Here is a 56,912-nt window from a genome sequence, read left to right on the forward strand (position 1 = left end):
CCGCGGCCACGACGTGGTCCTTCGGGACGACGACCACGCTCGTCTCAACGTAGAGGGGGATCGCGCTGAGGTCCGTACCGTCGACCGGCAGCCGGACCAGACCCGCGTCGGCGTCGCCGTCCCGCAGCGCGTCGAAGGCCTCGCCGACGGACATCGCGTGGAGAGTCAGGGGGACGTCGGGCAGCCGCTCGTTCCAGATCCGCACCCATTTGCTGGGCGTCACTCCCGGGACATAGGCGAGCCGGAACGAAGGGGATTCTTCCGAGCCTGTCACCTGGCCAGGTTACCCGTCGTGGTCGGCGCTGGTTCACATGCTCGATACCCTTGCGGTTATGACGTCGCACGAGAACACCCAGACGATGAAGCCCGCGACCGCGGCGAAGAAGCTGGGTGTGTACCTAGAGGCCACACCCGCCGAGTTCCAGGAAGGTGTCGTCTCGCGCTCCGAGCTCACCGCGCTCCAGGCCGATCCGCCCGAGTGGCTGCAGGAACTGCGGCGCACCGGGCCGCACCCCCGGCCGGTGGTCGCCGCCAAGCTCGGCGTCTCCATCTCCGGGCTCGCCCGCGGCGGGGTGACCGACGCCCTCACCACGGACGAGATCGAGGCGTTGAAGAAGGACTCCCCGGAGTGGCTCCAGAAGGAGCGCGCCACCCAGGCCGAGGTCCGCAAGGAGACCGCACGCATCAAGGACCTCAAGGACAAGAAGACCGAGCAGTAGCAGCCGGGCCGTAGCAGAGCAGTACCCGTAGAACTCGTGCCGGACGCTGGAGGAGCCCCGTGCCGCTGCCCACACAACCGTTGCGGAAGCTGGGCTTCCTGACCATCGGCCTGTTCGACGAGGCCGAGCCCCGCGCGGGCCACGAGTCCACGCTGGAGATCATCGAACTCGGTGAGCGGCTGGGCTTCGACAGCGCGTGGCTGCGCCACCGCCATCTCCAGTACGGGATCTCCTCCCCCGTGGCCGTCCTCGCCGCGGCCTCGCAGCGCACCACCCGGATCGAGCTGGGCACCGCGGTCATCCCGCTGGGCTGGGAGAACCCTCTGCGGCTGGCCGAGGACCTGGCCACGGTCGACCTCCTGTCCGGGGGCCGCCTCAATCCGGGCGTCAGCGTCGGCCCGCCGATGCACTTCGACCAGGTCAAGGACGCGCTGTATCCGGACACCGCGGACGCCGAGAACTTCGGCCACGACCGGGTGAGCCGCCTGCTGGACTTCGTCCGCGGCAAACCGGCCACCGACTTCAGCGGGGTCGAGGGGTTCGAGGTGTTCTCCGATCGCGTCCAGCCGCACTCGGCCGGTCTGGGAAGCCGGCTCTGGTACGGCGGCGGCAGCCTGCGGTCGGCCCGGTGGGCGGGTGAGCACGGCATGAACTTCCTGACCAGCAGTGTCGTGAAGGCGGAGGAGTCCGAGGACTTCGCCGAGATCCAGCTGTCCCACGTACGCGCCTTCCGCGCCCATCACCCCGACGGCGAGCGGGCCCGCGTCTCCCAGGGGCTCGTCGTCATCCCCACCGACAGTGCCACTCCCGAGCAGCGCGCGAAGTACGAGGCGTACGTCGAGAAGCGGACCCCGCGCACCGCCACGCCGCACGGTCCCGCGCGCCTGATGTTCGCGCCGGATCTCGTCGGGACCTCCGCCGAGATCGCCGAACGGCTGTACGCCCAAGCCGCGTTCCGGGAGATCGACGAGGTCGCGTTCGCGCTGCCCTTCACCTTCGAGCACGCGGACTACGTGCAGATCCTCACCGACATCGCCACCGGGCTCGGCCCGGCACTGGGCTGGCGGCCGTCGGCCCACGAGGTATAGCGGGCCCTCCCTGCGGCGTGCCTCAGTCGCTGACCTTGCTGCGCGCCTGGTACAGCAGGTCGCCGTACTCGGGGTGGCGGGCGATCCAGCCGGCGTAGAAGGGGCAGGTGGCCAGCACCCGCAGGCCGGCGGCGCGCGCCTCGTCGAGGGAGACCCGGACCAGTGCGGAGCCGACACCCTTGCCCTCGCACTCCGGGCTCACCTCGGTGTGCACGAACGCGATGAGTTCCGTCGTGCGGATGTAGTCCGCGTATCCGGCGACCTCGGACGTTCCGTCGAGCCGGGCCTCGTAGCGCCGCGCCTCGGGAGCGTCGCTCACCTCCACCGCCATGTTCTTCTCCTTGCGTGCGTACCGTCGATCAAGGTCACGACCCTAACCCACCTGTTGGCCGAACCCGTCCGGTGCACACCCGTTGACCTGCCCGTACACGAGCGGACAGGTGGACGCCCACGGCGGAGTGGGCCGCAAGCCGTGACCGTGCCTGCGCCCGTACGTGCTCCTGCGGGTGTTTCCGCTCCCGCTTCCGCGGGGCGCCCACGTTTGGGTGATGAATGCTCGCCGACGGCACGCCCCGCCCCGAGCATGGCTGTAGGAGCGGCGAGGCCGCGCGATCGCGTGGCCGGATCTCCCGCTCGTCCGTCCATCACCTCTCCATCAGGGAGCAACCATGCGTGTGCGTACCATCCTTGCCGCCGGCGTCTTCGCCGCCACCGCGATCCTGGGCAGCGCCGGTGCGGCGATCGCCGACGACCACGACGAGCGCCACAACGATGGCCGCAACGACAGCCGCTACGAGGGCGGCTTCCGCGCGTGCGGCGTGTTCTCGGGCGCCGGTGACGGCCACGCCTACTACGGCAACGGCTGCGCCGAGTCCCACTGGGAGGGCGAGAACCACGGCTCCCAGTACGATGACGGTCACCACTTCGAGCGCTGACGAGCCGTAGCGCCGCCGTTCGGGGAACGGTCGTCATGACCGTTCCCCGACGCTCCGCACCGCGTGGGCCGCCGCGGGTTCAGGTGGTGTCGAGGCTCGCGGGGGCGTGCGGCGTAGCGTGTGCGCCCTCTGTTTCGGCGGCTCGGACCACCGCCTCCTTGAAGGTGGTGACGGGACGCAGGACCTCATGGGTGCCGTGGGCGCGGACCAGTCGCAGGGTGTCGGGCCGGCAGAGTACGCCCACGGTCGCCTCCCGGGTCAGGGCCCGCCGACGGAAACGTACGACCATGTTCAGGCCGGTGCTGTCCACGAAGGAGACGGCACGCAGGTCGATGACGTACGCCGACGCGCTCAGGGCGACCACCGAGTCCAGCCAGGTGCGTAGCCGGGCCGCGCAGGCCAGGTCGATGTCACCGTGCAGTTCCACGACGACCAGACCGTTCCCGTCGTACAGCCCGGAGTGTTCGGCGGGTGGTGGCCACGAGGCCGTGACGACGGGCTTCAGGTCGTTCATGTGCAAGCCGTTCCGCCCCGTTTCCGTCCGCGACTCCAGTCGTTCCCCGCGCAGGGCCGGCCGTGCGGCGTCCCGCGTCGACGGCCCTGTTCCGGCCCGGACCTGTGCGGCGGTGTGCGCGCTCCCCGCGCCGCACGAGCCCGTGCCGGAACTCCCCCGTGTCGGCTCCCCCTTGAACCGCGGGTGCCTACTGTTCTACCTTCGCCACATGGTCGGGGCATCAACGCCCGCTCACCAGCGAGACAACGAGCGGGCGGCAGTGGGGCCGGGTGGTGACAGTTGCGTCCACATCTCGCGCTGATCGACGACGACACCGACTTCGCACTGATGTGCCGTTCCTATCTGGAGCGTGAGGGCTTCACGGTCACCTGGGCCATGGACGCCCGGGCCGGCAGGGCCGTCATGCACAACGGCGGTTTGGATCTGGTCGTCCTCGATCTGGGGCTTCCGGACGGCAGCGGACTCGAACTGCTGCGGGCCCTGCGGGCCACCAGTCGTCTGCCGGTGATCGTCGTCAGCGGACGCGGCCACGAGACGGACCGGGTGGCCGGGCTGGAGATCGGCGCGGACGACTATGTCGTCAAGCCGTTCTCGCAGCGGGAGCTGGTGGCGCGGATCGGGGCCGTACTGCGCAGGTGCCGGCCGCCGGAGATCCCGGCCGTCCTCGACGTGGGCTCCCTGCGCGTCGACACGGCCGCGTGTCTGGCGAGCGGTACGGGCGTCGCTCTGAGCCTGCGCCCCAAGGAGTACGCCCTCCTGGAACTCCTCGCGCGCTCCCCCGGCCGCGTCTTCTCCGCCGAGCAGTTGCTGGAGCAGATCTGGGGTGCGTCCTGGCAGCAGTCCGCCACCGTGATCGAGCACGTGTACCGGCTGCGCGGAAAACTCGCCCGACTCCCAGTGCCCGCCCCGAGGATCACCACGGTGCGCGGCTACGGGTACCGCCTCGACCCCTGAGAGCCGCCGTGTCCACGACCAGTCCGTCGAGCAGTGCGTCGAGCAGCCCCGGCCCCTACCCCGTCCCGGATTTCCGGCAGCTCTTCGCCTTCGCGCTCTCCCCGTTGCTCATCCTGGCGCCGGACTTCGTCATCGTCGAGGTCAACCGCGCCTATCTCGCGGCCACCGGCAGGGGGCGGGACATCGTCGGGCGCCTCATCTTCGACGTGTTCCCCGACAACCCGGCCGACCCCTCGGCCGACGGCGTCGCCAACCTGCGCCGGTCGCTGGAGACGGTGGTGGGCACGGCGCGTACCGACACCATGGCGCTGCAGCGGTACGACATCCCGGCGGGCGAGGACGCCGACGGCGGGACCGGGTTCGTGGAGCGCTGGTGGAGTCCGGTCAACACTCCGGTGCTGGACACCGAGGGCCGGGTCACGCACATCATCCACCGCGTGGAGGACGTCACCGAGTTCGTGCTGGTGCGACGGGCCGGACACGAGAAGGAGCGGGCCGCCGCCGAGGCGCAGACCCGCGCGGAGGGAATGGAGATCGACCTGTTCGTCCGCGCACGGGCGATCCGGGAGGTCAACGAGCAGCTGCGGCGGCTCAACGGCGACCTCGACGCGGCGGGGCACCGGTTGCGGGAGGAGCAGCGCGCCAAGGACCGGTTCATCGCCACGCTCTCCCACGAGCTGCGCAACCCGCTGGCCGCGGCCACCGCGGCTACCGAGCTGCTGGGGCTCGACATGCCCGGCGGCCATCCCGCGCTGTCCGTCCTGGAACGGCAGCTCGGCATCCTGGCCCGGATGAGCAACGACCTGCTGGACGGCACCCGCGCGGTGACCGGACGTCTGGAGCTGGTCCCCGAGCGGATGGACCTGCGCTCGGCCGTCGAGAGCGCCTGCGCGGACATCCGGGGCCTGTTCGGACACGAGGGGCGCATGCTGGACGTCCGGCTGCCCGACCACCCGGTCCTCGTCGACGGCGACCGGCTGCGGCTGGCCCAGGTGCTGACCAACCTGCTGTCCAACGCGCTCAAGTACACGCTGCCGGGCGGCCGTACGGCCATACACCTGTGGGCCGGGGAGGGGCAGGCGAGGCTCACCGTCCAGGACGACGGGATCGGTTTCGAACCCGGGCAGGCCGAGGAGCTGTTCGGGGTGTTCATGCGGGCCGCCCCGGCCGGACCCCGGACCCCGGAAGGTCTCGGCCTCGGGCTCTCGGTGGTCCGCACCATTCTCGATCTCCACGGCGGCCGGATCTCCGCGCACAGTGACGGTCCCGGCACCGGTGCCTCGTTCACGGCCCTGCTGCCTCTGGCGGCGCCCGGCGACGCCCCTCCGCCGGCCCGCCCCGTGACGGCCCGTCGTGGGCGGAAGCAGCTGGCCGTCCTGATCGTCGAGGACAACACGGATCTCGCCGCGACCTACCGCACGCTGCTGGACCGCCAGGGGCACCACGTCACGGTGGTCCACACGGGCGCGGACGCCCTCACCGCGACCGACAGCCGCCTCTTCGACGTCGTCGTGTGCGATCTGGGGCTGCCCGACATGGACGGCTACGAGGTGGCCCGGACCGTGCGCTCTCGCCCGCAGGGTGCCTCGCTGCGCCTCATCGCGGTCTCCGGCTTCAGCCGCGGCACCGACCGTACGCTGTCCCGCGAGGCCGGATTCGACGCCCACCTGGCGAAACCCCTGCCGCTCGCGGACCTGCTGGACCTCCTGGAGGCCTGACCGTCCCGCGCCCCTGAGTGCCCGGGGTCGAAAGGACTCGCGTGGGTACCCGTATCTCATGACTGACGTGGTGGACTCCGACGAACTCCTGCGCCGTATCCAGCGGGCCCGCTCGTGGGCCGGCCGGGAGGAGCAGACATGGAAGGCCCGCAGCGAGGAGCTCAGGACCGGCGATCCGGACAGCTCACGCGACGCCGAGCTGCGCGGACACACCTATGAGGCCGTGCGCAAGGCGCTGGACGAGATAGTCAGCCCGGGTGTGCACGGCGCGGACGGCTGACCCCTCTTCACCGGTCCGTTTCGACGGTCCGTGCATGACCCGCCCGGCCCATGGAACTAGAGGTGGTCATGAGCACCCCGCAGGTCCCATGCGCCGAACCCGTCACCACGGTCCTCACCTGGCAGGTACGTCCCGGCCGTGAGGCCGAGTTCGAGGAGTGGACCCGGGGCGTCGCCGACTGCGTCTCGCGGTTCCCCGGCAGCCAAGGGGTGTCCTGGCTGCGCCCGGAGCCCGGGCACCGGTTCCACGCGGTGCTCCGCTTCGCCGATCCGCAGCGGCTCACCGACTGGCTGACCTCGTCCGAGCGCGCGGAGTGGCACGCGCGGATCGAGGGCATCGCCACCGAGGTCCGTGACGAACGCCAGTCGACCACCGGGATGGAGAGCTGGTTCCGGCTCCCCGGCACCACCGTGAAGGCCCCGCCGCGCTGGAAGATGGTCCTGACGACGTTCCTCGGCGCCTACCCGATGACGTTCCTCATCCAGTGGCTGGCGGCACCCGGTACGGCCTCGTGGCCCCTGCCGCTGCGCGCCGCCGTCTTCCCCGTCGTGCTGCTGCCCGTGCTCACCTACCTGATCATGCCGGGGCTCAGCCGGCTGCTGCGGCTGTGGCTGTACGGCACCCCCGACGACTGACGCCGTGAGCGGTCCGGTGCCGGTCCCCGTCACACGTACGCCGTATTCCCGTTGGCGGCGTTCGGCGAGGGCGCTTAGAAAGGTCGCACAGCAACTCTCGGGCCGCACGTCCGGGCCACGACAGCGACTGCACCCTCCGTAGGGAGCCGAGTATGACAACCCGTTCGCCTTTCGACGCCGATCGACCTGGCATATCTCCCGAGAGCGTGGTCGACGCCACCATCCCGCCGCTACCCGCCTCCGCCCCCTGGCACACCGTGCCGGACGAGGCGCCGGACAGGCCGGCGCGCAGAGCCGAGCGCCGGTACACCGACGCGGCGGACCCCCGGTACGCGGGGCCGGCCGATGCCGTCGAGCAGCGGTACGCGGACCCGGCCGACGCCGAGGAACACCGGTACGCCGACCCCGCCGACGAGATGGACCACCGGTACCCCGACCCGCTCGACGAGGTCGAGCAGCGGTACGCGGACCCGGCCGACGCCGACGAGCACCGGTACGCCGACCCCGCCGAGGAGATCGGCCACCGCCACCCCGACCCGTCCGACGAGGTCGCCCCGCGGTATCCCGACACGGCCGACAGGGCGCCCCGCCGCTACACCGCCGCCCCGGCCGACAGGGACAACCGGGACGACAGGGACGGTCGGGACCCCCGGGACGAGCGCGAGGAGCGCCGCTACGCGGGGCCCGCCGAGGAGGCCGACCGCCCGTACGCGGAACCGGCCGACGAGGCCCGCCGCGCGTACCCCGCCTCCGCCCCCGCCCCGGTCGCCCCCTCCCCGGTGGCCCAGGTCGACCAGCGGTCCACGGACTCGGCCGCCGAGTTCGACAGGAAGTACCCCGACCAGGGTGAGATCGAGGCCGATCCCGCGTACATCAACCCGGTCGACGGACTGGTGCACGCCGCGGTGGCCGACCGGCCACTGGAAGAGGTGATCGAGCTCATCGAGCTGCTGGAGCAGTCACCGGAGTACGCGAGGGCCACGGTCGACGCGCTGCGGGCGGTCGGCACGGACCGGTCCGTGGAGGACGTGAGCCGGCTGGTGGCCCTGCTGACCCGGCCGCCGCGGAACGCCGACAGCGCCGACGAGGCGATCCGCGCGGCGGCCGAGGGCCGGCCCGTGGAGGACGTCACCAGGCTGATGGCGCTGCTGCACCGCCCCCCGCTGGAACCCCACTGCGGCGAGGCCGCGGTGCGGGCCGCCGCCACCAGCCGGCCGGTGGAGGAACTCGTGGAGCTGATCGGCCGCATGGCCCATGAGCAGGGCGTGCGCGAGGGCCGGCAGCAGGGTAACCCGCCCACGCGCGAGGAGAAGAAGGCGGCCGAGGCGGCACGCGCGGCCTCGAAGGACGGGCCCCCCTCCGGGGACCGGCTGCTCGCCGAGGGCGGCACGGTCGCCATCGGCCGTACGGCCCGGACGCGCCGTAACCGGCCCGCGAAGAGCGTCGACTCCCCCGCCTGGCCGCGCCTGGCCGCGGCCCTGATGCTCGTGGTGTGCGGGCTGGCGCACTTCCCGCCGCACCGCGACGGCGCCTCCCTCAGCGCCTACGGATTCGTCATCGGCGCATGCGGTCTGTGCGTCCTGCTGGGTCTGGCACTGCTCCGCCGGAGCGTGCTGCCCGTGCTCGCCCTGGGGATCGTCGTTCCCGCGGCGCTCGCCGTCGCCCAGCTCCTGGACGGCCGTATCCAGTCGCGCGGCCTGTCCCGGGCCCTGGATCTGACGCTCGCGCCGCCGTGGCTCGCCGGTCTCGCGGCCGTGCTGGCCGCGCTGGCGGCCCTGACGGCGCTGGTCTCGCTGCTGGCCTCGTCGAGGCCCCGCCCGCGGCCGGACGTACGGCAGTTGGCCGGGCAGCCGGCCGAACCGGACCGGGCGGCGACGAGCTGACCCGGCGGGACGACGAACGGCGGCTGTCCGACACTCTCGGGTGTCGGACAGCCGCCGTTCGTCGTTCCGCCGCGCGGCTGTCGTCATGCCGCGCGACGGCCGCCCGTTCGCGCGGGGCGCTCCCGGCCTCCCGCGCACGGGCCCGTGCGGGCCTGCGCGGGAGCTTCCTGACCGCCGCGCGGCACGTATGTGCCTCCACTGAGGCGACGCAGCGGCGTCACTCGAATCCTGGCCTCCGGCTGCTGGGTGGTGTCCATGCGTCCACAGTGCGCCGGTGGTGCCGGAGCAACCAGGTCTCTCCTGGGGGCAGGACCGCGGATCCTGGTATCCGGACCACCGGTCAACGACGGCGCCCACCGGACAAGTGGCGACGGCCTTCAGCGTCTCAGCGCGGCCGCGTCTCCCATGACGATCACCGGGTGGCGCGCGGGGTCGACGGCACGGAGGAGGGCCTTCATGTGGTCCTCGCGCAGACTGACGCAGCCCTGGGTGGGGCCGCCGTGGTCGACGTGCACCCAGATGCCGCCGCCCCGGCCCGCTCCGAGGGGCCGCGTCCAGTCCAGCGGAGAGGTGCCTGGCTCGCGGTTGTAGTCGATGGCGATCACGTAGTCGAAGGAGCCGGCCAGCGGCTCGCCCTCGAAGCCGGTTCCGTCCACGGAGAAGCCGCCGGAGTGGTCGTACGGGAGGCGGGTGCCGGGATTGCCGCGCAGGCCGCCGGCGTCGGTGAGGGTGTACACGCCGACGGGTGAGCGGAGATCCCCGACCACATGACGGTCGGTCCAGCCCCTGAAGGCGTTGTGCGCGGGCCAGAGGGTCCCGGCGTGCCAGCCCGACGCCGTGCGTCTGTACAGCATCGCGGTGGACACGGCGGAGTTCCGCCCCCGGCCCGTGACCACGAGCACCTGACTCGTCTCGGGGGGAATCTCGGCCGCCGTCTCGGGGCCCAGGCCCGGCAGTTGCCGCGGTGCCACGTCCAGGGAGATCCGAGGTGCGGGGGCGGGCTCGGTCCCGCCGACCCTGGTCGGGTGCGCGCCCGGTGCGCGCTCCGGCGTCCTCGCCTCTCCGGCGCCGCAGCCGACAAGGACGGCGAGGAGGACGGCAAGGAGGAGGACGGCCGCCAGGACGGCGGCGGGACGGCGTCCGGCGCCGCGTGTGCTCGTGATCATGCGTCGACCCTGACCGACGCCTATGAGGAACTTGTCAGGCGCGCGGGATCACTCACCCCTCACGCTGGCACTTCCTCCTTCGAAACATTCGGCCCGTCTGACGATTATTCAGGGGAACATAGGCGGGAGATGGCCGTAGAGCAAGAGGATCCGTGCGACGCACGGGGCGACCCGGTCAACTTGAGCCAACCGAAACCCGGTGCGGCACAGCCCGTTGACGGTCCGTATGACGGGCCGTAAGGTCTGCGCAGCAATTCGGAAACATGCTCGAAACTTTCGATATCCCAGAAGGGGACGACATGCTCACCCGCACGTTCACGGACCACACGGTCACACCTCCGCCCCGCAGGTCACGGGCTCGAAAGGCCCTGGTGTTCGGCACGGCCGGCCTGCTCGCCGCGGCCGGCGTCACCACTCTCGCGGGAACGGCCACGGCGGCCGGTACGCTCGGCGCCGCGGCGGCCGAGAAGGGCCTCTACTTCGGCACGGCGGTCGCGGCCAACCACCTGGGCGAGGCCGCGTACGCCTCGACGCTCAACACGGAGTTCAACTCCGTGACCCCCGAGAACGAGATGAAGTGGGACGCCGTCGAGCCCAGCCGCAACTCCTTCTCGTACGGATCGGCCGACCAGATCGTCAGCCATGCCCAGAGCAGGGGCATGAAGGTCCGCGGGCACACCCTCGTCTGGCACTCCCAGTTGCCCGGCTGGGTCGGCGGGCTCGGCGCCGCCGACCTCAGGACGGCGATGAACAACCACATCACCCAGGTCATGCAGCACTACAAGGGCAAGATCCACTCCTGGGACGTCGTCAACGAGGCCTTCCAGGACGGCAGCAGCGGCGCCCGGCGCAGCTCGCCCTTCCAGGACAAGCTCGGCAACGGCTTCATCGAGGAGGCGTTCCGCACCGCGCGGACGGCGGACCCGGCCGCCAAGCTCTGTTACAACGACTACAACACCGACGGTGTCAACGCGAAGAGCAATGCCGTCTACAACCTGGTGAAGGACTTCAAGGCACGCGGCGTGCCGATCGACTGCGTGGGCTTCCAGTCCCACTTCAACAGCGCCTCCCCCGTGCCGAGCGACTACCGGGCGAACCTGCAGCGCTTCGCCGATCTGGGCGTCGACGTGCAGATCACCGAGCTGGACATCGAGGGCTCGGGCACGGCACAGGCCACCAGTTACACCAACGTGGTGAACGCCTGCCTCGGTGTCTCCCGCTGCACCGGGATCACCGTCTGGGGCGTCACCGACAAGTACTCCTGGCGCGCGAGCGGCACACCGCTGCTGTTCGACGGCAACTACGCCAAGAAGGCCGCCTACACCGCCGTACTCACCGCGCTCGGCGGCAGTGGCGGGGGCGGAGGCGGCGGAGGTGGCAACGCCGCCTGCACGGTCACGTACAGCAGGACGAACGACTGGAGCGACCGCTTCAACGGGCAGGTGACGGTGACCGCGGGCAGTGCCGGCATCACCGGCTGGACGACGACCGTCACGGTGACCTCTCCGCAGAAGGTCTCCACGACCTGGAACGGCACGCCCAGCTGGGACTCCAGCGGCACCGTCATGACCATGAAGCCCAACGGCAACGGGAGTATCGCGGCGGGAGCGTCGACGAGCTTCGGGTTCACCGTCATGAAGAACGGCAACTCCGCGGCGCCCGTGATCGGTTCGTGCAGCGCGTCCTGACACGTTTCCTGACGCGCTTCCTGATGTGCTTCCGGCGGGACCGGCGGTGCGAGGGCTGTGGCGTGGTGAAGAGATTCGTTGCGCCACATCCTTCGTACCGCTTCCCGCCTACCGCGTACCGCCGGAATGTCCGGTGCGGACCGGGCGTTGCTCAGCGCATGACCGATGACACCGGCCCCGGCCAGGACGCACTGCTCCGACTCCTCTCCGAGTACGACGGCGGGGTGCTGACGACGCTCAGGCGCGACGGACGCCCCCAGCTGTCGAACGTCAACCACGCGTACAGTCCCGACGAGCGGATCGTGCGCGTGTCGCTCACCGACGGCCGCGCCAAGACGCGCAATCTGCGCCGCGACCCACGGGCCTCGTACCACGTGACCAGCGCGGACCGTTGGGCCTACACTGTCGCCGAGGGCATCGCCGATCTCTCGCCCGTGGCCCGCGAGCCCGGCGACGAGACCGTGGAGGAGCTGATCCGGCTCTACCGGGACGTACAGGGCGAACATCCCGACTGGGACGACTACCGGGCCGCGATGGTCCGCGACGGCCGGCTGGTCCTGCGGCTTCATGTCGAGCGCGCGTACGGCATTCCTCTCGCCCGCTGACGGACACTCCGCCCGCCGACAACCCCTGTTTTTGGTCTGTACCTGACGATGGTCTACCGCTAGGCTCTGGCCCGCTGAAGATGAGAGCGCTCTCATTGTTCAGCTGTTCCGCCCCCACCTTGCTGGAACAACGAAGGGCTATCGCCTTGAGACGCACCACGACCCTGAGCACCGGCCTGGCCTCCCTCCTCCTCGTCGGCGCGTGGGCAACCGTCGCCGCCGGATCCGCCTCGGCCGCCCCCGCCCCCGAAACCACCCCCACCTCCACTTCCAAGGCGCCCGCCTCCGACGCCCTCATCGACGCCATGCGGAGGGACTTCGGCCTCACGCGGGCCGGCGCCGAGGCACGTCTCGCCGCCGAGAAGACGGCGACGGCCGCCGAACCGAAGGCCGAGCGCGCGGCCGGCGCCGCGTACGGCGGCTCCTGGTTCGACGCCGACAGCGGGAAGTTGACCGTCGCCGTCAAGAACGGCGCGTCCGCCGCCACGCTCGCCTCCGTACGCGACACCGGGGCGAGTGTCCGCACCGTCAAGTACAGCGCGCGGCAGCTCGACGCGGCCAAGGCGCGCATCGACAAGCTGGCCGCGCCGGACGGAGTCAGCAACTGGTACGTCGACGCCGAGTCGAGCTCGGTCGTCGTGGGCGTCGTCGCCGCGAAGCGAGCTGACAACGATGTCCGGGCGTTCCTCGCGAAGGCGCGGGCCAGTGGGCCCGTCCTCGTCGAGAAGACCGCCTCGGCGCCCGAGACCTTCGCGGCCGGGACCGTCGGCGGCGACCCCTTCTACACCGGCAACGTCCGCTGTTCCATCGGCTTCTCGGTGCACGGCGGTTTCGTCACCGCCGGGCACTGCGGTGGGGCGGGGCAGGGTGTCAGCGGCTGGGACCGCTCGTACATAGGCAACATCCAGGGCTCGTCGTTCCCCGACAACGACTACGCGTGGGTGAACGTGGGCAGCGGGTGGTGGACCGTGCCCGTCGTACTCGGCTGGGGTACCGTCTCCGACCAGCTCGTGCGCGGGTCCAACGAGGCGCCGGTCGGTGCGTCCATCTGCCGGTCGGGGTCGACCACGCACTGGCACTGCGGGAACGTGCTGGCCAAGAACGAGACGGTCAACTACAGCCAGGGTGCTGTGCGTCAGATGACCAAGACCAGTGTCTGTGCGGAGCCTGGTGACTCGGGTGGGTCGTTCATCAGCGGTGACCAGGCGCAGGGGGTCACTTCCGGTGGGTGGGGGAACTGCTCCACCGGTGGTGAGACCTGGTACCAGCCGATCAACGAGATTCTCAATCGCTATGGGTTGACGTTGCACACGGCGTGATGTTGGCGCGGCTTCGTCGGACGGGCTCCGTCGCTTGGAGGCGGCGGGGTCCGTCCTTGCCCGTTCGGGCCGTGCCTCGGCGCTCCGCGCGGGGTTTGCGGGGGTGACGGTTGGGTGTCGTGTGCGGGTCGGTGGGGGCGGGTCGCGCCGTTCCCCGCGCCCCTTGCGGGGGTGACGGTTGGATGTCGTGTGCAGGACGCTGGGGGTTGAGCGTGCCGTTCGCCGTGACCCTTGCGGGGGTGGTCGGGGGCGTGTGGTGGGGGTTCATCGGGCGTTCATCAAGGTTGTCGCTCATGTCGGTTCGCTGCGCGGGTCGGCGGCCTACGCTCGTCCGCGGCACTTCGCGGGGCCGGACCGTCGTCAGGCGGTCGGGCCCGTCGCTCGTCCACACGGAAGGTTTCCTCGCACATGGTCCTCAGATCCACCGCCGTGTCGCGGAGGTTCGGCAGGAGAGCCGCCGCTCTCGCGCTGACCACCGCGCTCGCCGCCGCACTGCCCGGGCCGGTCTCCGCGGCAGCCGACTCCGCCGCGCCCGCCCGCCCCACCGCGTACGTCGATCCGCTCATCGGCACGGCGAACGGGGGCAACACCTACCCGGGCGCCAACCTCCCGTACGGCATGATCGGTTGGTCGCCGACCAGTACCAGGGGCGACCAGACCAGCACGGGCGCGGCCAACGGCTACGAGTACGGGGCGACCCGGCTGCGCGGGCTGAGCCTCACCCATGTGAACGGCGCGGGCTGCAACCCGGGCGCCGCGGGCGACGTACCGATCATGCCGTTCGTCGGGGACGTCACCTCCTCGCCCTCGGCGGACACCAAGGACGCCGTCTACGCGGCGAACTTCTCGCACGCCGACGAGCGGGCCGTGCCGGGCCGCTACTCCGTGGGACTCGACTCCGGCGCCCGCGCCGACCTCGCGGTGTCGCAGCGGGCCGGCGTCGCCGACTTCACGTTCCCCGCCGACAAGCCCGCCAACCTGCTCTTCCGGGTCTCCAACTCGCTCAACGGGAGTGAGGACGCGGAGGTGGAGATCGACCGGGCCAACCGCAAGGTGACCGGGTCGGTGCTGACGGGCGCGTTCTGCGGCCGGCGCGCCAACGGCGGTGTCAACAACCGCAAGAGCTACTACCGGCTCTACTTCAGCGCTTCCTTCGACCGCGCCTTCGCCGGCACGGGTACGTGGCAGGACGGCACCCTCTCCCCCGGCGCCACCACGGGCGGTGGCGGCGAGGGGTACGCCACGGGCGCCGACCGCGCGGGCCGCGGCTCCGGTGGTTACGTCGGCTTCGACACCGGGTCCGACAACGATGTCCACATGCGGCTCGGCATCTCGTACGTGAGTCTCGCGGGAGCCGAGGCCAATCTTCGCGAGGAGATAGGGCCACGGGCGAGCGTCGACCAGGTGGCGGCGGCCGGGAGCAAGGCCTGGGACCGGGAGCTGCGTTCCGTGCGGGTAGGGGGCGGCAGTGAGGCCCAGCGGACCGTCTTCTACACCGCGCTCTACCACTCCCTCCAGCAGCCCAACCTGGTCAGCGACACCGACGGCCGCTATCCCGGCATGGACGGCAAGCCGCACCGGATCGAGCGCGGGCAGGGGGCGCAGTACAGCAACTTCTCGGGCTGGGACCAGTACCGGGCGCAGATCCAGTTGCTCGCCCTGCTCAAGCCGCGTATAGCCGGGGACTTCGCCCAGTCGCTCTACAACTTCGCGCGGCAGAACGGCGGGGTCTGGGACCGGTGGGTGCACATCAACGGCCCGACGCATGTCATGACCGGTGACCCGACGGCGGCCACGCTCGCCACCTTCTACGCCATGGGTGTACGCAACTTCGACTACCGCGGCGCCTTCGACTCGCTGGCGAAGCAGGCCACCGTGCCGCACCCGGACGGGCTCTCCGACGCGGGCTGCCCCGGCCAGTGCACCGGCCAACGGCCCAACCTGGCGCAGTACATGACCTCCGGGTACGCGGCGCAGGACGTCTGCCACTGCTGGGGCGGTGCCGCCGAGACGCTGGAGGACTCGGTCGCCGACGACGCGCTCGGCCGCTGGGCGAAGCTGCTGGGCCGTGACGGGCAGGCCGCCGACTTCGCCGAGCGCGGTGGCTGGTGGCGCAACGTCTTCAACCCGGCCGCGACGGACGGGGCGGGCACCGACGGCTACATCCAGGCGCGCAACCTGGACGGGTCCTGGGTCACGCCGTTCAGTCCGGGCAGCGACCGCGGGTTCGCCCAGGGCACGAGTGCCACGTACACCTGGATGGTGCCGCAGGACGTGCAGGGGCTCGCCGAGGCGATGGGCGGACGCGAGGTGGCCGCCGGTCGGCTCGACGGCTTCTTCCACAAGGCCGACGGGTCCTGGTCGGTGAAGGGCGGCGACGCGCTGCGCTACGACCCGACCAACGAGCCCGGCATCCACGCCCCCTGGCTCTACAACGCGCTCGGCCAGCCGTGGAAGACCCAGGCGACCGTCCGGCAGATCCTCGACACCGTCTACGGCACGGGGCCCACGGGGCTGCCCGGCAACGACGACCTCGGCACCATGTCCGCCTGGTACGTCTTCTCGGCCCTCGGCGTCTACCCGCAGACCCCGGGCAGCGCCGACCTCCTGCTGGGCGCGCCGCTGTTCCCGCACGCCGTGATCGACCGGCCCGGCCGCGACCTCGTCATCGACGCGCCCGACGCCGACGCCACGCACGCGTATGTCGGCGGAGTCCGGCTGAACGGCCGTACGCACGACCGGTCCTGGACGGACGGCAGCCTCCTGCGGACGGGTGGCACGCTCAGGTTCACGCTGGCGACGGAGCCCGACACCCGGTGGGCGACCGCGCCCGCAGGACTCCCCCGCTGATCAGCCGCTCGACAGGGGTGTGGCCCCGGATCCGGACGACGGATTCGGGGCCACACCGATGTCCAGCGTCCGGTCAGACCTTGCGGTACCTGGCCATGGCGAACGAGAACAGGCCGAAGAGCATCAGACCGACGGCTATCAGCACCAGCAGCCACGGGCCCGCCGGGGTCTCGGCGAACGAACGCAGGGTGTCGTCCATGCCCTTGGCCTTGTCCGGCTCGTAGTCCCAGGCCGCGCGGACCGCGAAGCCTCCGGCGACGGCGAACACCAGACCGCGGGCCACACCGCCGCCGACACCGGTCACGTCGACCGCCTGGCGCACCTTGCGCGACATCTCACCGAGCCGCATGTGCTTGTGATACTTCCGGCGGGCGGCCTGCACGACCATCCAGAGGCCCGCACAGCCGATCACCACGCCCGCCACGCCCACGAGCCACTGCCCGGCGGGCAGGTCCATTGCCTTGGCCGTGGCGTCCCGGGACTTGCCGTCGCTGGAACCGCTGCCGGCGGCCCCCGCGGCGAAGGAGATCACGGAGTAGGCGACGAAGCCGTAGAACACGGCCCGTGCCGCCGACGCGACCCTCTTCTTCGCCTTGTTGCCGTCGGGGCCCGCGGCGCCGAAGACCGCTTCGGAGAGCCGCCACAGCGCCATGCCGACCAGTCCGACGGCCAGCGCCCAGAGCACGACCTCCCCGAAGGGCTTCCCCGCGACCTCCTGGAGCGCACCGCCCTGGTCCGCCTGCTTTCCGCTGCCGCCGAAGGCGATCTGCAGCGCCAGCAGGCCCACCAACAAGTAGATGACACCGCGCGCGGTGAAACCCGCCCGCGCCGCCCCCTCTATGGCAGGGGCCGCCTTCTGCTTCCCCGCCCGGCTGCCTCGTGTCAACGTGCTTGCGTTCATCATTGCCTCCCGTCTCCGGTTGCCCCGGCTCGGCCGTACGACACCCGGCGGGCCGGGCCGGGCGGTACGTCCCTTTTCCGAAGCACTTCGGGGGGATCGAACATACGATGGGCGTGCAAGTGGAAGGGCGTCGCGCGCGACCGCGCGGGGGCGCCGACCTCTCGGGGTGGGAGACGAATGGCACAGGGCACAGACGCAGCACGGACCGTCATCCTGACCGTGGACGACGACCCGGGAGTTTCGCGTGCCGTGGCCCGTGACCTGCGGCGGCGTTACGGCGAGACGTACCGTATCGTGCGCGCGGAGTCGGGGGAGAGCGCTCTCGAAGCGCTGCGCGAGCTGAAACTGCGCGGTGATCTCGTCGCGGTGATCCTGGCGGACTACCGCATGCCGCAGATGAACGGGATCGAGTTCCTGGAGCAGGCCCTGGACGTGTACCCGAGTGCGCGCCGGGTGCTGCTGACGGCGTACGCGGACACGAACGCGGCGATCGACGCGATCAACGTGGTGGATCTGGACCACTACCTCCTCAAGCCCTGGGACCCGCCCGAGGAAAAGCTCTATCCCGTCCTGGACGACCTCCTGGCCGCCTGGCGGACCTCCGACCACCGGGCCGTCCCGGTCACGAAGGTCGTCGGTCACCGCTGGTCCGCGCGGTCCTCGGACGTACGGGAGTTCCTGGCCCGTAACCAGGTGCCGTACCGCTGGTACTCGTCGGACGAACCGGAGGGCAAGCGGCTGCTGGCCTGCGCCGGGCAGGACGGCGAGCGGCTGCCGCTCGTGGTCACGGCCGACGGGGCGGTGCTGGTGGAGCCCGACGATCAGCAGCTGGCCGCCCAGGTGGGTCTCGCCACGACGCCGACCGCCGAGTTCTACGACCTGGTCGTCATCGGCGGCGGCCCGGCCGGACTCGGCGCGGCGGTGTACGGCGCCTCGGAGGGGCTGCGGACGGTACTCGTCGAGCGGTCCGCGACCGGTGGGCAGGCGGGGCAGAGCTCGCGCATCGAGAACTATCTGGGCTTCCCGGACGGTGTGTCCGGGGCGCAGCTCACCGACCGGGCGCGGCGGCAGGCGTCGAAGTTCGGCGCCGAGATCCTGACGGCACGCGAGGTGACCGCGCTGGAGGTCACCGGGGCCTCGCGCACCGTGCGGTTCTCGGACGGTTCGGCGATCTCCGCGCACTGCGTGATCCTGGCGACGGGCGTCTCGTACCGACAGCTGGAGTCGCCGGGCGCCGAGGACCTGACCGGCTGCGGGGTCTTCTACGGATCGGCGCTGACCGAGGCCCCCGCGTGCCAGGGGCAGGACGTGTACATCGTCGGCGGGGCGAACTCCGCCGGGCAGGCCGCGATGTACCTGGCCAGGGGTGCGAAGTCGGTCACCCTGCTGGTGCGCGGCTCCTCCCTGACCGCGTCGATGTCCCACTATCTGATCGAGCAGATCACCGACGCGCCGAACATCACGGTGCGCACCGGCACGGTCGTCGACGCGGTGCACGGCTCCGACCACCTGGAACAGCTCACCCTGCGCGATCTGGAGAGCGGTCACACCGAACTCGCCGACGCCCAGTGGATGTTCGTGTTCATCGGGGCCGCGCCGCTGACCGACTGGCTGGACGGCACGGTTCTGCGGGACGAGCGCGGGTTCATCGTCGCCGGGCCCGACCTGGCGGTCGGCGGGGAGTCGCCGCCCGGCTGGGAACTGGACCGGCCGCCGTACCACCTGGAGACCAATGTGCCCGGGGTGTTCGTGGCGGGTGACGCGCGCGCCGAGTCGGCCAAGCGTGTCGCCTCCGCCGTAGGAGAGGGAGCCATGGCCGTGATGCTCGTCCACCGGTACCTGGAGCAGTCATGAGCGGGCGGCCGATGCCGTGCGACATCAAGGAACTCAGCACGCTGTTCCTGTTCGAGAAGCTGGACGCCGAGCAGTTGGGGCGGCTGTGCGGCGAGGGCCGGGTGGAGCTGTTCGAGCCCGGTCACGTCTACGAGGAGGGCGAGCCGGCCACCTGCTTCTTCGTCCTCCTGGAGGGCACGCTCGTCATGTCGCGGCGGGTCGGCGGTGACGACGTGGAGATCAACCGCACGTCCCAGCGCGGGGTGTACGCGGGCGCCATGCAGGCGTATCTGGCGGCCCCCGAAGAGGCGCGCTACAAGGGCTCGCTGCGGGTCACCGAGCCCTCGCGGTTCTTCATCCTGCCCGCGGAGACGTTCTCCGCGGTGCTGCGGGAGTGGTTCCCGATGGCCGTGCATCTGCTGGAGGGGCTGTTCTTCGGCAGCCAGAACACCCAGCGGACCATCGGGCAGCGTGAGCGGCTGCTGGCGCTTGGCTCGCTGTCCGCCGGGCTGACGCACGAGCTGAACAACCCGGCCGCGGCGGCGGTCCGGGCCACGTCCGCGCTGCGGGGCCGGGTGGCCGGGATGCGGCACAAGCTCGGCATGATCGCGGCGGGCCCGTACGCGCGCGACGCCCTGGAGACACTGGTCGAGATCCAGGAGCGTACGGCGGAGCAGGTCGCCAAGGCGACACCGCTGAGCCCGTTGGAGGCCTCCGACCGGGAGGACGCGCTGGGCGACTGGTTCGACGACCACGGCATCTCGGGCGGCTGGGAACTGGCGCCGACGTTCGTCCAGGCCGGGCTGGACATCGACTGGCTGGACCAGGTGGCGGCGACCGTAGACGACGGGACGCTCGAAGGTGCGATCAGGTGGCTCAACTACACGGTCGAGACCGAGTTGTTGATGAACGAGATCGAGGACTCCACGACCCGGGTCTCGAACCTCGTGAACGCGGCCAAGCAGTACTCGCAGCTCGACCGTGCGCCCTACCAGGTCGCCGATGTGCACGAACTGCTCGACAGCACCCTGATGATGCTCGCCGGGAAGATCGGCTCCGGCGTCCGGATCGTCAAGGACTACGACCGGTCGGTGCCCAGGATCCCCGCCTATCCGGGCGAGTTGAACCAGGTGTGGACGAACCTCATCGACAACGCCGCCTCGGCGATGGGCGGCGAGGGCACCCTGACCGTGCGCACCGCGCTCGAACGGGAGCAGCTGCTCGTCGAGTTCCGCGACACGGGGCCCGGGGTGCCGGAGGAGATCCGCGGCCGGATCTTCGACCCGTTCTTCACCACGAAGCCCGTGGGCGAGGGCACCGGGCTCGGTCTCGACATCTCCTGGCGCATCGTCGTGAACAAGCACCACGGGCATCTGCAGGTGCACTCCGAGCCCGGCGACACCCGCTTCCAGGTCTTCCTCCCGCTCACCGCGGAGGAACCCGACCCGGAGCCCGGCTCGCGGCCGGATTCGGCGCCGGATTCGGAGCCCAGGTCGGCTCCCGGCTCCGAACTCGTCGCGGAATCCCCCACAGAATCCACCACGGCATCCACTTCCACCGGATCCGACACCCCTCAGGAGGCGTCATGACCACCTCGGACACTGCCGGAATCGACCCGAGCATGCCGCCGAGCGGCCCGGGATGCGTCGAGTGCGAATCCTCGCAGGGCTGGTGGTTCCATCTGCGGCGCTGCGCCGGGTGCGGACACGTCGGCTGCTGCGACGACTCCCCCTCCAAGCACGCCACGGCCCACCACCAGAGCACGGGCCACCCCTTCATCCGAAGCTTCGAGCCGGGCGAGGCCTGGTTCTGGAACTTCGAGACGTCCGAACTGTACGAGTCCGGGCCCGACCTCGCCCCGCCGCTCAGCCACCCGGCCGACCAGCCGGCGCCCGGCCCCGCGGGACGGGTGCCGGCGAACTGGGCGCAGACGCTCCGCTGATCCGGCCCGCTCCCGCTCCCGCACCGCCTCGCCGCCGGTCCTCGGGCCGGGGTCGCGGGGTCGCGGGGTGGGGTGGAGGTCTCGGGACCAGTGGACTGTCGGTGGCGCGTGCCAGGATGGATCCGTGTCGACCACCGCATTCACCGCGCCGCTCAACGGACCCTTCATCGGGCCCTTCATCGGGCGTGCGGACGAGCTCGCCAGGCTGACCCGCGTTCTGGACCGGGCCCGGGCCGGTGAGGCACGCGCCGTGCTGGTCGCGGGGGACGCGGGAGTGGGCAAGACCCGGGTGCTGACCGAGGCCGCCGGGCATGCCGCGGCGGCGGGCACGACCGTGGTCACGGGGCACTGTGTCGACCTCGGTGACGTGGGTCTGCCGTATCTGCCGTTCACCGAGATCCTGGGCGTGCTCGCCGGGGACGAGCGGTTCTGCGGCACGCTGGCCGCGCATCCCGTGGTCGACCGGCTGATCGGACAGGGCGGGGACGGGGCGCGGGACGCGGGAGGCCGTCCGCAGCTGTTCGAGGGCATGGCCGCGCTCCTGGCCGAACTGACCCGGGCGGCCCCGCTGTTGCTGGTCCTGGAAGACCTGCACTGGGCGGACCAGTCCTCCCGCGACCTGCTGCGTTTCCTGCTCAGCAGGGGCATCCTGGGAGGCGCGGGCAGTGCGGGCGGCGCGCCCGGTCAGCGTCTCGCCGTCTTCGCCTCGTACCGCGCCGACGATCTGCACCGCAGACATCCCTTGCGGCCCCTGCTCGCCGAGCTGGTGCGCCTGCCCGCCATCGAGCGGCTGGAGCTGCGGCCGATGCCCGACGGCGAGGTGGCCCGGCTCGTCCGCTCGCAGCGGACGGCGCCGGTCCCCGACGCCACGATCCGCCGCATCGTCGAGCGCGCCGAGGGAAACGCCTTCTACGCCGAGGAGTTGCTGGCCGCCACCTCGGAGACCGTGCCCGGGGCCGCCCCCGCGGTGCCCAGCGGACTGGCGGACGTGCTGCTCAGCCGCTTCGAGCAACTGTCGCCGACCGCACAGCAGGTACTGCGCACGGCGGCGGTCGCCGGCCGCCGCGTCGAGCACGATCTGTTGCGCGACGCCGTGCAACTGCCGGAGGAGGAGCTGGAGTCGGCGCTGCGCGAAGCCGTCGGACGACAACTCCTCGTCGCCGGTGGGGGGTCGGGCAGGGACTCCGGCGGGAGCTTCGGCGGGAGTTCCCGTGGGGGCTCGGGCGGGAGTTCCGGTGGGGACAGCACCTACTCCTTCCGGCACGCCCTGATCCGTGAGGCGGTCTACGCCGATCTGCTGCCGGGTGAACGGGTGCGGCTGCACAGGGCGTTCGCCCACGTACTGGCCGGGCGGGGCCTGCCGGCCGAGTGCGCCGCGGAGCGCGCCCACCACTCGCGCGAGAGTCATGACCTGCCCGACGCACTGGCGGCCTCGCTGGAGGCCGCCGACCACGCGGCGCGGGTCCGCGCGCCCGCCGAGGAACTGCGCCACCTGGAGGCCGCCCTCGACCTGTGGTCGGCGGTGCCCGCCGACGCGCGGCCCGACGGCTTCGACACGGTCACCCTGACACTGCGCGCCTCGGCGGCAGCCGCCCACGCGGGCGACACCCACCGGGCGGTCTCGCTCACCCGGGCCGCGCTCGCGCGCATGGGCTCCGACGAGGACTCCGAACTGGCCGCCAGGGTCCGCTACACACTCGCGGGCAACCTCATGCGGATCGACAGCCTGACCGCCGCGTTCACGTACAGCAGTGAGGCCCTCGCGATGATCCCCGCGGACCCTCCCTCGCGTACGTGGGTGTGGGCCGCGTCCACCCACGTCATGGCGGCGCGGTACGTGGGCGAGGACGAGACCGCCCGTGGCGTGGCCCGCCGGGCCCTGGGCATCGCGGAGCGACTGGGCCTGCCCGACGCCCGGGCCGACCTGATGATCTCCCTCGTCGGTCTGGAGGGAGCGGGCCGGACCACCGCGGAAGGACGGGCCCGGCTGCGGGAGGCACGGGAGCTGGCCCGGCACGCGGGGAACACCTCGATCGAGATGCGCGCGCTGTTCAACCTCTCCATCGGCGCGTACGAGTCCGGCGACCTGGACGAATGCCTGACCTGGCTCTCCGACGGACTGGAGCGCGCGGATCATGCGGGGCTGCTCGCCTCGCCGTATCCGCTGGAGATGCGCTACCTGCGTTCGCTGGTGCTTTACTCCCTGGGCCAGTGGGACGAATGCGTCCGCGCCGCCGAGAGCGATGCCGAGCGGCTCCCCGCGGCGGGTGGCTACGCGATCGGCCCGGCGCTGTCGGTGGCGCTGGCACGCGGTGAGCAGGGGGCCGCCGAGCGGGCCCGGGCCCTCCTCGACGGACCGTTCGACTGGATGGCCACGCTCGTGGCGGGCATCCTGCTGACCGACGCGGCGGTCCTGCGTCACGATCCCGAGGTGGCCGTCGAACAGGTACGTACGAGCGTCGCGGCTCTCGTCGACGACTCCGGTACGACGCCCGATGTGGTGGTGCGGCTCGCGGCGCTCGCCCTGGCCCCCGTGGCGGACGCGGCCGTGGCCGCCCGGCTGGCGGGCGACGAGGAGGGCGTGCGGCGCTGGTCGGAGATCGGGGCGGAGCTGGTCGGGATGGCCCGGGTCACGGCTACGGAGGGCGAGGACGGCTCGCCCCAGGGTCCCGAGGGCCGTGCGTGGCTGGCGCGGGCCGAGGCCGAGTGGGCGCGGGGCCGCGCCGAGCCGGCCCCGCGGGCCCGGGCGGAGACCGGGACCGCCCGGGAGAGCGCGGAAGCCCGGGAGAAGGCGGAAGCGTGGGAGAAGGCGGTCGACGCGTTCGGCTACGGGGACGTCTACGAGCAGGCTCGCTGCCGGCTCCGGCTCGCGGAGGCACTGCTCGCGGCGGGGCGGCGCGAGGAAGCCGCCGGGCAGGCGCGGGCGGCCCAGGACACGGCCGTCCGGCTGGGCGCCGTGCCGTTGCGTGCGGACGTGGAGCGGCTGATCCGCCGGGCCCGCCTCGCGGAGACCTCTCCGGTGGAGGGCGTCCCCGCGCTGACCGCCCGGGAGAACGACGTCCTGCTGCTCCTCGCACGTGGCCGCACCAACCGGCAGATAGGCGAGGAACTGTTCATCAGCGGCAAGACGGCGAGCGTGCACGTCTCCAACATCCTCGCGAAGCTGGGCGCCGCGAGCCGTACGGAGGCGGTGGCCATCGCGTACCGCGAGGGGCTGGTCCAGGCGGAACCGACCGCCTCCGGCTGACCGGCGAGCGGACCTGCGACGGATCGGCGTGCGACCGGCGAGCGGATCGGCGCGTCGCTGCGGCTCGGGTGTGCCGCAGCGGCTGCGGGGTCCGGCGGATGGCTGTGTCATGGAGACAGGCTCACGCGGGGTCGGGCCGCCGTTTGTGTCCAGGGCAACCGGTTACACGAGCGGATGGCCCGCATTCGTACACGTACAAGCAAAGGTGGCTGTTCATGACGTCCGGCACGCATCTCGCTCTGACGCTCACTCTCACCGGCGGTTCGGCCGCCGACGCGCGGGCTGTCGTCCACACGCTCGAACCCGTCTTCGGATCGCCGGACACCCTGCCCGGCGACAACGGCGCCACGGTCTACACGGCCACCTTCGGCAGCGGCGGCGACGCGCCGACCGGCGGTGGCAGTGACAGTGACAGTGGCAGTGACGGCGAGACGGCCAAGCTCTCCACGTCCGTCACCGTCACCCTGCAGGGCAGCCCGGAGGCGGTGCACCAGGCCGACGAGACGCTTTCGGCGGCGTTCACCGTCCACGAGGAGGGGGCGGCCTCGGGCGACCAGGAGCAGGAGCGGGAACTGCGCCTCGAACCGTAGGTCCACGCCGTATGTCCCCGCCGTGGGTCCATGCCGAAGGTGCCCGCCCTGGTTCCTGTGCGTCCCTGTCCCGGCTCCCCGTGGCGCGCTCTCACCCGTCGGGCCCAACCGGGCCCGACGGCGTCACCCGCTGAGCCGTAGCGTCCGCATCTGTTCGTCGAGGGGCGCGAGACCGACATCGCGGCGCCGCTCGTCGAGCGTTTCGGGCCGGCGGACCGGATACGGACAGCAGGTCACGGGGTCGATACGGGTTCCGTAGAACTGCGGCTGCCCCAGTTCCACGGCGCAGTGGTCGGCGATGTACGCGTGATGCGGCGCCGGGCAGCGTCCGTCCGCCACGGCCTGGGCGATCAGGTCGCGGCACATGACCTGGAAAGCGGGATCCGGGGCGTGCAGCAGGATCATCAGGGCCGCGGTCGAGGCCGGCGCGCCGACCAGGTCCGCGGTCGGCCAGGCATGGCGCCGGACGATCGTCCTGAGCGCGTCGGCGTTGCCCTTGCGGCACTGCGCGAGGCGGTGCCGCGCCGCCGGTGTGGGTCTGCGGTGCGCCTCCCCCGTCGCCCGGTGGTCCTCGTCCACCCGGCGGAGCAGTTCGCGGGCGAGGGCGGTCGCGAGCGCGGGGAGAACGATGGGGTGGCCCGCGCCCGTCGTGGCCGCGTTCCCTCCCTGTTCGCCGCTGCCGGGAGCGGTCATGGCAGCTGCCGAATGTCCGACGAGAACCACACCCGCTTCCCCGTCCCGCCGGGTTCCGTGCCGCGTACCTCGTGGTCGATGCGGCGCACGTCGGCAGCGAGTGCGGGCTGCGCGATCAACTCCGGTGGGTGCGACCGCCGTTGTCGCCTGTCCGGTCGGCGGGTGACCGACGCCCCGTAAACCGCGGCCGGGACTCTGCCCGGGTTCCTCGGTTGTCCGTCACTCACGGTGGCCATCCAGGTCTCGCCTCATGCTGCTGCGGGTTCGCCCGCCACGCCGAGGGCGCCAAGTGCGCTGCGACCGAGCGCCGTTGTGCGCCGTCGCCGCCGGACTGTGCGGCACGTCACTCGGTCCCTATGATTGCGTACACACTCAACTCGTAACAAGCGTTCTGATAATTTCAGAACGATCCGCACGGCTCTGTCTGTGTCAGGTACGGCGTGGCACACTGCTGGCTGTGACGGCCGTTCCGGGAGGTAGGACGTGAGCGCCCACCGCTCCGGCGGCAGCGCGCCGACCGTCCTGCGGATGGTCCTCGGAAAGCGGCTCGGGCACCTGCGGGAACGGGCGGGGATCTCCTTCGAGGACGCCGCCCGGGCCATCGAGGTCACCCCTTTGACGGTCCGTCGGATGGAGAAGGCCGAGGTCGGCCTCCGCATCCCTTACGTCAGGGAGTTACTGCGCGTCTACGGAGTCCCCTCCGCGGAGGTGGACGACTTCCTCACGATGGCCCGGGAGGCCAACCGGCCCGGCTGGTGGTACTCCTACCGTGACGTGCTGCCGGACTGGTTCAGCGCGTACGTGAGCCTGGAGAGCGAAGCCGGCGTCATCCGTCTCTACGAACCCCACTACGTCCCGGGCCTGTTGCAGACGCACGACTACGCGGCCGCGCTGATGCGCGTCGGCTTTCCCAACGCGGCCAAGGAGGACGTCGCCCGCCGCGTCGACCTGCGTCTGCGGCGGCAGGATCTGCTCGCCAAGTCCGACGCCCCCGCGGTCTGGGCCGTCCTGGACGAGACCGTGCTGCGCCGGCCGGTGGGCGGGGCCGAGGTGATGCGGGCCCAGATCGACCGGCTGATCGAGGCCCTGGACATGCCGAAGGTCCGCATCCAGATACTGCGCTTCTCGGTGGGCGCGCACCCCGGCGCGTTCGGGCCGTTCCACTACTTCCGCTTCGGCTTCTCCGAGCTTCCCGATGTCGTCTACACCGAGAGCCTCGTCGGCTCGGTCTATGTGGACCAGCCCGCCGACGTCGTGACGTATCTCGAAGTACTGGACCGGATGTCCGTGCAGGCGGAACCGGTCGCCCGGACCAGGAGCATCCTGGGTGAACTGCGTAAGGAGTTGTGAGCCATGACGTCCACGGACCCCGTCCACAGCGGCATGCCCGCCATCGAACTGGGCGCCGAGGGCTGGGAGAAGCCCTGGAGCGGCACCAACGGCGGCAGCTGCGTCGAGGCCAAGCGGCTCGCCGACGGGAGCGTCGCCCTGCGTCAGTCCAAGGATCCGAACGGGCCCGCGCTGGTCTATACCCGGGACGAGATGATCTCGTTCCTGGAAGGCGCGAAGTCCGGCCGGGCCGACTTCCTCGTCGCCTGACCCGCGCTCCCGCCCTAAGCCGCAACAAGGCGCCCCTGCGCAGTAGTTGACGATATGTTGGGAATGACCGGCGACGCACGGCAGGAGATTCCTCATGACGGACGGCCAGCGCACCCCCGACCAGGACGCCTTGTCGAAGATCGACACCTCGGTGCCGCATTCCGCCCGCATCTGGAACTACTGGATGGGCGGGAAGGACAACTACGAGGTCGACCGGGAGGCGGGGGACGCCTACCGCCGGATCGCGCCGAACATCGAGACGATGGCCCGCGCCTCCCGCGGCTATCTGATCCGTACCGTGACGTTCGTCGCCGGCGAGCTGGGCATCCGCCAGTTCCTGGACATCGGCACCGGTCTTCCCACGTACGACAACACCCACCAGGTCGCCCAGCGGGTGGCGCCTCGGGCGCGGATCGTCTACGTGGACAACGACCCGCTGGTGCTGCGGCACGCCCAGGCGCTGCTCACCAGCACGCCCGAGGGTGTCACCGACTACATCGACTCGGATCTGCACGAGCCCGGGAGGATCATCGAGGCGGCGGGCAGGATCCTCGACTTCGGGCAGCCCGTCGCGCTGATGCTGATGGGCATCCTGGGCCACATCCAGGACTACGAGGAGTCCAGGTCGATCGTGCGCCGCCTCCAGGCCGCCCTGCCGTCGGGCAGCTACTTCGTGCACTACGACAGCACCGACACCGACGCCGAGCTGCAGCGGGCCCAGGAGGGCTACGACGACACCGGTGCCGTCCCGTACGTGCTGCGCAGCCCCCGGCAGGTCGCCGCGTACTACGACGGCCTGGAGCTGCTGGACCCCGGCATCGTCTCCTGCCCGCTGTGGCGTCCCGAGCCGGGCACCGACCCGCAGCCGACGGACGTGTACGGCGGCGTCGCCCGCAAGCCCTGACACCCCCCGTCGGTGCCAGGGCCCGTCCGCGGACGGTCGGTGCGGCCGGTCAGGACCGTGCGGCCGGCAGGATGTTCTGGTTCAGCCGGAACAGGTTGCCCGGGTCGCGGTCGGCCTTGATCCGGGCCAGGCGCGCGTAGTTGTCGCGGTAGCCGGCGCGGACCCGCTCCTGTCCCTCGTCCATCATCATGTTCACGTAGGCGCCCCCCGCCGAGTACGGGTGCAGGGCCTCGAAGTAGTCGACGGTCCACCGCCTGATGAGGTCGGCGTTCGCCGGGTCGGGGTCCACCCCCGCGTACACCGAGGCCCAGCGTGCGTCCCGGTAGCTCCAGGCGGTGTCCGTCGGGGCGTGGTCGTGGACGGCGCCGTCGATCGGGTACAGGTGGAACGTCGACTTGAGCGTGGGCAGTCCCGCCCCGAACTTGGCGTGCTGGTCGATCGCGTCGCCCGGGATCTCGTTGACGAAGTCGGCGCGCCAGTACCACTGGTCGCCGGGCGGGTAGAGCCCGTCGAAGGCCGACTGGATCGCGGGGTACGGCATCGGCGCGGGGCCGTGCAGCATCGGCTCGGGCAGCGCGGCGAGCAGGGGCGCCATCAGCCGGGCCGCCGTGTCCGCGTCGTCCCCGGCGTAGCACCACACGACACCGCAGGCCTTGCGTCCCTGGAGCTCCTCGGGGAACGGCGGGGCCGGCGGGACGGCGCCGAACAGGAAGAAGCCGTTCAGTTCGCGGGGTGCGTGGGGAATGAAGTCCCGGTAGGCGGTGAGGACTTCGGCGGCCTGCTCGACGGGCCAGAAGGTGGGTCCCGCGACGACCGTACTCACCTCGTGCAGCCGGAACCGGAACGAGGTGACGACGCCGAAGTTGCCTCCGCCGCCACGGATCGCCCAGAACAGGTCGGCGTTGTCGTCGGCGCTCGCGCGCACCTGTGTGCCGTCGGCCAGGACGAGGTCGGCCTCCAGGAGGTTGTCGATGGTCAGCCCGCACTTGCGGCTGAGGTGGCCGAGGCCGCCGCCCAGGGTGAGGCCGCCGACTCCGGTCGTGGAGATGATGCCGCTCGGTGCGGCCAGCCCGTGCGCGTGGGTGGCACGGTCCACCTCGCCCCAGACGCAGCCCGCGCCGACGCGTGCCGTCCTGGCGCGGGGGTCGATCTCGATGTCCTTGAGCGGGGACAGGTCGACGACCACGCCGTCGTCGCAGGTCCCGAGTCCCGCTCCGTGATGCCCGCCGCCGCGGACCGCGAGCGGCAGGTCGTGGTCGCGGGCGAAGCCGACGGCCCGGGCCACGTCCTCGGTACCGGTGCAGCGGGCCACCAGGGCGGGCCGCCGGTCGATCATCGCGTTGTAGACGGCGCGGACCTCCTGGTAGCCGGCGTCCTCCGGGCCGATCAACTGCCCCTTGAACCCCGTGAGTTCCTGGTGTGCCGCTTGTGCGGGCGTGACGGACATGGCATCCCCCGATCCGGGGCCCTGTTTTCCGGGCCCCTCCGATGGACCTGTTCTAGTCCTGCGGCCCGGACTCAGGTATCCGTCCCCGCCACTCAGCTCGACGTCCTCGCCTACCTAGGTCTGTCTGTGGCCGTCCAGGTGCGCCCGCATCCGGCGTATCTCCACCTACGACTCACGGCTCGGCAGGATTCCGAGCTCCGCGGCACGGGCGGCTGCCTCGCGCCGCGAGCGGGCGCCGAGCTTCTCCAGGACGGCGGCGACGTGGTTGTCGACGGTACGGACCGATACGACGAGCCGCTCGGCCATCTCCGGGTTGGTCAGACCCTGGGCCAGCAGCCGCACGACCTGCAGTTGCCGCTCGGTGAGGCCGGCGGGGTTCTCCCGGGTGGCGGCGAGCGGCCCGCGCGGGATGCGGCGGACGCCGAGATGCCGCAGCTCGGAGCGGACCAGCCGCGCCAGGGGTTCGGCGCCGAGCGCGTCCAGACCCGCGAGGGCGGTGAGCTTGTCGTCCGGGTCCGGGCTCTCGGCGAGGGCGGCGGCATGCTCGTACGGGCAGCCGGCCGCGTGCCACGCCCGGGCAGCCTCCCGCCAGCGGCCGGCGCTCTGGAGGGCGTACGGGTGGTCCGAGCCGTCCGCCGGTACGGGGTGTCCGGCCCTGGTGAGCCAGTAGCCGAGTTCAACGCGGTGCGGGACGACGTTCAGCCGGCGTGCCTGCTCGAAGGTGTCACGGGCGAGTTCGGCCACGGCCGCGTGATCGCCGCGGAGCCAGGCGGCCTCGGCCCGGGCGGCGGCGACCGGGCCTGTGCGCTGGAGTTCACGGGTGCGGACGGCGATCTCCCAGGCCTCGTCGAGCAGTTCGTCACCGCCCTGGCGACCGCGCCGGACGCGGACCCGGGCGAGGACGGTCAGCGCGGGGCAGCGGGCGGGGACGAAGTCGTGGGCGCCGATCTCGGCGTGCCGTTCCGCCTCGTCCCAGGCGCCCGCGGCGAACTTCCGCAGCCCCATGGCCACATGGAGATAGCTGAGGAAGCCGACGTGCTCCGCCCGGTCGGCCAGCTCCATCCCTGGGGCGAGGTAACGGTCGGCCTCGGTGTGGTCGAGGCGTTCGAGCAGCGTCCAGATGAGGTTGGCGTACGAGCGGCAGGCGTGTTCGACCTCGCCCGCGGCCAGCGCGACCCGCAGGCTCTCCTCCAACTGGGCGCGGCCCAGCGGGTCTCCGGCGCGCCAGCGGGCGGAGCCGACGTTGTTGAGGGCGTGCGCGAGGATCGCATGGTCGCCCGTACGACGGGCCAGGAGGATCGCGCGTTCGCCGAAGTCGACGGCCTGGGTGGTGCGTTCGGACAGCATGTGGAGCTGGGAGGTGTTGCTGAGCGCGAGTGCGAGCAGCCGTTCGTCGCCCGCCGCCTCCAGGACGGCGATGGCTTCCCGCGCGGCACGCTGGGCCTCGTCCGCGTTCCCCGCCCACCAGTGGATCCGTGAGAGCCAGCGCAGGTCGGCGCCGAGCGCCCGGGTGTCGCCGAGGAACCGGCGCAGCGCGACCGCGTCCCGTTCGGCGTCCACGGCTGCCGCGGAGTCGGCGATGGTGTAGCTCTCGATGGCGAACCGCTCCAGCAGATCGGCGAGTTCGGCCGCGTCGAAGCGGTCGCGCTGTCGCAGGACGAGTCGCAGATGGGCCGCGGCCTCCCGGTGCGCACCCGCGTCGGCGGCGTCCCGGGCGGCATCGGGTCCGTACCGTGCGATCGCCTCCTGGTCGCCGGCCTGGGCGGCGTGGTGGACGACGCGGGCCGGATCGGAGCCCGGTTGCACGACAAGTGCGGCCAGGACCTGGCGGTTGAGTTCGATGCGCCGTGCGGCGGGCAGCGAGTCGGCGACGGCCCGGCGGATCAACTCGTGGCGGAATCCGGCACGTTCGGGGCTCACGGTGAGCAGCCCGCGCTGTTCGGCGACCGCCAGTTCGGCGACACCGCCCGGCAACAGCGCGTCGACGAGGCGCCGTTCGACGGCGGAGGGCACGACGGCGAGCTGTTCCAGGGCGTCCCGGGTACGGTCGTCCAGGTCGCGCAGCCGGGCGAGGACGGCGTCCACCACCGTCGGCGGTACGGCTCCGGTGCCGCCGGCCGCCACCACCTCGGCGACGAAGAACGGGTTGCCGGAGGTGACCTCGTACACCTCCGCCGGATCCAGGCCGCTCACCGCGCTGAGCCTGTGCACGGCGTCCGGAGAGAGCCGGGACAGCGGCAGGCGGTGCACGCGTTCGGCCCGGGACACCTGGCCGAGGAGGTGGTGCAGGGGGTGGCGGCGGTCCAGCTCGTCGTCGCGGTAGGTCAGGACCAGTACGGCCGGCAGGCGTTCCACCCGGTGCACCAGGAACCGCAGGGCGTCGAGGGAGGCCTCGTCGGCCCAGTGCACGTCCTCGACGACGAGGACGGCCGGGTGCGGGGCCGCGGTGAGTTCCGCCCGCAGCGCGTCGTAGACCCGGGGACGGTCGCCGCCCGCCGTGAGCGCCCGCGCCAGTTCCGCGCCGACACCGCCGACGAGATCGCGGAAGGGGCCGAGCGGCCGGCGTGTCGCCAGGTCGTCGCACTCCCCCACCAGGACGCGGGACGCGGCGGACAGCACTCCGGGCATGGCCTTCACCAGGCTCGACTTGCCGATGCCCGCCTCGCCGTGGACGAGCACCACGGAACCGGCTCCGTCGGCCGCCTCCCTGGCGGCCGAGGCCAGCCGGTCGAGCTCGTGCTCCCGTTCGAGGATCCCCCCATCCACGGCGCCATGCTGGCACACGCACGCCTCTTGAAGCCCCACAGCGGCACCCATAGGATCGTTCAAGAATTGTGTGAAACGTTTCAAGCGGATTACACGTCTCCCTCGCGCCTCTCCTCCCCCCACCGACCGCTCCGTTCACCCGCACCCGCGCACGTACGCAACCAAGGGACACCACATGACCAAGGGTTGGAACCGCCGCGCTTTCCTTCGGACCTCGGTGGCCGGAGCGAGCGCCTCCGCCGCCCTCGCCTCCGGCACCACCGCAGCCGCCGCCTCGGCCCCGGACGCCGGCGCGGCACGGCCGGGCAGGCTGCACATCGAGCGCACGACCGTCGAGTACGCCGAGACGTTGCTCGGCACGGAGGTGGAAAAGCCGCGGCTCACCTGGGAGTTGGCGGCCGACGGACACGGAGCCCGGCAGAGCGCGTACCGCGTGAGAGTCGCGCTGAGCGAGAAGGGCCTGCGCGAGGGACGGCCCGCGGTCTGGGACTCCGGCCGGGTCGCGTCGGACCGCAGCGTCGGAATCGCGTACGAGGGGCCCGCCCTGAAGCCGCGCACCCGCTACCACTGGCAGGTCAGGGTCTGGGACGGCAAGGGCCGACCGTCGGCGTGGAGTGCGCCGCGCTGGTGGGAGACAACGTTGTCCAAGGACTCCTGGCAGGGGTTCTGGATCGGTGCGGCTGCCGCGCCCGAGCCGCCGGCGTTCGACGGCGCGTCCTGGATCTGGTCGCCCGGAGCGACCTCCAACGACGCCCCGAACGGGCCTCGTTGGTTCCGCGGAGCGCTCACCGCGCCCGCGGGTGCCGAGGTCCGAAGAGCCACGCTGCTGGCCACGGCCGACGACGACTTCACCCTGTATCTCGACGGCGTCCAGGTGATGCACCAGGACGAGCAGACCGACGCCTGGCGGCAGGGCCATCTCCTCGACGTCACCGAGGAGGTGAAGGCAGCGGGCTCCGGTCCCCTGGTGGTCGCCGCCCTCGCGACGAACCGCGGCAACGCGTCGGTCAACCCCGGCGGACTGCTCGTACGGCTCCTCCTGGAGCACGGGACGGGGACCGCGGAACTGGTCACGGGCGAGGGCTGGCGAAGCGCCGACACCGAGCAACAGGGCTGGCAGCAGGCGGAGTTCGACGACTCCTCGTGGGCCGCGGCGGCCGTACTCGCCCCGTACGGGCAGGGCCCCTGGGGCGCCGGCGTGTCGATCGCGGCGCCCGAGCAGCCCGCCCCGCTCCTGCGCCGCGAGTTCACCGTCACCAGGCCCGTCTCCCGCGCCCGCCTCTACATCAGCGGACTCGCCTACTACGACGCCGAGATCAACGGCGAACGCGTCGGCCGCCAGGTCCTCGACCCCGGCTTCACCGATTACGACGAGACCGTCCTGTACGCCGTCCACGACGTGACGGACCACCTGCGCCGGGGCGCCAACGCGATCGGAGTGACCCTCGGCCGGGGCTTCTTCGGCATGACGACACCGAACGTCTGGAACTGGCACCGCCCGCCGTGGCACGACGAGCCGCGCCTCCTCGGCCAGTTGGAGATCGACCACCCCGACGGCTCACGCACCACGGTCGCCACGGACGGCGACTGGCGCATCACCGACGGCCCGACCCGATCCAACTCCCTGTACGCGGGCGAGAGTTACGACGCCCGCAAGGCACCCGGCGCCTGGACCCGCCCCGGCTTCGACGACAGCGACTGGCAGCGGACGGAACGCCGGGACGCCCCGAAGGGCACACTGCACGCACAGCCCCACGACCCGATCCGGGTCATCGAGACCGTACGCCCCGTCGCCGTCGAGGAGTTGAGCGAGGGCGTGTACGTGGTCGACATGGGCCGTACGATGGCCGGCTGGACGCGGCTGAGCGTGCGCGCCCCCGCCGGGACGAACGTACGCCTGATCCACGGCGAGAAGCTGAAGTCCGACGGAAGCGTGCACGCCGAGACCGGGCACGTACCCGGCCGGTTCCAGACCGACGAATACGTGTGCGCGGGCGGCGGCGCCGACGAGGTGTGGGAGCCCAAGTTCTCGTACAAGGGCTTCCGATATGTGCAGGTCAGCGGGCTTCCTGCGAAACCCGAGCCGTCTCGGCTGCTGGGCCGCGTCGTGCACACTCCGGTGGAGGCGACAGGTTCCTTCGCCTGCTCCGTGCCGTTCTACCAGCAGCTGGAGCGCGCGATGCGGCGCACGCTCCTGAACAACCTGCACGGTATCCCGACGGACACCCCGATGTACGAGAAGAACGGCTGGACCGGCGACGCCCAGCTGGGCGCGCCCGTCATGGCGTACGCGCTCGGCGTGCACCGCTTCCTCTCCAAGTGGCTCGGCGACCTGAAAGACAGTCAGAACGGGGACGGACAGCTGCCGGTGATCGTGCCGAGCGGCGGCTGGGGCTACGGCGACCTCGGCCCGTCTCCCGAGTGGACGACGGTGTACCCGTTCCTGCTGCGGGAGATGTACCGCGTGTACGGGGACGAGCGGCTGGCCCGCGACCACTGGACGCCACTCACCCGCTATCTGGACTGGGAGATATCACGGTTGAAGGACGGGCTGGCCGTGACCGCGCTCGGCGACTACCTGCCGCCCGGGTACGGCGGAAACCCGCCCGAGGACACCCGGCTCACGGCGACGGCGTATCTGCACCGGGCGCTCACCGGCACGGCCGAACTCGCCGACCTGCTCCACGACTCGGCGGTCGCCACTCGCTATCGCGGGGCCGCGGCCGGGCTCAAGGAGGCCTTCAACGCGGCTTTCCTGGGCCCGGACGGCCACTACCGCACGGCGAAGGATCCCGGATACCGGCAGACGAACAACTGCATACCGCTCGCCTTCGGACTGGTCCCGCCGGGCGCGCGGGCCAGTGTCGTCGACTCGCTGCTCGCCGACATCGAGGAGCGCGGCAACCACCTCAACACCGGCGCGCTCGGCACCAGCGTCCTGCTGCGGCAGCTGTCCGCGCAGGGGCATCCCGAGGTGGCCCACGCGATCGCCACCCAGCGCACGTATCCGAGCTGGGGCTACTGGTTCGAGAACGGCGCCGACACCATGTGGGAGATGTGGCCGGTCGACTCGCGCTCCCGTGACCACTATTTCCAGGGCACGGTCGTGCAGTGGCTGTACGAGAACGTGGCCGGACTCCGCCCCGGCGACGCCGGGTACCGGACCTTCACCGTGCGCCCCGACGGCCGTACGGGAGTGGACTGGGCCCGCACCTCCGTCCGGACCGTCCGCGGAGAGGCCTCGGCGGCCTGGTCGGTCGTGGACGACTCGGTACGGCTCTCGGTGCGCGTGCCGGTGGGATCCACCGCCGAGGTGCATGTGCCGGCACCGGCGCGGTCGGCGGTACGTGCTCCGGGCGGGGCGGAGTACGTGCGGGTGGAGCCAGGGTTCGTGGTGTACGAAGTGGCGCACGGGGGCTGGGAGTTCGTGGGCCGGGCCGCCGGCTGAGCGGGCCGGGCCGGGCCGACGCGGTGTGACCGGCCCGCCCCGCAGAGGGCGGTCGGACCGGCCCTCGCCGAGCGCGGGTACCGGGTGATCGCCGCCGGTCTGCGGGGGCAGGGCGAGTGCGGTCCGGCGCCCTTCGCCCGAGACCTCACGGACACGCTGCTTCAGCGGGCCGACGTGGGGATCGGGCACTCACGAGGCGGGCTCGCCCTCTCACCGGCGCCGGCCCGGCCGCGGCCTCACCACGCGGCGCACCGGGCAGCGCACCGCGCCCCGGCGTGGGCGACGTCGTCGTCGGGCGCGACCGGCCGAGCGCCTTGACGGTGTGGAGGACGTGATCGTCCTGGATCAAGGCACGCTCGTGCTCGGGCCATTGGCGCGCGGGGCGCTGTGGCCGTTCCGTTCAGGGAAGAGAGGTACGGGCGCGTCGGTCTCAAGACATGCCGCACGAGATTCTTCGGCTTTCTGACCCCGGCCCGGCCCGTCAGGCTCCGGGCCGCGCCCCGGCCGCCGTGCGGGCTTCGAGGTCCGTACGGGTGTCGTTGCCGTACACGCCCGTCTCGTCCCCCCGGATGCCGTACCAGAGCTGGAAGCGGGCCACCGCCGCCGTCAGCGTGGCGTCGTACACGCCGCTGGGCGTGCCCTGGTCGTACACGTCGGGGATACGCAGCAGCCGTTCCTGCAAGTCGCTGACCTCCGGGCCGCTGTCGCCCTCGCGCAGGGTGCCGGGGCCGTCGGGGTCGACGCCCGCCGGGCCGCCGCCTTCCTGTGCGGGGGCCGAGGCGGGCGGCGCGGACGACGCGACGGGGGGCCGCGCCTGGGCGGCGTCGTCGTCGTTGTCCCAGGTGAGCAGCAGGGCGGCGCTGAATCCCCCCAGCGCGGCGACCGTCGCGGCGACACCGAGCACCGTACTGCGCAGGAAGGTGCTGCGGCCGTGGGCCGGCCCCTTTCCGGCCGGGCGCTCACGCGGCACCGGCCTGCTGTCGCCCTCGACCACGGGCGGCGGTTCCTGCGTATCGTCTTCCGGGACCCAGGGCAGGGCGGCATCCTCCGCCGCCGGTGCGGCGACGGTGACGACCTCGTAGCCCTCGTCCGGTTCGCGTTCCCTCTCCTGCACCTGCCGCAGCAGATCCGCCAAGGACCCTGGCTGTCGGCGGCGCAGCACACTGGTCAGCTCCAGCGCCGAACGACGCGGTGACTCTTCGGGGTCGAACGGTGTCGACAACCTGCTCTCCTCCCGGGCGTTACTGAGAAGGGATACGGGTCACTCCGCCCGGCGGTTCAACGACGCGAGGCCGGGCCGGAGCGCGATACCGAACAGGCGCGCCCCGGCACGCCGGCGCACGGTGCCGAACCGGGTGGGACCTTCGGTGCGCGGGTGCGCGTACCGGGCGGCCCACACCCGGCAAGCATCAGCGGTTCATCAGCGGTCCATCAGCGCGAACACGCCCCAGCCCAGATACTCGCGCTGGTACCGGACGTGGCGCAGGGGCCCGGTCGCCAGGTCCTCGCGCATCTCGTCGGCCAGTTCGTCGTCCGGGTTGGCGTCCAGCCAGCGGCGGGTGCTGAGCCACTGCGCGGCCACGTACCGGTCCCAGCTGTCCTGGTCGGCGAGGACCATCTCGACGACGTCGCAGCCGAGGCCGCCGAACTGCTCGATCAGCTCCGGGAGCGACCGGTAGTCGTCCCTGCCGCCGGCGTGGCAGCCCTCGACGGTCGCCCGGTCCTGGGGCTCCCGGCGCCAGTACGGCTCACCGATGAGCATGATCCCGCCGGGGGCGAGGCTCCTGCGCAGGAGTTCGACGGTGCCCGCAACCCCGTCGCCGATCCAGGTCGCACCGACGCACGCGGCGATGCCGACAGGCTCGTCGGCGACATGGCCCGCCGCGTCCCCGTGCAGGAAGGCGACGCGGTCGGCGACACCCAGTTCCCCGGCGCGGGCGCGCGCCTTCGCCAGGAACACGGTGCTGATGTCCACCCCGGTGCCGGTCACCTGGTGGTCGCGCGCCCAGGTGCACAGCATCTCGCCGCTGCCGCAGGCGAGGTCGAGAACGGCGGTGCCCGGTGCCGGGTCGAGGGCCCGGCCCAGGACGGCCAGCTTCTCGCTGGTGAACGGGTTGTGAATGCGGTGTCCGCTCTCGCGAACGGTGAAGCTACGTGGCAGATCCACTTCTGGGATTCCTTCGGTCCGAGGAGGTCGAGAAGGTCGCGGGGGCTGGAGTACGCAGCCCGTCGCACGCGGTCGCGCTCGTCTGCACCGTCATCTCCGCCATCTCCGTCATCTCCCGACACCTCACTCGACAGGAACCGTCACTCGGCCGGACCGGCTGAGGCTAGATCCGCGGACCTCGCGTGTCCAAGGGTTTTCGCCGGGTCCAAGGGTTTTTGCCGAGGTGGCAACAAAGTCCGACCCCCTGGATGACAATGAAAATGATTGTCGATACCGTGTGCGTCGGTCACGTCGTCCGCACCCTGCCATGGGGCGCCCTCGGCGTGCCCGGAAGTTCAACCGGAGTGCGCGAAAGGGGAGTTGTGGCTCATCTGTTGGTGGTCGAAAGCTGGGTCGGGTCGATGAGCAGACTGCTGCCACGGGCGATCCGGGAAGGTGGGCACGAGTTCACCTTCCTGACCCGGGACCTGCACCACTATCTGCGCTCCGCACCGGAGGGCACGGCCCATCCCCTGCTCGCGGCCCGCAACGTACTGACCGCCGAGACGAACGACATCGCCTCCCTGCTCCCGGTGGTGGAGCGGCTGAACGAGGCACTCGGCTTCGACGGAGTGGTCACGTCCTGCGACTACTACCTGCCCACCGTGGCGCGGATCGCCGCGCGGCTGGGGCTTCCCGGGCCGACGCCCGAGGCCGTGGAGAACGCGTGCCGCAAGGACACCACCCGTCGTGTCCTCGGCGAGGCCGGCGTGCCGGGCCCCCGGTTCGCCGTCTGTGCCGACCGGGCCGCGGCCGAGGAGGCCGCCCGGGAGCTGGGATTTCCGCTGGTGGTCAAGCCCGTCGACCTCTGCGCGGGCATGTTCGTGCGGCGCGTGGACGACGCGCGTGAGCTGACCGAGGCCTGCCGGGCCATCGCGGACTTCCCGTTGAACGCCCGCGGTCAGCTGCGCGCACCCGTGCTCCTCCTCGAAGAGCTCCTCGACGGGCCCGAGGTCAGCGTGGAGACCGTGTCGTTCGCCGGTTCGACGCACGTGGTCGGCGTGACCGACAAGAGCCTCGGCGGGGCGCCCGCCTTCGTCGAGACCGGGCACATGTTCCCCGCCGGCCTCGCCCCGGCCGACGCCGAGGCCGCGCAGGACACCGCGGTACAGGCGATAAAGGCGCTCGGACTGGACTCCGTCGTGGCCCACACCGAGATCAGGCTGACCGCCGCCGGGCCCCGCGTCGTCGAGGTCAACCCGCGTCCGGCCGGAAACCGCATCACCGAGCTCGTCCGTCATGTCACCGGCGTCGACCTGGCCGCCGCCTGCGTCGACGTGGCCCTCGACCGCACCCCCGACCTGCGACCGCGTGCCACCGGGCTGCGCAGCGCGGCCGTGGGTTTCCTCGTGCCGGACACCGAGGGGACGCTGGAGTCGATCTCAGGGGTCGACCAAGTGCGTTCGGCGGACGGGGTGTTGGAGGTCCAGTTCGCCGAGCCGGGCCGGACGGTGAAAGCCGCGGGCAGCAACAACGAATACCTCGGCCATGTCATGGCGGGCGACGCCGAAGGACTCGGCGCGCGAGCCCGGGTCGAGTCACTGCTGTCCGGGCTGCGACTGCGGGTGACCACCCGATGAGGGCGCCGGCACCGACAACACCTGCGTCATCGACACAGGCCTTGACACCCACACCCACATCCGCCCCCGCATCCGCATCCACACGCACACCAGTCTCGTACGACGATCTCGTGCGGCGGGTTCTCGCCGGTGAGCTGGGGCCGGGCCCCCAAGGCCTACGCGTCGCCGTGGCGTTCACCACGAGTCAGGCCGTACGGCACGACGGGCGCCGCGGCGGCTATCGCAACGAGGTGCTCAGTCTGCGCCTCGGCCGGGCGGTCGGCTCCTGCGCGGTCGAGCCCGGCGCACTGCCGGACGGCGCGGTGGAGGACTGCGCCGGAGCCGACATCGCACGGCTGCTGGAGCATCCGCTCGCGTCGGTCCGGGTGGCGGCACTGGACGCCTACCTGATGCATGTGCGCCCGCACACGCCGGAGTACGGGGCACTCCCCTGTCCCCTGCCCGCCGGGAGTTCCCTGGAGAGGTCCCGGGCGCGGGCGCGGGCCGTCGTCGAACTGCTGGACGTCCGGCCGGGGCAGACCGTGCTCGTCGTCGGTGTCGTCAACTCTCTCCTGGAGGCGCTGCGTTCACGCGGCGTCTCGTACATACCGTGCGACCTCAAGGGCGGCACGACGGAGTGGGGCGAGCCGGTCGTGACCGACATGTACGCCGAACTCGGCAGCTGTGACGCCGTGCTGGCCTCCGGCATGACCCTCGGCAACGGCTCCTTCGAACCACTGCGGACACATGTCCTGGGCGGAGATCAGCAGTTGGTGATGTTCGCGCAGACCGGCAGTGCCGTACTGCCCTGGTTCCTCGGTGCCGGGGTGAGCGCGGTGTGCGCGGAGCCGTACCCCTTCTTCTGGCTGGACGGCGGTCCCGGTGTCATCCACCGCTACCGCGGTGCGGAGGCCGCGCTGTGACCACGGCCGCGCTGCGTCCCCTCACCGCCAACCCCGATCTGCTCGCCCTGCTCGGTCGCACACCGCTGGCCAGGGTGACCACCGATCTGCCCTGCCCGCAGCCCGGGTTCTGGGCCAAGCTGGAAGGTCTCGCCGCCGGTGGCATGAAGGCCCGCGCGGCGGTGTCCATGCTGCTCGGCGCGCGTGAGCGGGGTGAACTGCGCCCCGGCGCACCGGTGGTGGAGTCCACCTCCGGGACGCTCGGCATCGGACTCGCCTTCGCCGGGCAGGCACTGGGGCACCCCATCGTGCTCGTCGGGGACACCGAACTCGAACCGTCCATGCGGCAGTTGCTGCGCGCGTACGGGGCCCGTCTCGAACTGGTCGACCGCCCCGCCGACGCGGGTGGCTGGCAGGCGGCCCGGCTGGCCCGGCTGCGTGAGGTGCTCGGGGCACTGCCGGACGCGTACTGGCCCGATCAGTACAACAACCCCGACAACATCGCCGGTTACGCGTCCCTCGCCGCCGAACTCGCTTCCCAGCTGGACCATTTGGACGTCCTGGTATGCAGTGTGGGCACGGGCGGACACAGCGCCGGGATCGCGGGTCCGCTGCGCAGGCACTGGCCGCGGCTGCGGCTGATCGGGGTGGACGCCACCGGCTCCACCATCTTCGGCCAGCCCGCCAGGCCCCGGCTGATGCGCGGCCTGGGCAGCAGCATCCATCCGCGCAACGTGGCCTACGAGGCCTTCGACGAGGTGCACTGGGTGGGCCCGGCCGAGGCGGCGGACGCCTGCCGACGGCTCGCCCGCGGCAGTTTCGTCAGCGGTGGCTGGAGCACCGGCGCGGTCGCGCTGGTCTCCGCATGGGCGGCCCGGGTCCACCCCGGCGCCGTGGTCGCCACCGTCTTCCCCGACGGCCCCCACCGCTATCTCGGTTCGGTCTACGACGACGACTTCGCGGCGACGCACGGTCTGGACCCCGCTGCCGCCGCCACCCGGCCCGTCGAGATCCCGCACGCACGCGCCGTCGAGGCCACCGGCTGGGTCCGCTGCACCACGGTGACCGACCCCCTGCTCACCCCCCTGGAAGGGAGCCCGTGAAGGCCACACTGCGCACCGTACGGCTCACGCTCGCCGAGCCGCTGCGCATATCCCGTTCGACGACGACCGCCCGCGACGCCGTCTGGCTCACGATCGAGCACGACGGCCTGCACGGCCACGGCGAGGCCGTCACCAGCGTCTACTACGGCCTCGACACCGACACACTGCAACAGCGGCTGTACGCGTCCGGCCGCGACCTGGGCCGCTTCCCCGACCCCGAGAGCGCGCTGCGCGAGTGGTCGGCGCAGGACGGACAGGCGGACGACCGGCCTCCCGCGGTCACCGCCGCCGTGGAGTCCGCGCTTCTCGACCTGTGCGGCAAGCGCTCCGGCGCCCCCGTGTACCGGCTGCTCGGGGCCGAGAGCGCTCCGAGCGCCGCCACCGCCCGTACGATCGGTATCGTCCCGGCCCCGCGCGCCGCCGCTCAGGCGCGCGCACTCGTGGCCGCCGGATTCGTCCTCGTCAAGGTGAAGGCCGGCACCCCGGACCCCGAGGACGACCTCGCCCGCATACGCGCCATACGTTCCGCCGCGCCCGGCGTCCGGCTCCTGCTCGACCCCAACGGCGCCTGGACAACCGACCAGGCCCGCCATCTCCTTCCCCGATACGCGGAGTTGGGCGTCGAGGCCGTCGAGCAGCCCCTCGCCCCCGGTGCCCCGGAAGCACTGGCACGGCTCGCCGAGCGTTCACCGCTGCCCGTGATCGCCGACGAGGACGCCGTCGGACTCGAAGACGTACGCCGTCTGGCGGGCCGGGTGCACGGGGTGAACGTCAAGCTAGCCAAGTGCGGCGGCCCCCGAGCGGCACTGCGTATGGCCGAGTTGCTCGCCGGAAGCGGTACCGAGCTGATGCTCGGCTGCCTCACCGCCAGCACGCTGGGCCTGGCACCCGCCGTGCACCTCGCCGACCGTGCCCGCTGGGCCGACCTCGACGGGCATCTGCTGCTCGCCGACGACCCGTGGACCGGGATCGGCGGCGCCGACGGGGTCGTCCGGGCGGGTGAGCTGCCCGGACTCGGCTTACGGGAGAAGGGCGCAGGCTGGACAGGCGTGCGGGAGCGGGGAGCGGAAGAGAAGCGCGGGACGGGCGGCCGGCCGTGAAGACGCTGTACGAGATACGCGGCTTCTCGCCCGCGATCCGGCTCCTGCTCGTCAACCAGTTCGGTGTCAACACCGGCTTCTACCTGCTCATCCCCTATCTGGCCACGCATCTGGGCGAGGACCTGGGCATGTCGGCGGCCGTCGTCGGGATCGTGCTCGGGGTGCGCAACCTCAGCCAGCAGGGGCTGTTCCTGATCGGTGGTTCGGCCGCGGACCGGCTCGGAGCACGCGGGGTGATCATCGCCGGCTGCGGGGTGCGTACCGCGGGCTTCGCGTTGTTCGCGCTCGGCGACGGGCTCGCGGTGCTGCTGGCCGCGTCCGTGCTGAGCGGGCTCGCCGGGGCACTGTTCAACCCTGCCGTGCGGACCTATCTCGCGCAGGAGGCGGGCGAGCGCAAGCCCGAGGCGTTCGCGCTGTTCAACGTCTTCGCGACCACCGGGGCGCTGGTCGGGCCGTTGCTCGGCAGTGTGCTGCTGCTGGTGGACTTCCGGGCCTCGGCGCTCACCGCCGCCGGGATCTTCGCGGTGCTCACCGTGGCGCAGGCCATGGTGCTCCCCGCGCGGGCGGTGCCACCGAGTGCGGGCGGTGTGCTCGCGGACTGGCGCGAGGTGGTCGGCAACCGCGCCTTCCTCGCCTTCTCGCTGGCCATGGTCGGCATGTTCACCCTGGAGAACCAGCTGTATCTGCTGCTGCCCGACGGGGCCCGCCGGGCCACGGGCTGGGACGGCGCCGCCGGACTGGTCTTCCTCGTGGGCACGCTCGCCAATCTGGCGCTGCAGATGCGGCTCACCCGGGCGCTGAAGCCGTACGGCAGGCGGGCGATCGGCATCGGACTCGGCCTGATGGGACTCGCCTTCCTGCCGCCGATGCTGGTGTCGGGGGCGGGCTCCCCCGAGGTGTGGCACGCCGTCCCCGTCCTCGTGGGCGTCCTGCTCCTCTATGTGGGGGTCATGGTCGCGCAGCCCTTCGTGATGGAGCTGATCCCCGGTTTCGGGCGGCCGGAGCTGACCGGCACGTACTTCGGCATCTTCTACATGGTGTCGGGGATCGCCGCCGCCGTCGGCAACACGGCCGTGGGCTGGGCCATGGACGCCGGGGACCGGCAGGAGGCGGCCTGGCTGCCCTGGGCCTGCTGTCTGTTCTTCGGGCTGGCGTCGGCGGGCGGATTCACCTGGCTGCGCCGCCTCGGTGCGCTGCCCGTGCGTCCCGCGCCCCCCGTGGAGGCGACGGTATGACGAGCGGCAACCTGCTGACCGACAACCCGGCGCTGTACGAGGCCAGGTTCCCCGATCCCGAACGACTGGCCGGGCGATGGACGGAGGACTGTCTGCGCCGGTACGAGGCCGGGTCGCGAGTCCTGGACCTGGGATGCGGCACCGGACGTGACGCAGCCCAACTGCACAGCGCAGGCAGGGCAGTTGTCGGTTCCGACCTCTCCGAGGAGATGCTGGCGTACGCCCGCGACCGGCACCCCGGTCCGCGGTACGTACGCGCCGACCTGCGGGACTTCTCCCTCGGTCCCGCGCTGTTCGACGCGGTGGTGTGCCTGGACAGTGCGCTCCTCTACTGCCACACCAACGACGACCTCGACGGCTTTCTCGCCTCCTGCCGCCGGAACCTGGTTCCCGGCGGGCTCCTCGTCGCGGAGATGCGCAACGGCGCCTATTTCCTCGGCCGGAACGACCTGTTGGACACGCCCAGGGACAACTCCCTCACCTGGCAGGGCGTTTCCTACCGCTCGACGACCACCCTGCACATCGACCGCACCGCGCAGCTCCTGCGCCGTACCCGCCTCTGGACCACCGACGACGGTTCGGCTCCCGTCGAGCAGCGCTCGGCCTGGCGGCTGCTCCTCCCGCAGGAACTGCGCCACTTCCTGATCGCGCACGGCTTCACCGTGCTGGAGCTGCACGACGGTCCTGGGCCACGCACCGAACCTCCGTGGCAGGAGGGCGACTTGCCCGGCGCTTCGGCCGACGCCGACCGACTGCACGTGGTGGCACGCCTCACCGGCTGACCGCCCCGCGCGCCCCTGTTTCACACAGATCACCGGCCCAGCTCCCCCTCTCACCTCTCACCTCCCACAGCAAGGACATCCTCATGCAGGACTACCCCGGCCTCCGTCGCAGAGGCTTTCTCACGGCGGCCTCCGGTATCGGCGCACTCGCCCTCGTCGGCTGCGGCGACTCGGACGACCCCGGCACCGGCTCCGGCTCCGGCTCCGGCAAGGGAGGCGACGGGAAACCCAGGCGCGGCGGGCGGCTGCGGGCCGCCTTCGCGGGCGGCGGCGCGAGCGAGACGCTCGATCCGCACCTGGCCAACCTGTTCGCGGACGTGGCCCGCGCCAAGGCGCTCTTCGACAAGCTGGCCGACTACGGGGACGACCTCTCCGCCCGGCCGCGCCTGGCGTCCGGCTGGGAGCCGAACGCGGGGCTCGACCGCTGGAAGGTCACCCTGCGCCAGGCCGACTTCCACAACGGGAAGCCCGTCACCGCCGAGGACGTCCTGTTCAGCTACCGCCGGATCGCCGACCCCGAGAAGGCGTTCCGTGCCAAGGCGTCCCTCGAACCCATCGATCTCAAGGCGAGCCGGGCCGTGGACGAGCGGACCGTGGAGTTCGTGCTCAAGCGGCCGACCGCCGAATTCCCCAACGTGCTGGCCGCGTTCGGCGCGTACATCGTTCCCGACGGGTCCTCCGCCGCCGACTTCGACAAGAAGCCGGTCGGCTCCGGTCCGTTCCGCTTCGTGTCGTTCGCGCCCGGCCGCTCGGCGGTCTTCCGGCGCAACGACGACCACTGGGACGGCGCACCGCACCTCGACGAGGTGGAGTTCGTCGTCGCCAACGAGGAGTCCGCGCGGGTCAACGCCCTGCTCGGCGGACAGGTCGAGTACGCCCACGAGCTGAACCCGACGACCGCCCGCGCCCACGAGGGCAAGGGCCGGATCGAGATCGTACGGCTGCGGAACAGCGCCATGCAGGCCTTCGCCATGAAGACCGACCGGGCGCCCTTCGACGACAAGCGGGTCCGGGAGGCGTTCTTCCTCATCGCCGACCGCCAGGAACTCATCGACGGGGCGCTGTCCGGGGCGGGCGTGGTCGGCAACGACCTCTTCGGCAAGGGGTACGAGTACTACGCCGACGGTCTGCCCCAGCGCGAGCAGGACCTCGACCGGGCCCGCGCCCTCCTGAAGAAGGCGGGCGCCGAGAAGCTGAAGGTCACCCTGGACACCTCGGCGGTCGCCGCCGGGTTCACCGAGGCGGCGAGCATCTTCCGCGACCAGGCCGCGAAGGCCGGCGTCACCGTCGACGTCAAGATGGGCAGCAAGGACTCGTACTGGGCCGACATCCTCGACTCCGGAACCCTGTGCTGCTACCGCTCGGGCGCGATGCCCATCGAGGCGCACATCTCGCAGCGGCTCCTCACCGACTCCACCACCAATGCCACCAAGTGGCACCACAAGGACTTCGACGCGCTCTACCAGCAGGCGCAGGCCACGAAGGACGAGAAGGAGCGCGCCGCCGTCTTCGGCCGGATGCAGCGCAGGCTGTACGCCGAGGGCGGCTTCCTGGTGTGGGGATTCGCCGACTGGATCATCGGAACCGCCAACACTGTCAAGGGAGTTGACCGCAAGGCGCCCGCCAACACGCTCGACTGGGCACGGTTCGACAAGGTCTGGCTGGCGTGAGCGGACTCGGTTCCTGGGCCGCCCGGCGGCTGCTGCTCGGCGGTGTGCAGACCGTGGCCGTGGTGCTGCTGGTCTTCGCGCTCACCGAGGCGCTGCCGGGCGACGCGGCGGTGGCCCTCGCCGGGGACCAGCCCGACCCTGCGCGGATCGCCGCCATCCGGGAGGCGATGGAGCTGGACCGGCCGGCGTACGAACGGCTCGCCGGCTGGGCGGCCGGGCTGGCGCACGCCGACTTCGGGACTTCCCTGGCATCCGGGCGGCCCGTCACCTCGTACATCTCCGGTGCCTTCGGGCCGACGCTGCTGCTCGCCGCGCTCACCGTGGTGCTGCTGGTGCCGGTCGGGGTGGGGCTCGGGGTGCTGGCCGCGCGATTCGAGGGGCGGTTCGTGGACCGGTTGGTCAGTGCGGTGACACTCGGGGTGTACGCGGTACCGGAGTTCGCGTTCGGGGTGCTGCTCGTGACGGTGTTCGCGCTGCGGCTCGACTGGCTGCCACCGACGGCGGTCGGCTACGGCACGGATCTGCTCGCGTATCCGGCCGCCCTGGTCCTGCCGGTGCTCGTCCTCCTCTCCCGTCCGGTGTGCTCACTGTCCCGGCTGGTACGCGCCGGAATGATCGACGCGCTCGCCTCGCCGTACGTCGCGCACGCCCGGCGGTACGGGATTCCGGGCGCCCGGGTCCGGTACGCGCACGCCCTGCCCAACGCGGTCGCGCCCGCCGCTCAGCAACTCGCCCGTACCGTCGACTGGTTGCTGTGCGGGGTGATCGTCGTGGAGGCCCTGTTCGTGATCCCCGGCCTGGGAACCGTGCTGATGAACGCCGTGGCCGAACGGGACGTGCCCGTGGTGCAGGGTCTCGCGGTGGTCTTCGGGGTGATCACGGTGGTACTGAACCTGGGGGCCGATCTGGTCGCCCACCGGTTCGCGCCGCGGGCGGAGGTGGCCGCGTGAGACCTCTTCGTAGAGGGCTGCCGCTCGGGCGCTTCGCGCTCGGGGCCGTCCTGGTGGGTGTGCCGCTCGTGCTTGCCCTGTGCGGACCACTGGTGGTGGGCGCTCCCGGGCCGCGGGCCGCCTCGTTCACGCTGGGCGGCGGGCACTGGCTGGGCACCGACTTCGTGGGACGTGACGTGTGGCGGCAGGTACTGCTCGGCGGCCGGCCCGTGGTGGTCGTCGCGCTCACGGCGACCGCGCTGGCCTATCTGGTGGCGCTGCCGATCGGGTTGTTCAGCGCGCTGACGCACCGAACCTGGCTGGAGGAGACACTGATGCGGCCGTTGGACGTGCTGCTCGCCGTACCGTCCCTGCTGATGATCCTGCTCGTGGCGTCCGTGTTCTCGCCCGGGGCGACCGGTCTCGCGCTGCTGGTGGCGCTCGTGAACATCCCCGACGCCGCGCGTATCGTCCGCGCCGCCGCCGCTGACGTGGCCTCACGGCCGGCGGTGGAGGCGCTGCGGATGCAGGGCGAGTCGTGGTGGCGTATCGCCGTGGGCCATGTCGGCCGGTCGATCCTGCGCCCGCTCGCCGCCGACGCGGGGGTACGGCTGACCGGTGTCCTGTATCTGGTGGCCACGGCCGCGTTCCTGGGCATCGGGGTGGCACCGGACGCGGCCGACTGGGCGGTGATGGTGGACCGCAACCGTACGGGGCTGTTCGTACAGCCCTGGGCCGTGGTCGTACCGGCGCTGCTGATCGTGGCCCTGACCATGGGCTGCAATCTGCTCTGCGACACGGCACTCAGGGACGCGGCACTCAGGAAGGGGTCACGTTCATGAACGGGCCGAGCAGGCCGAGCGCGTCGAGTGGTTCGAGTGGTTCGGACGAGCCTTTGGCGGTGGCGGCGATCGAGGGGCTGACCGTGGAGGTCGGTGGCAGACGCATCGTCGACGGTGTGAGCCTGCGGGTGCTGCCCGGGAAGGTGACCGCGCTGGTCGGGGCCTCCGGTAGTGGGAAGACCACCACGGGGCGTGCGCTGCTGGGCGAGTTCCCGCCGGGAGCGCGCGTCGAGGGTTCCGTACGGGTGACGGAGGCGTTGGTCGGTTACGTCCCGCAGCATCCGGCGACGGTGCTCAATCCCGCGCGGCGGGTGGGGGCGCTGCTGCACGACATCGCGCGAACCCAGGTGCGCGAGGTGCCCCGCCGTGAGCGGCGCCCGGCGGCACGGGAGCGAGTCCTCAACGCCCTTGATGCGGCCCAACTCGGGCGCACAGACGCGTTGTTGCGGCGCTTCCCGCATCAGCTCTCGGGCGGTCAGCAGCAACGGCTCGTACTCGCCCAGGCGTTGTTGCTCGGCGCCCGGGTCGTCGTCGCGGACGAGCCCACCACCGGTCAGGACGCGCTCACGAAACGCCGGGTCGTGGACGAGCTGGCGGCGGTCGCCGGGCGCGGGATCGGGGTGGCCCTGCTCAGCCACGACCTGGAGACGGTACGCGCGCTCGCCGACGAGGTTCTGGTCATGCGGGACGGCAGGGTCGTGGAGTCTGGCCCGACGGAGCGGGTGTGGCTGGCTCCCACCCATCCCTGGACACGTCGGCTCCTGGCTGTCCGGGCGCCGTTGGCGGAGGCCGCTCAGCGTGGCCCACGCCCGGCGGCCGTACTGCGGGTCCAGGGCCTCCGGGCCCGCCACCGGCCCGGCGTCGAGGTACTGCGCGTCCCCGAACTCGCCGTGCGTCCCGGCGAATGCCTCGCCGTGCTCGGCCGTTCGGGCAGCGGCAAGACAACACTCGCCCGCTGCCTCGCCGGACTCCATCGCACGTACGAGGGAGAGGTACTGCTCGACGGGCTCGCGCTCCCGCGCAGTCTGCGTGACCGTGGACGGGACCGGCTGGCGGCCGTGCAGTACGTCTTCCAGGACGCGCGCGCCTCCTTCGACGAGCACCGGCCGGTCCTGGACCAGGTGGCCCGAACGGCGGTGAGACTGCGGGGCGCGGCTGCCTCGGAGGCGCGGGCCGAGGCGTCGGACATCCTCAACTCCCTGGGGTTGAGCGCCGAGTTGGCGGCCCGGGTGCCCGCCCGGCTGTCCGGCGGCGAGCTTCAGCGGGCCGCACTCGCCAGGGCGCTGCTCGCACGGCCGCGGGTCCTGGTGTGCGACGAGATCACCTCCGGGCTCGACACGGTCACTCGCCGGGGCATCCTCGATCTGCTCGCCGGGCTGCTCCGCGACCGCGACGACCTCTGCCTCGTTCTCATCACCCACGACCTCGACACGGCCAGGCTCGCCACGAGTGTCGCCGTGCTGGACGGCGGGGAGGTGGTCGAACAAGGACTGGCGCGGGACGTTCTCACGGCGCCCACGCATCCGTTCACCGTGTCGTTGGTCGAATCGTCGGCGGAGTTGACGGTGAAGTCGGCGAGGCGGTCGGCGGGGCAGGTCTGAATTGTGGTCCCAGGGCCGGCCGGCCCGGTACGGCGCCGGCGCCGGCCTCCGTTCAGATCCAGCCCTGCTGCCAGGCGTGATGGGCGGCGGCGTGCCGGGTCGGTGTGCCCAGCTTGGACAATGGCGGCGGAGAGGTAGTTGCGGACCGTACCGGGGGCAGATGGGCGGCAACGGGCGACCTGGCCCGTGCTGGGGCTGGGCCTCGCCGTCATGGTGGCGCTCCGGGCCCAGGACCTGGTCTCGCAGCCCGTGGCCCTGATCACGCTCGCGCTGGTGGTCCTGGTGTGGGGCGCGGTGCGCGGAACTCCGCACGGGCGGACCGCCTTCGGCATCCAGACCGCGGGAACCCTCGCCTTCGGCGCGCTCGCCCTCGTGGGCCTGGCGGTCGACCCCGACCTGGGCCGTTACCTCGTGGCGGCGGGCTGGTTCTTCCACGGCGTCTGGGACTTCGCCCACCTCAGGAACAGCAGGCTCAGGAAGGTGGTCTCGCCGACGTTCGCCGAGTGGTGGGCGGTGGTGGACGTCCTGGTCGCCGTGCAACTGCTCTTCCTGGCGTGACCCCGCGACCTGGAACTGCCCATGGCAGGACGCTGTGTGGCGGCTCGCGGCTCGCGGCTCACGGCTCACGGGAAGTTCCTCCCGCAGGATGCCTGCGGCGCGCCGCGCACGAACGTCCGCGTGCGGGTCCGCCCAGCGAACACCGCCGCCCTGCGCTCCCACGGCGGAGCGGGCTTCGAACCGGCCTGATTGAGACACGGGCATGCTTGAGCGCCGGCCGACTGCGCCCGGCTGCGGCACAGGCACCTCTCAGCGGCGGCCGACTACGCCTGATTGCGCCACCGGCGCGCCTGAGCGGCGGGCATGGGCGTCTACCGGCCGGGCGGGTGGCAACGCCCGCCGAGCGGGTCCCGCCGACCTACGCGGGGGCCGACGCATGGCCTGGCGCCTGGGCCGGGGCCCTCCCCGGGGCGTCACAGGGCCGACGCGGAGGGGCGATGCCACGGCCCGCGAGGCGGCCTCGCCCGGGAGCCGTCACATGCCCCGACGCGGGACCAGCGCAGGGGCCAGCCCGGAACCCGACGCAAAAGCCAGCACTTGCCGCGATCGCCAGGGACGCAACGGGGCCGACACAGCTGCCCAGCACCCGGCCCACGCAAGGACCCGGCGCGGGGCCGGCGCCGCAGCCCAACGCGCGGCCTGACGTAAGAGGCGGCGCCAGGAGCCGACGCCGGAAGCGCCACGCGTCGACGCGAACGCCCGGCACCACGGCCCGGCGCATGAGCCGGTGCCGCGGTCGTCGCCAGTGGCGTCGCGGGGGCCGGCGCCGAGACCCGCCGCACGCCCGACGCACGTCCGACACACGGATCCGACACGGACCGACGCAGCGGCCCAGCCGCCCAGCCGCCCAGCACGAGGCCCCATGGAGCCCAGCACGAGACCCTGCACCGGGCTCCGACGCGGGGCCAGATGCGGGGCCAGATGCGGGGCCAGACGCGGAGCCCGACACGGGCTCGACGCGCGGCTCGGCGAAGAGCTCGGCGCGTGGAACCGCGGGTCCGTTCGAGGCGTCGCGCAGCACCGAAACGTTGGTCCGGACGGGGGATTCCTGACGTCGTATCAGCGGTGCGGCGCGTTTCCCGGTTCCGGATGTGAAAGGGAGTCGGATGCACAACCGATTTGTACGACAATCATTCCGCTCGGAGGACTTCGTATGCCCGCTTCACCGCTCACCCGCTCCGTCGGCGTCCGCACCGGCGCCACAGCCCTCACCACGGTCGCCCTCGCCGGCGCCGCCCTCCTCGGGGCACCGGCCGCCCACGCCGCCCCCGACAGCGGAGACGTCAAGATCCACGCGGAGACGACGTCCCCCACCGACCAGCGCGACGAGACGAAGGTCTGCAAGTTCTATCTCGCCGCCTTCAACTTCGAGGGTGTCGGCGTCACGGGGATCACCTACATCATCGAGCCGCAGCCGGCGGCCTCGGCCGCAGCCACGCTCAACGGCACCCTCAACCTCCCCATCGGCACCGGCTACACGGACACGCTCGCGCTGCCCGACGGCAACTACAAGCTCACCTGGAAGCCCGTGGGCGGAGCGGGGGCGGGCAAGGAGAAGATGTTCAAGGTCGACTGCAAGCCGGCTGCCAAGCCGGACGCCAAGCCGCAGACTCCCAGCGGCGCCGTGCCCGCGGGCGGCGGCGGTCTCGCCGAGACGCCGACCGTGTCGACGGTCGCCGCCGCCGGAGCGGTGGGCCTGGTCGGCGTGTCCGGCTTCGTCTACTTCCGGCAGCTGCGTCGCCGGTCCGACGGTGCCGCGTAGGCACGCGCCCAGGCCCTGGTACCGCACGCGTGCCTATCGCCTGACGAGAACCGCGGTTCTGGCGTTCTCGCTGGTGATGGGCGGCATCTGGTGGTCCGAGGACGACGGCCGGCCCGCTGGGCCGGTCGCCGCCCCGGCGGTGGAACCCGGGGACGCGAAGGCGTCCCCGGGTCCGCCCGCCGCCGCGGCACCGGAGCCCCGGCGCACCCCCGCTCCCGTACGACCCCCCGTCAGCCGTCCCAGCCCACCACCCCCTCCGCCCTCACGACCCCCGTCGACCCCACCTCCGCCACCTCCACCACCCCGGTCATCCCAGCCACCCCGGCAGGCCCAGCCGGCCCGGCCAGCCCGGCCGTCTCGACCGCCCCAGGTCTCCCGGCCGCCCCAACCCCCCAGGCCGCCTCAGCAGCCGCGGAAACCACAGCAGCCGCAGCAGCCACAACCGCTCTCCCGTTCCAAGCCCACGAGCCTGAGCATCCCGTATCTCCGCCTGGAGGCCCCTGTCGTCGGGCTGGGCCTGGACCGGCGTCAGCAGCTCACCACCCCGCCGCTCGACAAGCCCAGACTGGCGGGCTGGTACGAGGGCGGGCCGTCGCCGGGAGAAGCGGGCACCGCCGTGGTGGTCGGTCATCTGGACACCCGCACAGGACCCGCCGTCTTCGCCGGCCTGAGCACGCTGAAACCCGGTCGGCTCGTCGAGGCCTTGCGCGCCGACGGACGTACCGCCGTCTACACGGTGGACGCCGTCCGTATGTACGAGAAGGCGCACTTCCCCAGTCAGGAGGTGTACGGCGCGAGGAAGCGTCCGGAGCTGCGGCTGATCACCTGCGGAGGCGTGTACGACCGGCAGTCCGGCTACCAGAGCAATGTCGTCGTCTTCGCTCATCTGACGAAGACCCTGGAGCCTTCCCGCCACGCCTAGTGCCGAGGCACTGATCCCTTCGTCCGTGCCACACTCCTGCGGTGACCCCGGCCCCACCGGTCGACCGGCAACGGCAACGGCCAGGGATGGGGACGGAGACGGGGGACGGCTTCGGTATGGGCGACAGCACTCTGTGGGTGGCCGCGCTGACGGCCGCGACCGCGGTGCTCGCGAGCTGGGTGACCAGCCGCGGCACCGCACGCGCGGCCCGCATCCAGGCGGACGCGGCCGCCGCGACCGTACAGGCGGACGGCCTCAGGGCCGCCCGCCGCGCCGCGTACGTCGACCTCATCGAACAGGCCCAGCGCATGGGCGACCTGTACTGGAAGGTGACCGACGCACACGAGACCGGTGACCCCGACGAGCGTCTGGCCACCCTGCGGGAGCTGCGGATCCGACTGCGCGGCGAGTACGCGGTGCTGCGCCAGCGGGTCTGGGTGGCGGACCTGGAGGGCCCGCCGGAAGTGGCCTCGGCGGCGGACCGGCTGCGCCGCTCCACCAGCGACAACTACCGCGCGCTCGACGCGATGATCGCCGGTGAGGAGGACGCGGGCCGGCGGTTCAACGACTGCTACGCCCCGTTCTGGGAGTCGGTCGTGCACTTCGTCGGCGTCGCCCGCACCGCCCTGCACGGGACACGCGCCTAGGGCCTGTCACCGGCGAGCGCGATAAAGAGCAGCGATGACGGGCAGCAACAGCGGGACGGCCCGGACCGATCCGGACCGATCCGGACCCGTCACTGGTCGCGGCGCCGAACGGAGGCCACCGCGACGGCCGCCGCGACCACGGCCCAGACCGCGAGGACGGTCCATGCCCCACCGACCGTCCAGGGATGGGCGACCGGCTGGTGGCCGACGGCCGTCAGCCGGTTCCACGCGCCCGCCGGCAGAGCGTGGTCGACGACGGCCGCCCAGTGGCGGTCGGCGCCGAAGATCAGAGGCAACAGCAGGAGGACCACCACGTTGGCCGTCATGGTGGCCGCGCTGTGCCGCAGTACAGCGCCGAGGGCCAGGCCGACGAGCGCGGCGACCGGTGCGAGGAGCGCGGACGCCACGACGAGGCGCAGGGCACCGGGGTGGCCGATCGCCACACCGGCGCCCCGGCCGGACAGGACGGCCTGGGTCAGCCCGAACGAAGCCACGGAGACGACCGCCCCGAACACCGTCGTGACGGCCGCGACCACACACACCTTCGCCGCCATCACCGAACGGCGGGCCGGTACGGCGGCGAACGTCGTGCGGATCGTTCCGGTCCGGTACTCGCCGACGATCACCGTGGCCCCGATGGCACTGAGGGCCAGCATGAGCAGCATGGCCGCGTTCGTGGAGAAGGCGATCGACAGGGGGATCCCGTCCCGGACGAAGTCGGCCCGCGCTCTCGCGTCCCGCTCCGACCAGTAGCGGTACGTGTCGTAGGCCATGCCCACGTTGAAGCCGACGACGGTCAGCGCGGTGGCCACCAGGGCCCAGCCGCTGGAGCGCAGCGACCACCACTTGGTCCACTCGGCGGCGACGAGGTCGCGGAACCGGGCGCGGGGTTCGGCGACTTGGCCACGCACGGCTGTGACCGTGCCGGTGGCCGTGTCGGTGGCCGTGTCGGTGACAGCGGCGTTGTTGCGGGCGGCGGCCGTGTCGGTCATCGGTCCGCTCCCGCGACATGGTCGACGCTGTCGGCGGTGAGTTCCATGAATGCCTCCTCCAGGGATGCGGACCGGGCGGACAGTTCGAGCAGCAACATCCGGTGCCGCAGGGCGAGTTCACCGATGCGGTCGGCGCTCAGGCCGGTCACCGTCAGCGTGCCCGCGCCCTCCTGAAGCACCTCCGCCCCCTCCCCCGTCAGCAGTTCCGTGAGCGCCGTGAGGTCGGGGGTCCGTACCGTCACGCTCGGGCGGGTGCCGCGGGCCGCGAATCCGGCCAGGCTCTCGGCGGCGATCAGCGAGCCGCGCCCGATGACGACCAGTTGGTCCGCGGTGTTCTCCATCTCCGACATCAGATGGCTGGAGACCAGCACGGTGCGGCCTTCGCCGGCCAGCCGGCGCAACAGTCCCCGCAGCCACTTCACGCCCTCCGGGTCGAGCCCGTTGAGGGGTTCGTCGAAGAGCAGCACCGGCGGGTCGCCGAGCAGTGCCGCCGCGATGCCGAGCCGCTGTTTCATCCCGAGGGAGAATCCGTTGATCCGGCGTCGGCCCGCGCCCGCCAGGCCGACCTCCTCCAGCACCTCGTCCGCCCTGCCGCGCGGGATGCGGTTGGACCGGGCCAGTACGTACAGGTGCGTCCGCGCGGTGCGTCCGCCGTGCACGTCGTGGGCGTCCAGCAGCGCGCCGACATGGCGCAGTCCGCGCGGCCGGTCCCGGAAGCGGCAGCCGTCGATGGTGGCGGATCCGCCGGTGGGGTGGTTCAGGCCGAGCAGGATCCGCAGCGTGGTGCTCTTGCCTGCGCCGTTCGGACCGAGGAACCCGGTGACGTGTCCGGGCCGCACGGTGAAGCTCAGACCGTCGACGGCGGTGGTGTCGCCGTATCGCTTCGTCAGTTCATTGACTTCGATCATGTGCCCAACGGTGTCCGGAGGCACGGTGGTCGGGCATCCGGCCGGCGCCGACAATCGAGCGGGCCGGTGTCGGCCGGGGATGTAAGCCCACGGTCGGATGTCCCGCCCGGACCGGGTGGTTACGATCGGCGCATGCCTGTCACGCCTCGTCCTCCGCTGCCCGTACCGGCAGGTGTGCGGTGACCGTCCGTGTCGTACTCGCCGACGACCAGCCCCTCGTCCGTACCGCGCTGCGTCTGGTGATCGCCGACGAGTCCGGTCTTGAGGTCGTCGGGGAGGCCGGAACCGGCGCCGAGGCCGTGGCGCTGGCCGAGAAGGAGCGCCCGGACGTGGTGGTGATGGACATCCGGATGCCCGGCATGGACGGCATCGAGGCCACCCGGCTGATCACACGCGGGTCCGGCGGCACCCATGTCATCGTCCTCACCACCTTCGATGACGACGACTGCCTCTACGGGGCGCTCAGGGCGGGCGCGGCCGGGTTCCTCGTCAAGGACATGGCGCTGGAGGACATCCTCGACGCGATCCGGGTCGTCGCCACCGGGGAGGGGCTGCTGGCACCGAGTGTCACCCGCCGTCTCATCAGGGACTTCGCCGACCGCCCGGTGTCGGCGGCCCCTTCCGCGCGTTCGGTCGGCGGCATCACCGGCCGGGAGCGCGAGGTCCTGGCGCTCGTCGGCGGCGGACTGTCGAACACCGAGATCGCCGAGCGGCTCTGCATCAGCGTCGCCACCGCCAAGACCTATGTGTCGCGGCTCCTCACCAAGCTGGACGCCCGGGACCGGGTGCGGCTCGTGATCATCGCGTACGAGTCGGGGCTGGTGGCGTCGGGCCGTTGAGGGACCGCAGCCAGGCGGTCAGGATCCGGTTGACCTCGTCGGGGCGCTCCTGCTGGACCCAGTGGCCGGACCCCTCGACCAGGTGGGAGGAGACCAGGCCGGGAAGCGTGCTGGGGAAGGCCTTGATCGCGTCGGCCAACCAGGCGATGGACGCGTCGAGTTCACCCGCGACGAAGAGCGACGGCTGGGTGAGGGGGGCGCCGTCGAAGTCGGCGAGATCCTCCCAGTCCCGGTCCATGCTGCGGTAGCGGTTCAGCGCTCCCGTGAAGCCGGTCCGCTCGAACTCGGCCGCGCAGAAGTCGAGTTCCTCGTCCGTCAGCCAGGACGGGCGGTCCTTCACGAACCGGTCCGAGAGCCTGCCGCCCTTCGGCACGAAGAAGACCGCGCCCTCGCCCGATGCCGGCATCGTGTCGCCGGCCAGCGTCGCGTAGAAGCCGGCCAGCCATCCCCGTACGTCCGCCTCGATCTCCGCCTCCGCCCGGCCCGGCTCCTGGAAGTGGCCGACATAGAACTCCTCGTCCCCGCCGATCATGGCGAAGGCGTCGGTCGGCTTCATCCCGCCCCGGGGCGCGTACGGCACCCCGAGCAGTCCGACGGCGGTGAAGACGTCGGGCCTGAGCAGCGCGGAGTC

The 56,912-nt window shown here is 72.0% G+C and carries 50 protein-coding genes (2 of these 50 cut by a window edge); 37 read left to right on the top strand and 13 right to left on the bottom strand.

All coding sequences use genetic code 11. From position 1 onward, the window contains the following. Positions 1–274, bottom strand: the beginning of a protein-coding gene (locus ACH4DZ_RS03580) for a LysR family substrate-binding domain-containing protein (protein WP_398285231.1). Its footprint begins 485 nt before the window's first position; only the first 274 of its 759 coding nucleotides appear in the window; it begins with the start codon at positions 272–274; its stop codon lies off the left edge, out of view. A 37-nt stretch (positions 275–311) separates the two neighbouring features. Here ACH4DZ_RS03580 and ACH4DZ_RS03585 point away from each other — a divergent pair, with 37 nt between their 5' ends. Then, positions 312–719: a DUF5997 family protein gene (locus ACH4DZ_RS03585; protein ID WP_398285232.1), complete on the top strand. Its 408-nt coding sequence runs from the start codon at positions 312–314 to the stop codon at positions 717–719. A 59-nt stretch (positions 720–778) separates the two neighbouring features. Further along, a complete protein-coding gene (locus ACH4DZ_RS03590; protein WP_398285233.1) occupies positions 779–1,807 on the top strand; it encodes an LLM class flavin-dependent oxidoreductase in 1,029 nt (342 codons plus the stop codon). 22 nt (positions 1,808–1,829) lie between these two features. Here ACH4DZ_RS03590 and ACH4DZ_RS03595 read toward each other — a convergent pair whose 3' ends face one another. Then, a complete protein-coding gene (locus ACH4DZ_RS03595; protein WP_398285234.1) occupies positions 1,830–2,138 on the bottom strand; it encodes a GNAT family N-acetyltransferase in 309 nt (102 codons plus the stop codon). Between the two features lie 337 nt (positions 2,139–2,475). On the opposite strand from ACH4DZ_RS03595, the gene ACH4DZ_RS03600 reads away from it, so the two are divergent. Next, positions 2,476–2,742: a hypothetical protein gene (locus ACH4DZ_RS03600; RefSeq protein WP_398285235.1), complete on the top strand. Its 267-nt coding sequence runs from the start codon at positions 2,476–2,478 to the stop codon at positions 2,740–2,742. Between the two features lie 79 nt (positions 2,743–2,821). Here ACH4DZ_RS03600 and ACH4DZ_RS03605 read toward each other — a convergent pair whose 3' ends face one another. Next, positions 2,822–3,256, bottom strand: coding sequence for an STAS domain-containing protein (locus ACH4DZ_RS03605; RefSeq protein ID WP_398285236.1), 435 nt, complete (start codon positions 3,254–3,256; stop codon positions 2,822–2,824). 279 nt (positions 3,257–3,535) lie between these two features. Here ACH4DZ_RS03605 and ACH4DZ_RS03610 point away from each other — a divergent pair, with 279 nt between their 5' ends. The 5 genes from ACH4DZ_RS03610 (at position 3,536) to ACH4DZ_RS03630 (ending at position 8,726) form a co-directional block, all read left to right on the top strand. Continuing rightward, positions 3,536–4,210 carry a response regulator transcription factor gene (locus ACH4DZ_RS03610; RefSeq protein WP_398285237.1) on the top strand — a complete coding sequence of 225 codons (675 nt, stop codon included), beginning with the start codon at positions 3,536–3,538 and terminating at the stop codon, positions 4,208–4,210. Between the two features lie 8 nt (positions 4,211–4,218). Next, complete coding sequence (locus tag ACH4DZ_RS03615; protein ID WP_398285238.1) at positions 4,219–5,928, top strand: ATP-binding protein; 1,710 nt, start codon at positions 4,219–4,221, stop codon at positions 5,926–5,928. A 58-nt stretch (positions 5,929–5,986) separates the two neighbouring features. Next, entirely contained in the window at positions 5,987–6,208 is a 222-nt protein-coding gene (locus tag ACH4DZ_RS03620; protein ID WP_398285239.1) for a hypothetical protein, read from the top strand. Between the two features lie 68 nt (positions 6,209–6,276). Beyond that, a complete protein-coding gene (locus ACH4DZ_RS03625) occupies positions 6,277–6,843 on the top strand; it encodes an antibiotic biosynthesis monooxygenase (protein ID WP_398285240.1) in 567 nt (188 codons plus the stop codon). 152 nt (positions 6,844–6,995) lie between these two features. Then, a complete protein-coding gene (locus tag ACH4DZ_RS03630) occupies positions 6,996–8,726 on the top strand; it encodes a hypothetical protein (protein WP_398285241.1) in 1,731 nt (576 codons plus the stop codon). Between the two features lie 377 nt (positions 8,727–9,103). Here ACH4DZ_RS03630 and ACH4DZ_RS03635 read toward each other — a convergent pair whose 3' ends face one another. Next, positions 9,104–9,892, bottom strand: coding sequence for a L,D-transpeptidase family protein (locus ACH4DZ_RS03635; protein ID WP_398285242.1), 789 nt, complete (start codon positions 9,890–9,892; stop codon positions 9,104–9,106). Positions 9,893–10,191: 299 nt separating this feature from the next. Here ACH4DZ_RS03635 and ACH4DZ_RS03640 point away from each other — a divergent pair, with 299 nt between their 5' ends. From ACH4DZ_RS03640 to ACH4DZ_RS03655, 4 genes are all read left to right on the top strand, one after another. After that, positions 10,192–11,580, top strand: coding sequence for an endo-1,4-beta-xylanase (locus ACH4DZ_RS03640; protein WP_398285243.1), 1,389 nt, complete (start codon positions 10,192–10,194; stop codon positions 11,578–11,580). Positions 11,581–11,738: 158 nt separating this feature from the next. After that, positions 11,739–12,185: a PPOX class F420-dependent oxidoreductase gene (locus tag ACH4DZ_RS03645; protein ID WP_398285244.1), complete on the top strand. Its 447-nt coding sequence runs from the start codon at positions 11,739–11,741 to the stop codon at positions 12,183–12,185. A gap of 146 nt (positions 12,186–12,331) precedes the next feature. Further along, positions 12,332–13,504 (top strand): S1 family peptidase, encoded by a 1,173-nt coding sequence (locus tag ACH4DZ_RS03650; RefSeq protein ID WP_398285245.1) that lies wholly within the window; start codon positions 12,332–12,334, stop codon positions 13,502–13,504. Positions 13,505–13,912: 408 nt separating this feature from the next. Beyond that, the gene (locus ACH4DZ_RS03655; protein ID WP_398285246.1) at positions 13,913–16,354 is read left to right on the top strand and encodes a GH92 family glycosyl hydrolase; all 2,442 of its coding nucleotides are present in this window, start codon (positions 13,913–13,915) and stop codon (positions 16,352–16,354) included. Positions 16,355–16,427: 73 nt separating this feature from the next. Here ACH4DZ_RS03655 and ACH4DZ_RS03660 read toward each other — a convergent pair whose 3' ends face one another. Beyond that, positions 16,428–17,255, bottom strand: coding sequence for a DUF1206 domain-containing protein (locus ACH4DZ_RS03660; protein ID WP_398285247.1), 828 nt, complete (start codon positions 17,253–17,255; stop codon positions 16,428–16,430). A 177-nt stretch (positions 17,256–17,432) separates the two neighbouring features. Here ACH4DZ_RS03660 and ACH4DZ_RS03665 point away from each other — a divergent pair, with 177 nt between their 5' ends. The 5 genes from ACH4DZ_RS03665 to ACH4DZ_RS03685 all read left to right on the top strand — a co-directional run bounded on the left by ACH4DZ_RS03665 (position 17,433) and on the right by ACH4DZ_RS03685 (position 24,867). Further along, positions 17,433–19,109: an FAD-dependent oxidoreductase gene (locus tag ACH4DZ_RS03665; RefSeq protein WP_398285248.1), complete on the top strand. Its 1,677-nt coding sequence runs from the start codon at positions 17,433–17,435 to the stop codon at positions 19,107–19,109. Further along, complete coding sequence (locus ACH4DZ_RS03670) at positions 19,106–20,677, top strand: ATP-binding protein (RefSeq protein ID WP_398285249.1); 1,572 nt, start codon at positions 19,106–19,108, stop codon at positions 20,675–20,677. The genes ACH4DZ_RS03665 and ACH4DZ_RS03670 overlap by 4 nt, the downstream gene beginning before the upstream one ends. Continuing rightward, positions 20,674–21,030, top strand: a complete 357-nt coding sequence (locus ACH4DZ_RS03675; RefSeq protein WP_398285250.1) for a UBP-type zinc finger domain-containing protein — start codon at positions 20,674–20,676, stop codon at positions 21,028–21,030. Before ACH4DZ_RS03670 ends, ACH4DZ_RS03675 begins: the two co-directional genes overlap by 4 nt. 124 nt (positions 21,031–21,154) lie before the next feature. Beyond that, a complete protein-coding gene (locus tag ACH4DZ_RS03680; protein WP_398285251.1) occupies positions 21,155–24,277 on the top strand; it encodes an ATP-binding protein in 3,123 nt (1,040 codons plus the stop codon). 215 nt (positions 24,278–24,492) lie between these two features. Further along, on the top strand, positions 24,493–24,867 hold the full coding sequence (locus ACH4DZ_RS03685) for a hypothetical protein (RefSeq protein ID WP_398285252.1): 375 nt from the start codon (positions 24,493–24,495) through the stop codon (positions 24,865–24,867). 123 nt (positions 24,868–24,990) lie between these two features. Here the strand turns inward: ACH4DZ_RS03685 and ACH4DZ_RS03690 are convergent, their stop codons facing one another. Continuing rightward, the gene (locus ACH4DZ_RS03690) at positions 24,991–25,560 is read right to left on the bottom strand and encodes a DUF6624 domain-containing protein (protein WP_398285253.1); all 570 of its coding nucleotides are present in this window, start codon (positions 25,558–25,560) and stop codon (positions 24,991–24,993) included. Between the two features lie 528 nt (positions 25,561–26,088). Here ACH4DZ_RS03690 and ACH4DZ_RS03695 point away from each other — a divergent pair. The 3 genes from ACH4DZ_RS03695 (at position 26,089) to ACH4DZ_RS03705 (ending at position 28,063) form a co-directional block, all read left to right on the top strand. After that, positions 26,089–26,910, top strand: a complete 822-nt coding sequence (locus ACH4DZ_RS03695) for a helix-turn-helix domain-containing protein (RefSeq protein ID WP_398285464.1) — start codon at positions 26,089–26,091, stop codon at positions 26,908–26,910. A gap of 3 nt (positions 26,911–26,913) precedes the next feature. Next, complete coding sequence (locus ACH4DZ_RS03700) at positions 26,914–27,159, top strand: DUF397 domain-containing protein (protein WP_398285254.1); 246 nt, start codon at positions 26,914–26,916, stop codon at positions 27,157–27,159. A gap of 94 nt (positions 27,160–27,253) precedes the next feature. Further along, positions 27,254–28,063 carry an SAM-dependent methyltransferase gene (locus ACH4DZ_RS03705; protein ID WP_398285255.1) on the top strand — a complete coding sequence of 270 codons (810 nt, stop codon included), beginning with the start codon at positions 27,254–27,256 and terminating at the stop codon, positions 28,061–28,063. A 49-nt stretch (positions 28,064–28,112) separates the two neighbouring features. Here the strand turns inward: ACH4DZ_RS03705 and ACH4DZ_RS03710 are convergent, their stop codons facing one another. Together ACH4DZ_RS03710 and ACH4DZ_RS03715 are read right to left on the bottom strand one after the other, a co-directional pair. Further along, a complete protein-coding gene (locus ACH4DZ_RS03710) occupies positions 28,113–29,510 on the bottom strand; it encodes an FAD-binding oxidoreductase (RefSeq protein ID WP_398285256.1) in 1,398 nt (465 codons plus the stop codon). Between the two features lie 165 nt (positions 29,511–29,675). Continuing rightward, positions 29,676–32,276: an AAA family ATPase gene (locus ACH4DZ_RS03715; RefSeq protein ID WP_398285257.1), complete on the bottom strand. Its 2,601-nt coding sequence runs from the start codon at positions 32,274–32,276 to the stop codon at positions 29,676–29,678. A 175-nt stretch (positions 32,277–32,451) separates the two neighbouring features. Between ACH4DZ_RS03715 and ACH4DZ_RS03720 the strand changes: the two genes are divergently transcribed. Then, on the top strand, positions 32,452–35,724 hold the full coding sequence (locus ACH4DZ_RS03720; RefSeq protein ID WP_398285258.1) for a family 78 glycoside hydrolase catalytic domain: 3,273 nt from the start codon (positions 32,452–32,454) through the stop codon (positions 35,722–35,724). 481 nt (positions 35,725–36,205) lie between these two features. Here the strand turns inward: ACH4DZ_RS03720 and ACH4DZ_RS03725 are convergent, their stop codons facing one another. Together ACH4DZ_RS03725 and ACH4DZ_RS03730 are read right to left on the bottom strand one after the other, a co-directional pair. Then, positions 36,206–36,946, bottom strand: a complete 741-nt coding sequence (locus tag ACH4DZ_RS03725) for a peptidoglycan-binding protein (RefSeq protein ID WP_398285259.1) — start codon at positions 36,944–36,946, stop codon at positions 36,206–36,208. Between the two features lie 198 nt (positions 36,947–37,144). Beyond that, positions 37,145–37,891, bottom strand: a complete 747-nt coding sequence (locus tag ACH4DZ_RS03730; RefSeq protein ID WP_398285260.1) for an SAM-dependent methyltransferase — start codon at positions 37,889–37,891, stop codon at positions 37,145–37,147. Here ACH4DZ_RS03730 and ACH4DZ_RS03735 point away from each other — a divergent pair. From ACH4DZ_RS03735 to ACH4DZ_RS03805, 15 genes are all read left to right on the top strand, one after another. Beyond that, positions 37,879–38,052, top strand: a complete 174-nt coding sequence (locus ACH4DZ_RS03735) for a hypothetical protein (RefSeq protein WP_398285261.1) — start codon at positions 37,879–37,881, stop codon at positions 38,050–38,052. The two genes, ACH4DZ_RS03730 and ACH4DZ_RS03735, sit on opposite strands and share 13 nt — an antisense overlap. A 201-nt stretch (positions 38,053–38,253) precedes the next feature. Further along, a complete protein-coding gene (locus tag ACH4DZ_RS03740) occupies positions 38,254–39,510 on the top strand; it encodes an ATP-grasp domain-containing protein (protein WP_398285262.1) in 1,257 nt (418 codons plus the stop codon). Continuing rightward, positions 39,507–40,412, top strand: coding sequence for a Rossmann-like domain-containing protein (locus ACH4DZ_RS03745; RefSeq protein ID WP_398285263.1), 906 nt, complete (start codon positions 39,507–39,509; stop codon positions 40,410–40,412). Before ACH4DZ_RS03740 ends, ACH4DZ_RS03745 begins: the two co-directional genes overlap by 4 nt. Next, a complete protein-coding gene (locus tag ACH4DZ_RS03750; protein WP_398285264.1) occupies positions 40,409–41,494 on the top strand; it encodes a PLP-dependent cysteine synthase family protein in 1,086 nt (361 codons plus the stop codon). Before ACH4DZ_RS03745 ends, ACH4DZ_RS03750 begins: the two co-directional genes overlap by 4 nt. Further along, positions 41,491–42,594: a dipeptide epimerase gene (locus ACH4DZ_RS03755; RefSeq protein WP_398285265.1), complete on the top strand. Its 1,104-nt coding sequence runs from the start codon at positions 41,491–41,493 to the stop codon at positions 42,592–42,594. The genes ACH4DZ_RS03750 and ACH4DZ_RS03755 overlap by 4 nt, the downstream gene beginning before the upstream one ends. Next, on the top strand, positions 42,591–43,829 hold the full coding sequence (locus tag ACH4DZ_RS03760; protein WP_398285266.1) for an MFS transporter: 1,239 nt from the start codon (positions 42,591–42,593) through the stop codon (positions 43,827–43,829). Before ACH4DZ_RS03755 ends, ACH4DZ_RS03760 begins: the two co-directional genes overlap by 4 nt. After that, the gene (locus ACH4DZ_RS03765; RefSeq protein WP_398285267.1) at positions 43,826–44,611 is read left to right on the top strand and encodes a class I SAM-dependent DNA methyltransferase; all 786 of its coding nucleotides are present in this window, start codon (positions 43,826–43,828) and stop codon (positions 44,609–44,611) included. Before ACH4DZ_RS03760 ends, ACH4DZ_RS03765 begins: the two co-directional genes overlap by 4 nt. Before the next feature lie 83 nt (positions 44,612–44,694). After that, positions 44,695–46,281: an ABC transporter substrate-binding protein gene (locus ACH4DZ_RS03770; RefSeq protein WP_398285268.1), complete on the top strand. Its 1,587-nt coding sequence runs from the start codon at positions 44,695–44,697 to the stop codon at positions 46,279–46,281. Further along, positions 46,278–47,231, top strand: a complete 954-nt coding sequence (locus tag ACH4DZ_RS03775) for an ABC transporter permease (RefSeq protein ID WP_398285269.1) — start codon at positions 46,278–46,280, stop codon at positions 47,229–47,231. The genes ACH4DZ_RS03770 and ACH4DZ_RS03775 overlap by 4 nt, the downstream gene beginning before the upstream one ends. After that, a complete protein-coding gene (locus ACH4DZ_RS03780; protein ID WP_398285270.1) occupies positions 47,228–48,052 on the top strand; it encodes an ABC transporter permease in 825 nt (274 codons plus the stop codon). The genes ACH4DZ_RS03775 and ACH4DZ_RS03780 overlap by 4 nt, the downstream gene beginning before the upstream one ends. Then, a complete protein-coding gene (locus ACH4DZ_RS03785; protein ID WP_398285271.1) occupies positions 48,049–49,653 on the top strand; it encodes an ABC transporter ATP-binding protein in 1,605 nt (534 codons plus the stop codon). The genes ACH4DZ_RS03780 and ACH4DZ_RS03785 overlap by 4 nt, the downstream gene beginning before the upstream one ends. A gap of 138 nt (positions 49,654–49,791) precedes the next feature. After that, positions 49,792–50,211: a hypothetical protein gene (locus tag ACH4DZ_RS03790; protein WP_398285273.1), complete on the top strand. Its 420-nt coding sequence runs from the start codon at positions 49,792–49,794 to the stop codon at positions 50,209–50,211. 1,153 nt (positions 50,212–51,364) lie between these two features. Further along, positions 51,365–51,973, top strand: a complete 609-nt coding sequence (locus ACH4DZ_RS03795) for a hypothetical protein (RefSeq protein ID WP_398285274.1) — start codon at positions 51,365–51,367, stop codon at positions 51,971–51,973. Positions 51,974–52,049: 76 nt separating this feature from the next. After that, complete coding sequence (locus tag ACH4DZ_RS03800) at positions 52,050–52,895, top strand: class F sortase (RefSeq protein WP_398285466.1); 846 nt, start codon at positions 52,050–52,052, stop codon at positions 52,893–52,895. Positions 52,896–53,011: 116 nt separating this feature from the next. Then, the gene (locus ACH4DZ_RS03805; RefSeq protein ID WP_398285275.1) at positions 53,012–53,542 is read left to right on the top strand and encodes a hypothetical protein; all 531 of its coding nucleotides are present in this window, start codon (positions 53,012–53,014) and stop codon (positions 53,540–53,542) included. A gap of 89 nt (positions 53,543–53,631) precedes the next feature. On the opposite strand, the gene ACH4DZ_RS03810 is transcribed toward ACH4DZ_RS03805, so the two are convergent. Together ACH4DZ_RS03810 and ACH4DZ_RS03815 are read right to left on the bottom strand one after the other, a co-directional pair. Continuing rightward, positions 53,632–54,534, bottom strand: coding sequence for an ABC transporter permease (locus ACH4DZ_RS03810; protein WP_398285276.1), 903 nt, complete (start codon positions 54,532–54,534; stop codon positions 53,632–53,634). Next, a complete protein-coding gene (locus ACH4DZ_RS03815) occupies positions 54,531–55,442 on the bottom strand; it encodes an ABC transporter ATP-binding protein (protein WP_398285277.1) in 912 nt (303 codons plus the stop codon). The genes ACH4DZ_RS03810 and ACH4DZ_RS03815 overlap by 4 nt, the downstream gene beginning before the upstream one ends. 179 nt (positions 55,443–55,621) lie before the next feature. Between ACH4DZ_RS03815 and ACH4DZ_RS03820 the strand changes: the two genes are divergently transcribed. Next, on the top strand, positions 55,622–56,281 hold the full coding sequence (locus ACH4DZ_RS03820; RefSeq protein ID WP_398285278.1) for a response regulator: 660 nt from the start codon (positions 55,622–55,624) through the stop codon (positions 56,279–56,281). Here ACH4DZ_RS03820 and ACH4DZ_RS03825 read toward each other — a convergent pair. Then, positions 56,241–56,912 carry the 3' portion of an alpha/beta fold hydrolase gene (locus tag ACH4DZ_RS03825; protein ID WP_398285279.1) on the bottom strand. The gene runs 351 nt beyond the window's last position, so 672 of the gene's 1,023 nt are visible here — the last part of the coding sequence; its start codon lies off the right edge, out of view; the stop codon is at positions 56,241–56,243. The genes ACH4DZ_RS03820 and ACH4DZ_RS03825 overlap by 41 nt on opposite strands.

The organism is Streptomyces sp. NPDC017991 (assembly GCF_044328075.1).
Classification (GTDB): domain Bacteria; phylum Actinomycetota; class Actinomycetes; order Streptomycetales; family Streptomycetaceae; genus Streptomyces.

What these genes read in the sequence shown, in the direction of transcription:
- ACH4DZ_RS03585 (WP_398285232.1), top strand. Translation starts at nt 312, where the DNA reads ATGCTCGATACCCTTGCGGTTATGACGTCGCACGAGAACACCCAGACG.
- ACH4DZ_RS03595 (WP_398285234.1), bottom strand. Translation starts at nt 2,138, where the DNA reads ATGGCGGTGGAGGTGAGCGACGCTCCCGAGGCGCGGCGCTACGAGGCC.
- ACH4DZ_RS03600 (WP_398285235.1), top strand. Translation starts at nt 2,476, where the DNA reads ATGCGTGTGCGTACCATCCTTGCCGCCGGCGTCTTCGCCGCCACCGCG.
- ACH4DZ_RS03605 (WP_398285236.1), bottom strand. Translation starts at nt 3,256, where the DNA reads ATGAACGACCTGAAGCCCGTCGTCACGGCCTCGTGGCCACCACCCGCC.
- ACH4DZ_RS03620 (WP_398285239.1), top strand. Translation starts at nt 5,987, where the DNA reads ATGACTGACGTGGTGGACTCCGACGAACTCCTGCGCCGTATCCAGCGG.
- ACH4DZ_RS03625 (WP_398285240.1), top strand. Translation starts at nt 6,277, where the DNA reads ATGAGCACCCCGCAGGTCCCATGCGCCGAACCCGTCACCACGGTCCTC.
- ACH4DZ_RS03630 (WP_398285241.1), top strand. Translation starts at nt 6,996, where the DNA reads ATGACAACCCGTTCGCCTTTCGACGCCGATCGACCTGGCATATCTCCC.
- ACH4DZ_RS03635 (WP_398285242.1), bottom strand. Translation starts at nt 9,892, where the DNA reads ATGATCACGAGCACACGCGGCGCCGGACGCCGTCCCGCCGCCGTCCTG.
- ACH4DZ_RS03640 (WP_398285243.1), top strand. Translation starts at nt 10,192, where the DNA reads ATGCTCACCCGCACGTTCACGGACCACACGGTCACACCTCCGCCCCGC.
- ACH4DZ_RS03645 (WP_398285244.1), top strand. Translation starts at nt 11,739, where the DNA reads ATGACCGATGACACCGGCCCCGGCCAGGACGCACTGCTCCGACTCCTC.
- ACH4DZ_RS03655 (WP_398285246.1), top strand. Translation starts at nt 13,913, where the DNA reads ATGGTCCTCAGATCCACCGCCGTGTCGCGGAGGTTCGGCAGGAGAGCC.
- ACH4DZ_RS03660 (WP_398285247.1), bottom strand. Translation starts at nt 17,255, where the DNA reads ATGAACGCAAGCACGTTGACACGAGGCAGCCGGGCGGGGAAGCAGAAG.
- ACH4DZ_RS03665 (WP_398285248.1), top strand. Translation starts at nt 17,433, where the DNA reads ATGGCACAGGGCACAGACGCAGCACGGACCGTCATCCTGACCGTGGAC.
- ACH4DZ_RS03670 (WP_398285249.1), top strand. Translation starts at nt 19,106, where the DNA reads ATGAGCGGGCGGCCGATGCCGTGCGACATCAAGGAACTCAGCACGCTG.
- ACH4DZ_RS03675 (WP_398285250.1), top strand. Translation starts at nt 20,674, where the DNA reads ATGACCACCTCGGACACTGCCGGAATCGACCCGAGCATGCCGCCGAGC.
- ACH4DZ_RS03685 (WP_398285252.1), top strand. Translation starts at nt 24,493, where the DNA reads ATGACGTCCGGCACGCATCTCGCTCTGACGCTCACTCTCACCGGCGGT.
- ACH4DZ_RS03690 (WP_398285253.1), bottom strand. Translation starts at nt 25,560, where the DNA reads ATGACCGCTCCCGGCAGCGGCGAACAGGGAGGGAACGCGGCCACGACG.
- ACH4DZ_RS03695 (WP_398285464.1), top strand. Translation starts at nt 26,089, where the DNA reads ATGGTCCTCGGAAAGCGGCTCGGGCACCTGCGGGAACGGGCGGGGATC.
- ACH4DZ_RS03700 (WP_398285254.1), top strand. Translation starts at nt 26,914, where the DNA reads ATGACGTCCACGGACCCCGTCCACAGCGGCATGCCCGCCATCGAACTG.
- ACH4DZ_RS03705 (WP_398285255.1), top strand. Translation starts at nt 27,254, where the DNA reads ATGACGGACGGCCAGCGCACCCCCGACCAGGACGCCTTGTCGAAGATC.
- ACH4DZ_RS03710 (WP_398285256.1), bottom strand. Translation starts at nt 29,510, where the DNA reads ATGTCCGTCACGCCCGCACAAGCGGCACACCAGGAACTCACGGGGTTC.
- ACH4DZ_RS03720 (WP_398285258.1), top strand. Translation starts at nt 32,452, where the DNA reads ATGACCAAGGGTTGGAACCGCCGCGCTTTCCTTCGGACCTCGGTGGCC.
- ACH4DZ_RS03745 (WP_398285263.1), top strand. Translation starts at nt 39,507, where the DNA reads ATGAGGGCGCCGGCACCGACAACACCTGCGTCATCGACACAGGCCTTG.
- ACH4DZ_RS03765 (WP_398285267.1), top strand. Translation starts at nt 43,826, where the DNA reads ATGACGAGCGGCAACCTGCTGACCGACAACCCGGCGCTGTACGAGGCC.
- ACH4DZ_RS03770 (WP_398285268.1), top strand. Translation starts at nt 44,695, where the DNA reads ATGCAGGACTACCCCGGCCTCCGTCGCAGAGGCTTTCTCACGGCGGCC.
- ACH4DZ_RS03785 (WP_398285271.1), top strand. Translation starts at nt 48,049, where the DNA reads ATGAACGGGCCGAGCAGGCCGAGCGCGTCGAGTGGTTCGAGTGGTTCG.
- ACH4DZ_RS03795 (WP_398285274.1), top strand. Translation starts at nt 51,365, where the DNA reads ATGCCCGCTTCACCGCTCACCCGCTCCGTCGGCGTCCGCACCGGCGCC.
- ACH4DZ_RS03800 (WP_398285466.1), top strand. Translation starts at nt 52,050, where the DNA reads ATGGGCGGCATCTGGTGGTCCGAGGACGACGGCCGGCCCGCTGGGCCG.
- ACH4DZ_RS03805 (WP_398285275.1), top strand. Translation starts at nt 53,012, where the DNA reads ATGGGCGACAGCACTCTGTGGGTGGCCGCGCTGACGGCCGCGACCGCG.
- ACH4DZ_RS03810 (WP_398285276.1), bottom strand. Translation starts at nt 54,534, where the DNA reads ATGACCGACACGGCCGCCGCCCGCAACAACGCCGCTGTCACCGACACG.
- ACH4DZ_RS03815 (WP_398285277.1), bottom strand. Translation starts at nt 55,442, where the DNA reads ATGATCGAAGTCAATGAACTGACGAAGCGATACGGCGACACCACCGCC.